The 57,671-nt window shown below is 43.7% G+C and carries 47 protein-coding genes (2 of these 47 cut by a window edge); 37 read left to right on the top strand and 10 right to left on the bottom strand.

Going from position 1 to position 57,671, the window contains the following annotated elements:
* Window positions 1–1,050: the 3' portion of an aromatic acid/H+ symport family MFS transporter gene (locus tag LOZ91_RS08570; protein ID WP_244783038.1), read on the top strand. It extends 321 nt beyond the left edge of the window; only the last 1,050 of its 1,371 coding nucleotides appear in the window; its start codon lies beyond the left edge, outside the window; the stop codon is at window positions 1,048–1,050.
* A 111-nt stretch (window positions 1,051–1,161) separates the two neighbouring features.
* Window positions 1,162–2,514, top strand: a complete 1,353-nt coding sequence (locus LOZ91_RS08565; protein ID WP_005096951.1) for a DcaP family trimeric outer membrane transporter — start codon at window positions 1,162–1,164, stop codon at window positions 2,512–2,514.
* Between the two features lie 62 nt (window positions 2,515–2,576).
* On the opposite strand, the gene LOZ91_RS08560 is transcribed toward LOZ91_RS08565, so the two are convergent.
* Window positions 2,577–3,983 (bottom strand): PLP-dependent aminotransferase family protein, encoded by a 1,407-nt coding sequence (locus LOZ91_RS08560; protein ID WP_179999709.1) that lies wholly within the window; start codon window positions 3,981–3,983, stop codon window positions 2,577–2,579.
* Window positions 3,984–4,454: 471 nt separating this feature from the next.
* On the opposite strand from LOZ91_RS08560, the gene LOZ91_RS08555 reads away from it, so the two are divergent.
* The 4 genes from LOZ91_RS08555 (at window position 4,455) to LOZ91_RS08540 (ending at window position 9,219) form a co-directional block, all read left to right on the top strand.
* The gene (locus LOZ91_RS08555; RefSeq protein ID WP_244783037.1) at window positions 4,455–6,092 is read left to right on the top strand and encodes a long-chain-fatty-acid--CoA ligase; all 1,638 of its coding nucleotides are present in this window, start codon (window positions 4,455–4,457) and stop codon (window positions 6,090–6,092) included.
* A 297-nt stretch (window positions 6,093–6,389) separates the two neighbouring features.
* On the top strand, window positions 6,390–7,412 hold the full coding sequence (locus tag LOZ91_RS08550) for an FAD-binding oxidoreductase (protein WP_005096945.1): 1,023 nt from the start codon (window positions 6,390–6,392) through the stop codon (window positions 7,410–7,412).
* Between the two features lie 31 nt (window positions 7,413–7,443).
* The gene (locus tag LOZ91_RS08545; protein WP_005096944.1) at window positions 7,444–8,610 is read left to right on the top strand and encodes an acyl-CoA desaturase; all 1,167 of its coding nucleotides are present in this window, start codon (window positions 7,444–7,446) and stop codon (window positions 8,608–8,610) included.
* 258 nt (window positions 8,611–8,868) lie between these two features.
* On the top strand, window positions 8,869–9,219 hold the full coding sequence (locus LOZ91_RS08540) for a hypothetical protein (protein ID WP_244783036.1): 351 nt from the start codon (window positions 8,869–8,871) through the stop codon (window positions 9,217–9,219).
* Window positions 9,220–9,288: 69 nt separating this feature from the next.
* Here the strand turns inward: LOZ91_RS08540 and LOZ91_RS08535 are convergent, their stop codons facing one another.
* Window positions 9,289–9,999: an HAD family phosphatase gene (locus LOZ91_RS08535; RefSeq protein WP_005096941.1), complete on the bottom strand. Its 711-nt coding sequence runs from the start codon at window positions 9,997–9,999 to the stop codon at window positions 9,289–9,291.
* Between the two features lie 282 nt (window positions 10,000–10,281).
* On the opposite strand from LOZ91_RS08535, the gene LOZ91_RS08530 reads away from it, so the two are divergent.
* Window positions 10,282–11,175, top strand: a complete 894-nt coding sequence (locus LOZ91_RS08530) for a LysR family transcriptional regulator (RefSeq protein WP_005096940.1) — start codon at window positions 10,282–10,284, stop codon at window positions 11,173–11,175.
* On the opposite strand, the gene LOZ91_RS08525 is transcribed toward LOZ91_RS08530, so the two are convergent.
* Both LOZ91_RS08525 and LOZ91_RS08520 read right to left on the bottom strand, forming a co-directional pair.
* Entirely contained in the window at window positions 11,164–12,165 is a 1,002-nt protein-coding gene (locus LOZ91_RS08525) for a CmpA/NrtA family ABC transporter substrate-binding protein (protein WP_005096939.1), read from the bottom strand. The two genes, LOZ91_RS08530 and LOZ91_RS08525, sit on opposite strands and share 12 nt — an antisense overlap.
* Before the next feature lie 10 nt (window positions 12,166–12,175).
* Window positions 12,176–12,754, bottom strand: coding sequence for an ANTAR domain-containing protein (locus tag LOZ91_RS08520; RefSeq protein ID WP_005170839.1), 579 nt, complete (start codon window positions 12,752–12,754; stop codon window positions 12,176–12,178).
* A gap of 491 nt (window positions 12,755–13,245) precedes the next feature.
* On the opposite strand from LOZ91_RS08520, the gene nirB reads away from it, so the two are divergent.
* From nirB to LOZ91_RS08455, 13 genes are all read left to right on the top strand, one after another.
* Window positions 13,246–15,792, top strand: a complete 2,547-nt coding sequence (nirB, locus tag LOZ91_RS08515) for a nitrite reductase large subunit NirB (protein WP_218951632.1) — start codon at window positions 13,246–13,248, stop codon at window positions 15,790–15,792.
* A gap of 24 nt (window positions 15,793–15,816) precedes the next feature.
* On the top strand, window positions 15,817–17,427 hold the full coding sequence (gene nirD / locus LOZ91_RS08510; protein ID WP_244783035.1) for a nitrite reductase small subunit NirD: 1,611 nt from the start codon (window positions 15,817–15,819) through the stop codon (window positions 17,425–17,427).
* A gap of 180 nt (window positions 17,428–17,607) precedes the next feature.
* Window positions 17,608–20,385 (top strand): nitrate reductase, encoded by a 2,778-nt coding sequence (locus LOZ91_RS08505; RefSeq protein ID WP_244783033.1) that lies wholly within the window; start codon window positions 17,608–17,610, stop codon window positions 20,383–20,385.
* Window positions 20,382–21,008: an NTP transferase domain-containing protein gene (locus tag LOZ91_RS08500; RefSeq protein ID WP_244783031.1), complete on the top strand. Its 627-nt coding sequence runs from the start codon at window positions 20,382–20,384 to the stop codon at window positions 21,006–21,008. The genes LOZ91_RS08505 and LOZ91_RS08500 overlap by 4 nt, the downstream gene beginning before the upstream one ends.
* A gap of 231 nt (window positions 21,009–21,239) precedes the next feature.
* Window positions 21,240–22,265 (top strand): GTP 3',8-cyclase MoaA, encoded by a 1,026-nt coding sequence (gene moaA / locus LOZ91_RS08495; RefSeq protein WP_244783029.1) that lies wholly within the window; start codon window positions 21,240–21,242, stop codon window positions 22,263–22,265.
* Window positions 22,266–22,267: 2 nt separating this feature from the next.
* Window positions 22,268–22,534 carry a MoaD/ThiS family protein gene (locus LOZ91_RS08490; RefSeq protein ID WP_244783027.1) on the top strand — a complete coding sequence of 89 codons (267 nt, stop codon included), beginning with the start codon at window positions 22,268–22,270 and terminating at the stop codon, window positions 22,532–22,534.
* Window position 22,535: 1 nt separating this feature from the next.
* The gene (locus LOZ91_RS08485; protein ID WP_244783025.1) at window positions 22,536–23,078 is read left to right on the top strand and encodes a molybdenum cofactor biosynthesis protein MoaE; all 543 of its coding nucleotides are present in this window, start codon (window positions 22,536–22,538) and stop codon (window positions 23,076–23,078) included.
* Between the two features lie 70 nt (window positions 23,079–23,148).
* Window positions 23,149–24,072, top strand: a complete 924-nt coding sequence (gene moaCB, locus LOZ91_RS08480; protein ID WP_244783024.1) for a bifunctional molybdenum cofactor biosynthesis protein MoaC/MoaB — start codon at window positions 23,149–23,151, stop codon at window positions 24,070–24,072.
* Window positions 24,069–25,310, top strand: coding sequence for a molybdopterin molybdotransferase MoeA (locus LOZ91_RS08475; RefSeq protein ID WP_244783023.1), 1,242 nt, complete (start codon window positions 24,069–24,071; stop codon window positions 25,308–25,310). Before moaCB ends, LOZ91_RS08475 begins: the two co-directional genes overlap by 4 nt.
* A gap of 47 nt (window positions 25,311–25,357) precedes the next feature.
* Complete coding sequence (gene modA, locus LOZ91_RS08470; protein ID WP_244783022.1) at window positions 25,358–26,122, top strand: molybdate ABC transporter substrate-binding protein; 765 nt, start codon at window positions 25,358–25,360, stop codon at window positions 26,120–26,122.
* Window positions 26,123–26,128: 6 nt separating this feature from the next.
* Window positions 26,129–26,812 (top strand): molybdate ABC transporter permease subunit, encoded by a 684-nt coding sequence (gene modB, locus LOZ91_RS08465; RefSeq protein WP_244783021.1) that lies wholly within the window; start codon window positions 26,129–26,131, stop codon window positions 26,810–26,812.
* Between the two features lies 1 nt (window position 26,813).
* Entirely contained in the window at window positions 26,814–27,455 is a 642-nt protein-coding gene (locus LOZ91_RS08460; RefSeq protein ID WP_005096928.1) for an ATP-binding cassette domain-containing protein, read from the top strand.
* A gap of 330 nt (window positions 27,456–27,785) precedes the next feature.
* Window positions 27,786–29,135 carry an MFS transporter gene (locus LOZ91_RS08455; RefSeq protein ID WP_071851172.1) on the top strand — a complete coding sequence of 450 codons (1,350 nt, stop codon included), beginning with the start codon at window positions 27,786–27,788 and terminating at the stop codon, window positions 29,133–29,135.
* A gap of 299 nt (window positions 29,136–29,434) precedes the next feature.
* Here LOZ91_RS08455 and cynS read toward each other — a convergent pair whose 3' ends face one another.
* On the bottom strand, window positions 29,435–29,884 hold the full coding sequence (gene cynS, locus LOZ91_RS08450) for a cyanase (RefSeq protein WP_004280338.1): 450 nt from the start codon (window positions 29,882–29,884) through the stop codon (window positions 29,435–29,437).
* Between the two features lie 286 nt (window positions 29,885–30,170).
* On the opposite strand from cynS, the gene LOZ91_RS08445 reads away from it, so the two are divergent.
* The 3 genes from LOZ91_RS08445 (at window position 30,171) to LOZ91_RS08435 (ending at window position 33,229) form a co-directional block, all read left to right on the top strand.
* On the top strand, window positions 30,171–30,980 hold the full coding sequence (locus tag LOZ91_RS08445; RefSeq protein WP_004280337.1) for a formate/nitrite transporter family protein: 810 nt from the start codon (window positions 30,171–30,173) through the stop codon (window positions 30,978–30,980).
* 66 nt (window positions 30,981–31,046) lie between these two features.
* A complete protein-coding gene (locus LOZ91_RS08440) occupies window positions 31,047–32,777 on the top strand; it encodes a bifunctional protein-serine/threonine kinase/phosphatase (protein WP_180191010.1) in 1,731 nt (576 codons plus the stop codon).
* A gap of 254 nt (window positions 32,778–33,031) precedes the next feature.
* Entirely contained in the window at window positions 33,032–33,229 is a 198-nt protein-coding gene (locus LOZ91_RS08435; RefSeq protein ID WP_004646985.1) for a hypothetical protein, read from the top strand.
* 158 nt (window positions 33,230–33,387) lie between these two features.
* Here the strand turns inward: LOZ91_RS08435 and LOZ91_RS08430 are convergent, their stop codons facing one another.
* Window positions 33,388–33,555: a hypothetical protein gene (locus LOZ91_RS08430; protein ID WP_004280333.1), complete on the bottom strand. Its 168-nt coding sequence runs from the start codon at window positions 33,553–33,555 to the stop codon at window positions 33,388–33,390.
* Window positions 33,556–33,885: 330 nt separating this feature from the next.
* Between LOZ91_RS08430 and LOZ91_RS08425 the strand changes: the two genes are divergently transcribed.
* Together LOZ91_RS08425 and LOZ91_RS08420 are read left to right on the top strand one after the other, a co-directional pair.
* Window positions 33,886–34,803, top strand: coding sequence for a LysR family transcriptional regulator (locus tag LOZ91_RS08425; RefSeq protein WP_005096924.1), 918 nt, complete (start codon window positions 33,886–33,888; stop codon window positions 34,801–34,803).
* 501 nt (window positions 34,804–35,304) lie between these two features.
* On the top strand, window positions 35,305–37,512 hold the full coding sequence (locus LOZ91_RS08420) for a TonB-dependent receptor (protein WP_180049407.1): 2,208 nt from the start codon (window positions 35,305–35,307) through the stop codon (window positions 37,510–37,512).
* 67 nt (window positions 37,513–37,579) lie between these two features.
* Here LOZ91_RS08420 and LOZ91_RS08415 read toward each other — a convergent pair whose 3' ends face one another.
* On the bottom strand, window positions 37,580–38,188 hold the full coding sequence (locus LOZ91_RS08415) for a MarC family protein (protein WP_244783020.1): 609 nt from the start codon (window positions 38,186–38,188) through the stop codon (window positions 37,580–37,582).
* 28 nt (window positions 38,189–38,216) lie between these two features.
* A complete protein-coding gene (locus LOZ91_RS08410; RefSeq protein ID WP_005096920.1) occupies window positions 38,217–40,253 on the bottom strand; it encodes a choline transporter in 2,037 nt (678 codons plus the stop codon).
* 270 nt (window positions 40,254–40,523) lie between these two features.
* On the opposite strand from LOZ91_RS08410, the gene betI reads away from it, so the two are divergent.
* The 5 genes from betI to LOZ91_RS08385 all read left to right on the top strand — a co-directional run bounded on the left by betI (window position 40,524) and on the right by LOZ91_RS08385 (window position 47,701).
* Window positions 40,524–41,102 carry a transcriptional regulator BetI gene (gene betI / locus LOZ91_RS08405; RefSeq protein WP_005096918.1) on the top strand — a complete coding sequence of 193 codons (579 nt, stop codon included), beginning with the start codon at window positions 40,524–40,526 and terminating at the stop codon, window positions 41,100–41,102.
* 21 nt (window positions 41,103–41,123) lie between these two features.
* Window positions 41,124–42,599: a betaine-aldehyde dehydrogenase gene (gene betB / locus LOZ91_RS08400; protein WP_005096916.1), complete on the top strand. Its 1,476-nt coding sequence runs from the start codon at window positions 41,124–41,126 to the stop codon at window positions 42,597–42,599.
* Window positions 42,600–42,610: 11 nt separating this feature from the next.
* A complete protein-coding gene (gene betA / locus LOZ91_RS08395) occupies window positions 42,611–44,266 on the top strand; it encodes a choline dehydrogenase (protein ID WP_005096915.1) in 1,656 nt (551 codons plus the stop codon).
* A gap of 128 nt (window positions 44,267–44,394) precedes the next feature.
* Window positions 44,395–45,165 carry a hypothetical protein gene (locus LOZ91_RS08390; RefSeq protein WP_244783018.1) on the top strand — a complete coding sequence of 257 codons (771 nt, stop codon included), beginning with the start codon at window positions 44,395–44,397 and terminating at the stop codon, window positions 45,163–45,165.
* Between the two features lie 334 nt (window positions 45,166–45,499).
* Window positions 45,500–47,701, top strand: a complete 2,202-nt coding sequence (locus tag LOZ91_RS08385) for an OsmC domain/YcaO domain-containing protein (protein WP_244783016.1) — start codon at window positions 45,500–45,502, stop codon at window positions 47,699–47,701.
* A gap of 307 nt (window positions 47,702–48,008) precedes the next feature.
* On the opposite strand, the gene LOZ91_RS08380 is transcribed toward LOZ91_RS08385, so the two are convergent.
* Together LOZ91_RS08380 and LOZ91_RS08375 are read right to left on the bottom strand one after the other, a co-directional pair.
* Window positions 48,009–49,721, bottom strand: coding sequence for an electron transfer flavoprotein-ubiquinone oxidoreductase (locus LOZ91_RS08380; protein ID WP_180049416.1), 1,713 nt, complete (start codon window positions 49,719–49,721; stop codon window positions 48,009–48,011).
* A 209-nt stretch (window positions 49,722–49,930) separates the two neighbouring features.
* Window positions 49,931–50,767 carry an IclR family transcriptional regulator gene (locus LOZ91_RS08375; RefSeq protein WP_005096911.1) on the bottom strand — a complete coding sequence of 279 codons (837 nt, stop codon included), beginning with the start codon at window positions 50,765–50,767 and terminating at the stop codon, window positions 49,931–49,933.
* 504 nt (window positions 50,768–51,271) lie between these two features.
* Here LOZ91_RS08375 and LOZ91_RS08370 point away from each other — a divergent pair.
* From LOZ91_RS08370 to LOZ91_RS08345, 7 genes are all read left to right on the top strand, one after another.
* Window positions 51,272–52,426, top strand: coding sequence for an acyl-CoA dehydrogenase family protein (locus LOZ91_RS08370; RefSeq protein ID WP_005096910.1), 1,155 nt, complete (start codon window positions 51,272–51,274; stop codon window positions 52,424–52,426).
* Between the two features lie 31 nt (window positions 52,427–52,457).
* Window positions 52,458–53,657 (top strand): acyl-CoA dehydrogenase, encoded by a 1,200-nt coding sequence (locus LOZ91_RS08365; protein ID WP_005096909.1) that lies wholly within the window; start codon window positions 52,458–52,460, stop codon window positions 53,655–53,657.
* A gap of 255 nt (window positions 53,658–53,912) precedes the next feature.
* A complete protein-coding gene (locus tag LOZ91_RS08360) occupies window positions 53,913–55,193 on the top strand; it encodes an MFS transporter (protein ID WP_004646972.1) in 1,281 nt (426 codons plus the stop codon).
* Between the two features lie 40 nt (window positions 55,194–55,233).
* On the top strand, window positions 55,234–55,905 hold the full coding sequence (locus LOZ91_RS08355; RefSeq protein ID WP_004730985.1) for a 3-oxoacid CoA-transferase subunit A: 672 nt from the start codon (window positions 55,234–55,236) through the stop codon (window positions 55,903–55,905).
* Window positions 55,905–56,564, top strand: a complete 660-nt coding sequence (locus LOZ91_RS08350) for a 3-oxoacid CoA-transferase subunit B (RefSeq protein ID WP_005096908.1) — start codon at window positions 55,905–55,907, stop codon at window positions 56,562–56,564. Before LOZ91_RS08355 ends, LOZ91_RS08350 begins: the two co-directional genes overlap by 1 nt.
* A 101-nt stretch (window positions 56,565–56,665) precedes the next feature.
* Window positions 56,666–56,800, top strand: coding sequence for a hypothetical protein (locus LOZ91_RS14600; protein ID WP_280520193.1), 135 nt, complete (start codon window positions 56,666–56,668; stop codon window positions 56,798–56,800).
* Window positions 56,801–56,882: 82 nt separating this feature from the next.
* On the top strand, window positions 56,883–57,671 hold the 5' end (the start) of the coding sequence (locus tag LOZ91_RS08345) for an EAL domain-containing protein (protein ID WP_180049420.1). The gene runs 1,791 nt beyond the window's last position; 789 of the gene's 2,580 nt are visible here — the first part of the coding sequence; it begins with the start codon at window positions 56,883–56,885; its stop codon lies off the right edge, out of view.

Genomic DNA, 57,671 nt, shown 5'->3' with positions numbered 1-57,671 from the left:
GCGACATCACCGGTCGAATTCGGAATCTTACGTTTCCTTGCCGGCTTAGGGATTGGCGGGGTTATGCCGAACGTGGTGGCCTTGATGACCGAATATGCGCCTAAGCGTATCCGCAGTACTTTGGTGGCCTTAATGTTTAGTGGCTATGCGATTGGCGGTATGACCTCTGCGCTGTTAGGTGCATGGCTGGTGCCACAATATGGCTGGAAAATCATGTTCTTGTTAGCCGGTATTCCACTGTTACTTTTGCCAATTCTTTGGAAATACTTGCCAGAATCGCTGATGTACTTGACCAACAAGCAACAGACTGCACAAGCAAATGATATTATTCAAAAAATATCTCCGACACAGGTTATTACCAGTGACACCCAGTTTGTACTGAATGAAGTACAAAAAGGCGATGAAGCCCCATTAAAAGCACTATTTCAACAAGGTCGCAGCTTCAGTACCTTCATGTTCTGGCTGGCGTTTTTTATGTGCCTATTAATGGTCTATGCCTTGGGAAGCTGGTTACCTAAACTGATGATTCAGGCCGGTTACTCGCTAGGTGCCAGTATGATCTTCCTGTTTGCATTAAATATTGGGGGTATGGTCGGTGCAATTGGCGGTGGTTATCTGGCAGATCGTTTCCACATCAAAAAAGTCCTCACGATCATGTTCTTATGCGGAGCAATCGCCCTGATCTTGCTTGGCTTTAACAGTCCGCAGTTTGTGCTCTATACCCTGATTGCTGTAGCAGGTGCTGCAACGATTGGCTCACAAATTCTACTCTATACCTTTGTTGCACAATATTATCCATCGACGGTGCGTTCTACCGGCATGGGCTGGGCATCAGGGATTGGACGTATTGGGGCGATTGTTGGTCCGGTACTGACCGGTGCTTTATTAACCATGAATTTACCGCATCAAATGAACTTCTTTGCTATTGCGATTCCTGGCGTGATTGCTGCGCTGGCAATTTTCCTGGTGAACTTAAAAAGCTCTGTAGATAGTCAAGCCCTTACGGCGAAGACTATTCAGCCAGATTCACTGGCAGAAAAGACCAGTTAATGAGTTAAACTATAGTTAATAAAGATAGTATTACCAATGATATAGATCGCCATCGTAACGGGTGGTGATCTGTTGCTAGAATCTAGTCGAACAATAAAAAGCGAGTTTAGGATGAACACGACACTATTCACCACAACAATCAATAAGCCAACACGAAAACACACGCTTTTGATGAGCATGATTGCAATCAGTATGGGGAGCATGAGCTTATCGGTTCAAGCACAAACCACGCAGAGCAGTCAGCAGGAAATTGAACAACTACGCCAGGAAGTTCAGGCCTTACGTGCCTTGATTGAACAGCAGCACGTTCAGAAAGCGGCTGTAACTGCGCCGGTCGTCGCATCTACACCTGCAACTCCAGCCAGCAAACCGGTGATGAAAATCGCCAGTGGTGCCGAGTTTAATCTATACGGAAACATTCGTGCCGATGCATCTTATCAGGCTGAAGGTGGGTCAGCAGCACGCATGTTCAACCAGATTGGTTCAGTACCACTTGAAGGTGCTGGGGAGCGTAGTGATGAGTTTAAGTCGACACTTTCTGCCACGCGTTTAGGGATGGATTTTAAAGCACCTGTAGGTGCTGGGGATAAAGCACTCAGCGGTAAAGTTGAGGTGGACTTTTTAGGTGGGGCCGGCTTTGACAACCTGCGAATTCGTCATGCTTATATCAGCTATGCTAACTGGCTGATCGGTCAAACCTGGTCAAACTTTGCCACGCCAGACTATATTCCGGAAACTGTAGATGCTCTGGTATATGCTGGGGGTTCGATTAAACGCACACCACAAGTGCGCCACACCAGCACTTTCAGCCCTGAAACCAATCTGGTCGTTGCAGTTGAAGATCCGAAAGATACGAATCCTGGGATCAAACAACGCCTACCGGCTTTAACCGCACGTTTAAATCATAAATTTGCCGATAATTTTGCAGTCAGCGCACGTGCCATGGGTCATGAAAAGCGCGTGAATGAAGATGAAGAAATGGCGTGGGGCGTGGGGCTGGGGGCGAAATATGACATTGTGCCGGGGACGACTTTAAAAGCCGACTACTATCATGTCAAAGGCGATAGTAGCTTTATCTCGAATGCCAATACGGGTGTAATTACAGCTGTAAATGGTGATCTGTTACAAAGTGAATTCGATTCGATTTCGGTGGGCTTAACCCAGCAATTTAATGACAAGTTGCGCGGTACTTTAGGCTATGGTTATATGAGTTTTGATGATGATCAACGTTATACCGATGCGCTTATTGCTTCGACGCCAGCTGATGCAGCGCAATCTAATGCAACTAGAGCCAACAAAGACCTCTGGCAAGCGTGGGCAAACGTGTTCTATAGCCCAACCAAGCCACTCAGTTTTGGTCTGGAATATGTCTATGGTGAACGTACAGCTTTAGCTCCAGCTACAAATGGCAGTGACAAAGGTGAAGACAACCGAATCAATGCGGTTGCCATTTACAACTTCTAAGATGCTTGTAAATTCGGGTATCTTGACCTAAAAAAAGCGTGGATGAACTCATTCACGCTTTTCTATTTCTGCTGAATGGTATCTGCTAAAAGATTCACTGCATTTTCTATCTCGGCGGTCCATTCAAAAGAACAATTCAGGCGCATATAATGCTGACTGGCATGATCCGGTTTAAACAATAATGCAGGGGCGATTGAAATACCTTTCTGAATCAGTTGCTCATAAAGCACCTGTCCATCTAGACCATTTGGCAATTCGATCCAGAGAAAATAACCACTGGAATAATAGTAAATTTTACATGTAGGCGCTAAGCGGTTTTTGAGTTCCTGATAAAACTTCTTTTTATATTTTTCCAGATTATATCTTAGCTGTCGTAAATGTTTTTCATAATGATGATGCGAAATAAATTCTACCAGCGTGTTCTGGAGTAAGGGACTGACCGTTAAAGTGCTCATGAGCTGCAAATGCTGAATGGCATCGGAAAATGGACCGGCATAGACCCAACCGACGCGTGCGCCCATGCCTAGTGTTTTGGAAAATGAAGCACAGTGCAGCACCATCTGATGCTGGTCAAAATATTTAACCGGTAGCGGTTTGGATGAACCATAATTCAATTCCTGATAAACATCATCTTCGATTAAATAGACCTGATATTCATACAAAAGTTCAGCAATTCTCTGTTTAATTTCCGAACTAACAGTAAAGCCAATCGGATTATGCGCGTTCAGCATTAGCCAGCACACCTTGATCGGATACTGTTTCAAAGCCTGTTCAAATGATGCCAGATCAAAACCGAATTGCGGATGCTCAGGGATAGTAATCACCTGTAGCCCCAAACGCTCGGCTGCCTGCCAGGCCCCATAAAATATGGTTTGTTGCAGCAGGATAAAATCACCGGGTTGGGTCAATGCCTGTAAAGACAGATTCAGTGCTTCTAGTGCACCGGATGTAATGACAATGTCATCTGCATGGCAAGCAATGCCTTGCAACTGGTAACGATTGGCAATCAGTTGGCGTAAATCCTGATTGCCAGGCGGCATATGATTCTGGTTGTTATAACTGCTTTTTCTTTTGGCCTGCTGCGCCAGAATCTGCATAAATTTGGCGTTATATAACAGCTCTGCATTGGGAAATGCGGAACCAAAAGGCACAATTTCTGCAGCTTGGATCGATTTTAAATAATTAAATACCACAGAGTTGATTTGAACTTTTGGGCTTAAACTAATCTGGATTGGTTGTTTGCTGTTGACCAGATCTGTAGAACGCTCTGCAACGTAATAGCCGGATTTATCTCTGGCATAAACCAGACCTTGCGCTTCAAGTTCCTGATAAGCATTGAGTACCGTCATCAGGCTATAGCCAGACAATTGGGTCTGTTCGCGGAGTGAAGGTAATTTTTCATGTACCCTCCATACGCCGTTTTCAATCATCTGACGGATATTCTGCGCCAGTTTTTCAGACTTATACATACACTTGCTTGAACTAAGACTGTTCTAATTATTTTGATTTATAGCATATTTCAAGATGCTCAATATAACAAATTAAGTTTAATGTGGTTGTCAGTCTATTTTCAAGCTGGCGTTCTATCGATCTGCTGTACTGTTCTTCTAAGATCAGTATCCAAGTAAATATTTCTATTCAAATGGGATGGTTGTATTAATCGGGTCGACATGAACTCAATACATGATCATTAAACTGAATATCAGGCCTCAACCTTTCTAGGGAAATTCTCTACCTCTCCATCAATCGTATTCTAATTTTTATACGCCTGAGTCACTTCTCTTAATTTGTCACAATTCGATACTTACAAATTCAGATTTACTTGCTAAATTCAGTCCACATGATGATAAAAACTATGTCACGGTCTTAGACCGCTCCATCATGTCTAGATAACAACGATACGAATACACGGACCAATAACAAGCACAAAGGAGTGGACAATGCTCGGAAATATGATGTTTCAGCCTTTACTGATCAGCAGCATGATTGAACATGCAGGACGCTATCATGCCGATACCGAGGTAATTTCCAAAAATACCGACACCAGCATTAAGGTGACCAACTGGGGCGAAATTCATCAAAACTCGAAACGTTTTGCCAAGGTATTGCAACAACTCGGCTTGGAAAAGGGAGATCGGGTTGCCACCATTGCCTGGAATAATCATCGCCATTTAGAGTCCTGGTATGCTATTTCTGGCAGCGGTCTGGTCTGTCATACCATTAATCCGCGCCTGTTTCCGGAGCAGCTGATTTTTATTATGAATGATGCTGCAGATCGTGTGGTCATCTTTGATAAAACATTTGTACCTTTAATCAAGGCGGTAAAACCGCTGCTGACCTCAGTCGAGCATTTTATCTGTCTGGATGCTGCCGATCCGAGCGTCACTGAAGCCATTCCAGAAGTGCAATTTTATGATGATCTGATTGCCAGTCAAAACACAGAATTTGAATGGCCAGTCATTGATGAAAACTCAGCCAGTTCACTGTGCTATACATCAGGAACCACGGGCAACCCTAAAGGCGTACTATATAGCCACCGCTCTACTGTATTACATAGCTATGCCATCATTTTACCGGACTCACTAAATGTCTCGGCTGCCGATATTATGTTGCCAGTGGTGCCGATGTTCCATGTGAATGCATGGGGTACGCCATACGCGGCGGCCATGGTGGGATGTACGCTGGTACTGCCGGGGCCAGGTCTGGATGGTGCCAGTCTGGTGAATCTGATTGATACTTATAAAGTTTCAGTGGCGCTTGGCGTGCCAACCATCTGGCAGGGTTTGATTGCCGCAGCAACACAGTCAGGATCTAAACTAGACAGTTTAAAACGTAATGTAGTCGGCGGTTCGGCCTGTCCACCGGCAATGTTACGAACTTTCAAGGAACAGTTTAATTGTGAAACGATTCACGCTTGGGGCATGACCGAGACCAGTCCGCTGGGGACTGCCAATCAGCTCAAGACCAAACATTTGCAGCTATCAGATGAAGAAAAACAGCAGATTCGGTTGACCCAAGGCCGTCCGCCATTCGGAGTAGATCTGCGTTTGACCGATGCAGAAAAAGGGACACATGAAGTTGAACGTGATGGACATACCACAGGAAATTTACAGGTGAAAGGGCATTGGGTCATCAATCATTATTTTGGCAAGGAGGAATCAGCGCTGACTGCTGATAGCTGGTTTGATACCGGTGATATTGCCACCTTGAATCAAGATGGTTTTATGAAACTCAGTGACCGTTCCAAAGATTTAATCAAGTCTGGCGGCGAATGGATTTCATCGGTGGATCTGGAAAATATTGCCATGGGACATCCGGAAATTGCGATGGCGGCGGTGATTGCCGCCCAGCATCCAAAGTGGGATGAACGTCCGGTATTGATTGCAATTAAAAAATCGGACAGTCAGCTGAGTGAGACAGAGCTACTCGATTATTATGCTGATAAAGTCGCTAAATGGCAGGTTCCAGACAGAGTGGTTTTTGTAGACTCAATTCCACTAAGTGGAACTGGAAAGATGCTGAAAAAAGATTTGCGGGAACTCTATGGCGCTATTCTCATGGAACAAGCAGCAGGCTAGAGTTTTACATTGAATCTGATAATCAAAGTGAATGATTGAAACTGACTTCTATACAGGAGTCAGTTTTTTATATAGAGTTAGCAGAATTAACAGATATAAAAATCCCTTTTTCTAAAAAACTACAGTTTCAGCAGATGCTTTTGCTTCATATTGTCCGACAAAAAGCTCTATTATGTTTGATAAGCACATAATTTGACCTGTATTGATATGGTCTGAATTATAAAACACTTTATGCTGACAACATAATAAATAGACAGTTGTACATTAATATTACTGTCTGCGGATAAGGGGATAAAAATGACAAGTATGCCGACCTATCAGCCGCATTGGGTGCGTGAAGATTTCATTGATTTTATTGGTGAAAAAATCCATCCAACCTGGGCATTTAAAAAAGTTAAAGCGGCCATTATGGGCATTCAGGCCATCAGTCCTGACTTTTTCAAGATTCACTTGCGCCCGAATCATAATTTTAAAGCCAGGTCATTTCAGGCTGGCCAGCATATTGCAGTAACAATAAGACTCGATGGTGTACGTCATCAGCGATATTATTCTGTGGTGACGGTATTAAAAAATGGTGATCTGATTATTGCGGTGAAACAGCAAGGCAAAGTGTCACGCGCCTTGAGTCAGATGCAAATCGGGGCTGTCATTGAAATTTCGCAGCCGCAAGGTGACTTTATACTGCAAAACTCTAGCCAGCCAACCTTATTTCTGGCATCCGGCAGTGGTATTACTGCAATATATTCCTTGCTGCAAAAAGCAGTGATCCAGTCCCTGGAACAGATCGACCTGATTTATTTTACTCGCGATGATGCCTTTCATGCTGAATTGAAAACCCTGGCTTTAATGCATCCAAACTTGAAATATCATCATTTTAATACACGGGAACAGCAACAGCATCTGAATCAAAGATTATTGCAAAAACTGGTGCCAGATGTTGCAGAACGAAAAATATATGCCTGTGGCTCTGCTGGGATGATGAAGGCTGCACTTAGAATTGTAGAAAAACTGGATTTGAAATCCAATTTTCATTCGGAATATTTCCAGATTGTGGTCGATGAAAAAATTAAGGCGCAGCCAGTACAGTTTTTAAGATCGCAGCAAGTGTTTCAGGCTCAGTCCAACTTGCTGGAAAGCGCTGAAAATTCAGGCCTGCGTCCTGCTCATGGTTGCCGGATGGGAATCTGTAATACCTGTTCCTGTACCAAAGTCAGTGGCTCGGTGCGTAATGTCCTGACCGGTGAGGTTGATCATGGCAATAACACCCAGATTAAACTTTGTATTTCCCAGGCGATGAGTCCAGTCGTTATTAATTTATAAGCCAGTATTAAACGAATAAAAAGGTGCTCCCATGAATATGCAAATTGATTTTAAACGACACAGTAAGTCGCAATTTCTCAGTCCTGAACAGATTGAGGAGTTTGGTGCTAAAGTCGATGCGATCCGCCGCGAGGTCATGGACGATCTGGGTGAAAAAGACGCCAATTATATTTATAAAATCCGTAATTTTGTCCGTTATAGCGAAATTGCATCCCGAGGCATGTTGATGTTTGCTGGCTGGTTGCCACCGGTTTGGCTGGCAGGGACAGGGCTGCTTGGCATCTCCAAAATTGTGGAAAATATGGAGCTGGGACATAATGTCATGCACGGTCAGTTCGACTGGATGAATGATCCGACCCTGAACGGAACCACCTATGACTGGGATACGATTTCCACAGGAGATGACTGGAAATATACCCATAACTATATTCATCATACCTATACCAATATTGTCGGGATGGATCATGATGTCGGTTATGGCCTGATTCGGGTCAGTGAATCCCAAAAATGGGAACCACGTTTCCTGTTGAATATTCCACTGGGCATGCAGTTAATGGTGTTTTTTGAATGGTATGTCGGCCTGCAACGCTTGCATCTGGAAGATGTGATTGCCTATAAAACCAAAACCTGGAAAGAAGTTTGGAAAGAAGCGGCTCCACTGCGTCAAAAAATGCGCCGTCAGGTGTTAAAAGATTATGTATTTTTTCCAGTGATTGCTGGCCCGAATGCCATTCCTGTGTTTGCCGGAAATGCCGTAGCCAATGTAATTCGTAGTCTGTGGGCGTCTGCAGTGATTTTTAATGGTCATTTTACGGAAGATGCTGAAACTTTTGAGATGGACAATACCGACAATGAAACCCGTGCTGAGTGGTATTTACGCCAGGTTCGTGGTTCGAGTAATTTTACCGGGACGGACTGGCTGCATATTTTGAGTGGTAATTTGAGCCATCAGATTGAACATCATCTATTTCCGGACATGCCAGCCAATCGCTATGCGCAGGTGGCGCCGAAAGTAAAAGCGCTGTGTGCTGAATATGGCATTCATTATAATGAAGCGAGCTTTATAAAACAGTTTTCTACTGTTTGGGTGCGTCTGGCCAAATGTTCATTGCCGAATCACTGGACTGCACAGATTATTGAAAAAACCCACTCTGCTAAATCTGCATTGAGCTACTTTAAATCCAAAATCATGCCCTAATTTTTAATGTGTGGTATTCACCCGTTTGCTACGCCTCAATAGATTTACATGGTCTATTGAGGCCTTTTTTGCTTTTTTGTCGTTTTAGTAGAAATTGAATCATCCATTTTTATGAATGAAGTATGGAGAGATATTTCAAAAAAATCACCAAAGAAAAACAGATACGGTACTGCTGAAACGCTTTGCCTACAACAACCTGCTTAAGCTTTAGAGGGTTGTCCCTATAATGGCCGCGTTGTCACAATCAAGGTCTCAGTTTTGAAATATCTTCAATTTTTTTCAGGCATCTCATTATTACTGCTTTTAACTGCTTGTAACCTCACAGAAGCACCAGCTCCAGATTATCAAGGAAACTGGAAAAATACGCTGGAAAATCCAAAACTTGAAAATGTATTGGTCATTTCGAAAAATGGTGAAAATTACTTCATTACCAACACCATAAAAGACAAAGAAACTGGTAAAACCGAAGAGAAAAATCCGATGCCGGCAGCAGTGAGCAAAAATGGCTTACTTCAGTTAAATGCAGGTGCAGGTATGGTTGATTTTGCAATCGATGAAAAAACAGGAAATCTGGTCGGTTTAGGCTCAGTCTATGAGAAAGCCAAATAACATTTTCTTCTCAGGTCAGAGATCTGCAGAAAAAAATGTCATGAAATACAATGATTCATGGCATTTTTTTTATTGGGCTAAACTTAATAACTCAGTAAAATCTTCTGCAAAATAATTTGCTTGGACCTTGATCAAATCTATTTCATGAACAGAGTATTGATCATAAACTGCAATCACATCGATTCCTGCATTGTTGGCCGCTTCAACGCCAATTAATGAATCCTCAATAATCAGGCAATCTGCGGCTTGCACCTGAAAATGCTGAAGGGCATTGAAATAGACTTCAGGATGCGGCTTGATGTTCTGCACATTTTCACGGGTCAAGAGCAGGGCAAAGTCATCATTAAAGCTGATTTTTTTGTTAATGTTTTGATTATTGTCCTGATAACGCTGCACATTGAACAAACTGGTGGTTGTGGTCAGGGCGATCTGAATCCCTTGTTGTTTCAGGGCTTGAATGAACCGTTCAGCATGTGGTTTTAGCTCGACCACATGATCGAGAAAATGCCGTGAAATTGCATAACGGCGGTTTTTTACTTCTTCTTTATTCGGCGCAAATCCATAAAGCGCTTTTAAATAAGCACAATATTCCAGATAGGGATCCGGCCGATGTTTAAATTTTTTGAGCTGAAGATCGCGCTGTTGCTGGATCTGACTTAAGTCGACTTCAATATTTGCCAACTCCTGAATCAGCGCAGCATCGACCTGATTCCAGACTCCCACAGAATCAATCAAGGTGCCATCCAAATCAAAACACACCAACTTTTTGCCTTGGAACATATGATATTTCTCTTAATTTGCATCGTTAATTCTGTGGGCTTGAGTATATAGCATGAAGCTTGCGTGTTTAAGTTGACCAAGGAAAAACAGAAGTGCATATTTACAACAGAACTACTTGTAACGAGGCTCCACATCAGAGAAAAGTAATTTTTAACACCACATGGAAATTGACTGATCCTAGAAATCGTTGCAAAGTGTTATATTTGAACATTGGCAATTGATAAAATGATGTCGATGATATCTTCGTCAAAATTATTAGAAAGTTAAAGGAAATGTGTTTCTGTGTTTGAACTTGACTGTAAATTGCTCAGTATTTTTTATTATGTCTATAAATTTAAAAACGTATCTCAGGCAGCTGATCATTTAGACATGAGCCAGCCAGCGGTGAGCAATCTGCTGAATAAAATTCGCCAGCATTATGGTGATCCTTTATTTTTACGTATTGGCAATGAAATGCTGCCGACAGATTTATCTAAGCAGTTGTTTCCCTTGGTCAGTGAAGCACTCAGTAAAGTTGAAGCGATTAATAATTTCACCATCAATTTTGATCAGGTCACTTCACAGCAACGTTTTACACTGGCGATGACCGATGTATCGCATCTGGTGTTATTGCCAAAAATTTCACAGTATCTCAAGCAGCATGCATCACATATCCGCCTGAATGTGCGTCCGATTACCTCGGAAACCAGTTATCAGATGGCCAATGGCGAGATTGATCTGGCTTTGGGCTTCTTGCCAAATCTGGAGAATGGCTTTTATCAGCAGAAACTGTTTGAACAGTATTATGTGGTGATCGCAGCGAAAGACCATCCGCGACTAACGGGTGACAGCATCACGACCGAAGAGTATTTACGTGAAACCCATATCGATATTGATGCCGGGATGGGGCATTACCATATTGAAAATGAATTGCTGAATCTGGAACTCAAGCGCGACATTCTAATGCGTCTGCCCAGCTATTTAGGCGTGGGACTGGTGGTACAGGAAACCGATGCGATTGCGACCGTGCCTTATTATTTGAGTGAAGTCCTGTTATCACGTGGCAATCTCAAGATTTTTGGGGCACCGATTGCTTTCCCGACCTATTCTGTAAAGCAGTATTGGCATATGTCCTGTCATCATAAAACCAGTCATCAATGGCTACGCAATATGTTGCATGAAATCTTAAGCAAATAGCATTTCAGCATACATGCATTGTGCTGCAATCTGCTTTTTCTCTATCTCAGAGATTTCGACACCATCCCATTTTTCAATCTGCTCGATTAACCAGATAAAATCGGCAAGCTGCGGTTTCGCACTTGCACCAACAAGATTGCGGATGATGTTTTGAATTTTATGATAGTCACAGACATGACGCTGTGCAGAGCATTCAAACTGGATAATCTGATAATCAACCAGCATGTCCCAAACTTGGGACAGATCAGCACGCTGTTTTAAATCCGTTTGGGCTTTCTGGACAGCATTGACCAAAGCCTTCACCGTACATGGATGTAATTCTGCCCATTCCTGAGTCATGGCCAGAACCTTGTCGGCAACTTTAGGAATGACATTCTGGCTTGCAGCGACAATTAAACTATAGCCTTCAAGCTTGGCCTGAATATTCCAGGGTTCTCCCACACAAAAGCCATCAAAGACCTGTTCCGAGATTCCTTTTACCATCGAAGCTGGTGGTGAGGTCATGAGCTGAATCTTGTGGGCAATATTGACATCTGTCAGGGCTAACCATTCTTTTATACAATAATGATGAATTGAGTGCTTATAGACATAGGCCAGATTCATTTTCTGCTGTTGTTGCAAGGCCTGCACCAGTTTTTGAGAACTGCTTTTTTCATCATCTTCTGCATCAATTCCCAATTCATGACACAGATCTTGACGCAGGCTGATAAAAGCCTGATTCATGCTCAGTACCAACGGGGTTTGCAAAGCCACCTGTAACTGGTCTGTACCCAGAGCAGCAGCAGGTAGCATGGCGGACAAACAATGCGCAGCGTCCAGAAAGCCATAGGCCAGACGGTCTCTTAAACTGGACCAGGAGGCCTCCCGGATTAAGTTGATGGTTAATCCCTGTTCGGCAAAATAACCCTGTTTTTCGGCCCAGAGAATGGCCACACAATCAAGCAAAGGAATATAGCCAATATTGAGTTCAGTTTTTTCTAATGTGGACATATGCTTTTCCTTATTGGCCCAATAACAGCTTCTGTGCATCGAGCAGGCGTCTGGCCATTTCACCAATGGTAATCCGGTGACTCATGGCATTTTTACGTAATAAGGCAAAGGCCTGTTCTTCAGATAATGCATGCAGCTGGATCAGCAATGCTTTGGCTTTATCGATATCTTTACGGTCAATCAGCTTGTCTTGGGTTTCTTTTAAATCGTTCAGCAGCTTTTTATGCTTGCGGAACTGTTCAATTGATATTTCCAGAATGCTTTCTAATTTGCTGGGATCAATACCATCGACAATATAAGCCGTGATCCCGGCATCAATCGCACTTTTGATGGTGTCTTTATTGGAGTTTTGGGTAAACAGTACGGTAGGAAGTTCATATTGGCTGACACAGCTTTCAATAATATCCCGATGTGGATGATCCATATTTAGCAGAATCACATCTGCATGGATGCCTTTGACATGCACCATATTCAGATCATTCAGGATTAAACAGGCCACCACCTGAAAATCATGTAACAGCAGAGATTCCTGGATGAATTGGGCGCGCTCCAGATTATCATCAATAAGAGCAATTCGTAATTTAGACATGGAATATTTTCAAGTAAGGCCTAAGGAATATTCAAGTACGAATAATGCAAAAAACATGCCATGATATTGGTGCATCAAAGAGTTATTTTGAGTTCAATTTGGTGCAGGAGTTTGGCATCCATCATCAAAATAAAGCATTTCCTGCAATTTTCTGGCTGATATCAGTCATTGTGTTGCTAAAAAAGTTGGCATGCTTCCTGCATTTATCAAATTGTCAAAGATGACTTTCAATACGAATAACGGCCAACGATGCCCGTTCTGATCGTAGTTGCACTTTAAAAGGGTGCAACTGATATTTCGTTCAGCACAGGATAAATGACATGGTCAGTTGTTCAGCAATACAAACCGTACGGGCATTTCAACCTTTGATCCAGCATTTCAAACAGCTGGGCACGGTATTTACCACCCATTCAAACAGTCGACATATCAACCACTAGATCTGATATGTGGCTTTTTATCGTCTTTAAAAAAACAATAGTCGGAGCGCAGATATGAAAATTCTCATGATTGGGCATGGCATGGTGGGGCATAAATTCATCGAATCTGTACTGGAACAGGCCGGTGATGACATTGAGCTGACCATTTTGGCAGAAGAGCCACATTTGGCTTATGACCGGGTACATTTGACCGAATATTTCAGCGGCAAGTCGGTCAAGGATCTGAGTCTATGCCGTAGTGATTTCGCCGATGCCTATGGCATTGATTTACGACTGAATACCAAAGCAGTTGAAATGGATCAGCTGAATAAAACGGTAACGACTAATCACGGTGATGTGCTGAGTTTTGACAAGTTGATTCTTGCCACCGGCTCTTATGCCTTTATACCGCCAATCCCGGGCAATGAGCGTCAAAACTGTTTTGTCTATCGTACTATTGAAGATCTGGACGCGATTCGTGCCGCCAGCCTGAATGCAAAAACCGGTGTGGTGATTGGTGGCGGCTTGCTCGGACTGGAAGCAGCGAAGGCATTACGAGATCTGAATCTAGACACCCATGTGGTGGAATTTGCACCGCGTCTGATGGCGGTGCAGATTGATGATCTGGGTGGCCGGGTATTGCGTTCTAAAATCGAAGATTTAGGCGTCAAGGTTCATACCCAGAAAGCCACATCAAGTATTGAAGATGGTGACAGCACTCAGCATGTAATAAAGTTTGGCGATGGCTCAGTCCTTGAAACCGACATCATTTTATTCTCTGCCGGCATTCGCCCACGTGATGAACTGGCCCGGCAGAGCGGTCTGCTCATCGGTGAACGAGGCGGTATCATCATTAATGATTATTGCCAGACCTCACATCCGGACATTTATGCCATTGGTGAATGTGCACTTTGGGACAATAAAATTTATGGTCTGGTTGCACCAGGCTATGACATGGCGCGTATCGCAGCGAAACATGTACTGGGCCAAGAGAGTCATGCATTCGCTGGCGCCGACATGAGCACCAAGCTCAAACTGATGGGTGTGGATGTTGCTTCTATTGGTGACGCACATGCCATGTCACCTGGTGCCTTGAGCTATTTCTATGCTGATGAAGCCGCGCAGGTTTATAAAAAAATCGTGGTGTCAGCAGACAGGACCAAGCTGCTGGGCGCGGTGCTGGTGGGCTGTGCCAAAGAGTATAGCGATCTCCTACAAATGATGCTGAATGGTCTGGCTGTGCCGGAGCAACCGGAAAGCCTGATCATGCCAGGCTTTGATCAGTCAACTTCCAAATCGGGTGGCAGTGGCATCGATTTATTGCCTGACAGTGCGACCATCTGTTCCTGTAATAACGTTTCCAAAGCTGATATCTGTTCAGCCATTGATGGCGGTGCAACTTCATTGGGTGCACTGAAAAAATGCACGCAGGCTGCAACGGCGTGCGGTGGCTGTGCGCCACTGGTGACGCAGGTTCTCAAATCCGAATTACAGCGTCAGGGTGTCACGGTGAACAATCACCTGTGCGAACATTTTGCCTATTCGCGTCAGGAACTGTATCACCTGGTACGCGTGCATGAAATCAAGACTTTCTCTGACCTGATTCAGCAACATGGTCATGGGATGGGCTGTGATATCTGCAAACCGACTGTGGCCAATATTCTGGCATCCTGCTGGAATGATTTTGTTCTGAAACCAAGTCATGCCGGTTTGCAGGACAGCAATGACTATTATCTGGGCAATATCCAGAAAGATGGTTCCTATTCGATTGTGCCACGTGTGGCAGGCGGCGAGATCACCCCGGATGGCCTGATTAGCATCGGTCAGATTGCCAAAGATTATGGCTTATATACGAAAATCACGGGTGGACAACGGATTGACATGTTTGGTGCGCAGGTACATCAATTACCGGAAATCTGGGGAAAACTGATCAATGCCGGTTTCGAGTCCGGACATGCCTACGGCAAATCCTTACGTACCGTGAAATCTTGTGTGGGCAGTACCTGGTGCCGTTTTGGCGTCGATGATTCTGTCGGCTTGGCGATTTTTCTGGAAAACCGTTACAAGGGCCTGCGTTCACCGCATAAAACCAAAATGGCCGTATCCGGCTGTACCCGTGAATGTGCCGAAGCACAAAGCAAGGATGTGGGGGTGATTGCCACGGAAAAAGGCTGGAATTTATATGTCTGCGGCAATGGCGGTATGAAGCCGCGCCATGCAGAACTGCTGGCTTCAGATCTGGATACTTCCACACTCATCAAATATATCGACCGCTTCTTTATGTTCTATATCCAGACGGCGGATCGTCTACAGCGCACCAGTGTATGGCGTGACAATATGGAAGGTGGGCTGGATTATCTGAAAGATGTCATTGTGCACGATTCGCTTGGCATTGCGGCTGAACTGGAAAGCCGTATGCAGCATGTGATTGGCACTTATCAGGATGAATGGCGCACCGCGATTGAAGATCCAGAAGTACGCAAACGCTTTAAAACCTTTATCAACGCCAAAGCAGCCGAGCAGAATGACCCGCATATTCAGTTTGCACCTGTACGTGGTCAGATCCGGCCAAAGACTGACGCTGAACGTGATCTCAACCGTATTCCAGTGGTTGAAGCCTAAACACCACAGTCAGGGAGAATGAAAATGACAATTTTAAAAGATATGAACGAACTGAACTGGTACGAAGTCTGTCATCTGGATGAGATCACCCCGAATACTGGTGTTGCAGCTTTGATTGAAGATCAGCAGATTGCAATTTTTCGCGTGGGTCAGGAACAGCGGGTGTATGCGCTCAGCAATCAGGATCCGTTTAGTCTGGCCAATGTCATGGCACGTGGCATTCTGGGGGATCTGCAAGGTGAGCGTGTAGTCGCATCCCCAATTTACAAGCAGCATTTCAGTCTGGTGACCGGCCGTTGTCTGGAAGAACAAGACAAGAAATTACTGGTATTTCCAACCCGAATTGAAAATGGCAAAGTTCTGGTGAGTCCAACTCCACAAAAGACCTATATTTCCAGTAATGGTCAAAACACAGAGCGTTTAAAACTGGTACTGGTCGGGAATGGGCTGGCGGGTATGCGCTGTCTGGAAGACTTGCTGGATATGGCGCCAGATCGTTATGACATGACCGTAATTGGGGGAGAACCGTGGGGCAATTACAACCGGATCATGTTGTCACCGGTATTGTCTGGTGAGAAAAGCTTTGCCGAAATTATGCTGCATTCAGCCGACTGGTATGCCGAAAAAGGCATTCGATTCATCGCTGGAGATGCTGCCATCGCTATCGACCGTTCGCATAAACAGGTTCATACCGGAAAAGGCGAAGTCGTTGCTTATGATCGTCTGATCCTCGCGACCGGTTCCAAACCTTTCGTACCGCCAATTCCGGGTGCTGAACTTGAAGGCGTGATTAGCTTCCGGGATATTCAGGATGTTAACCGCATGCTGGATTACTGCAAAACCAAGCAAAACGCCGTCGTGATTGGGGGCGGCCTGCTGGGACTGGAAGCAGCTTATGGACTGAAGCAGCAGGGGATGAATGTGACTGTGCTGCACCTGATAGACCGTATTATGGATCGTCAGCTGGATATGAAAGCCAGTCAAATGCTGAAAAAATCAATTGAAGATAAAGGTATCCGGATCATTACCGAAGCCAACACCGAAGAGCTGCTCGGTATTGATGGTCACGTGACTCAACTGCGTTTAAAAGACGGGACAGTGCTGGATGCCGATCTGGTGGTCTTTGCCGTCGGGATTCGTCCGAATAAAACTCTGGCTGAACAGGCTGGCTTGCGCTGCAATCGTGGGGTGCTGGTGAATGACACCATGCAAACCTATGACCCGAGTATTTATGCAGTGGGTGAATGCATTGAGCATCGTGGCCAGACCTTTGGACTGGTTGAGCCATTATGGGGACAGGCCTTTATCTGCGCGACGCATCTGGCTGAACATGGCCGACTGACCTTTAAGGCACCGACTGTTCCGACCCAACTCAAGGTTAGCGGATGTGATGTCTTCTCAGCCGGAAATTTTGAACCTCAGGATGATTTTGAAGATATCGTGCTGAATGATGAAAAACGTCAAATCTATAAACGGATCATTATCCAGCAGGACAAGGTCATTGGTGCGGTGCTATTTGGCGATACCGAAGATGGAGCTTGGTATGCAGAACTGATTGCAGATCAGACACCGATTAGTAATATCCGCAGCAAACTACTTTTTGGTCGGGATTTTGCATTAAAAAAGGCAGGGTAATCGGATCAATCTCCCAACCCCTCTTTAAACAAGAGGGGAACCTCTCTCCTTTATTAAAGGAGGGTTGGTGAGGATTAAAGCTTTTGAGACATAGAAAAAATTTAAATCAAACCTGTAAAAGCTAGATATCAGAGATTTGGTGAAACAAGTGAATTTGGATGATTAAGGAGCGCAGCAGCAATGAATAGTATTCCGGTTATGGAACTACATAGCTCTACTGAATCCCAAATAAAAACCACTCAGACGACCTGTCCTTATTGTGGAGTAGGCTGTGGTGTCATCGCGCACGTAAGCCAAACCTCGATGGGTGAAAAGGTTCAGATTGAAGGCGATGTTCAGCATCCTGCGAACTTGGGCAAGTTGTGTATTAAAGGCAGTCATCTTGCCGATACACTTGGCTTAAAAACCCGGCTTCTACATCCGATAACAGGTCGAAAAGAGCAGCGGCAAATAAGCACTTGGGATCATGCCATTTCAAGTATTGCCAATAAATTTCAGCAATGTATTGATCAGTATGGACGTGACAGCATCGCCTTTTATGTCTCCGGCCAGCTTTTGACTGAAGACTATTATGTGGTGAACAAGTTTGTAAAAGGCTATCTGGGTACTGCCAATATTGATACCAATTCAAGACTGTGCATGTCTTCTGCTGTGGCGGCACATAAACGGGCTTTCGGCGAAGACCTGGTACCGGCCAGCTACACAGATTTTGAGCAGACAGAAATGGTGATTCTGGTCGGTTCCAATACTGCCTGGTGCCATCCGGTGCTTTATCAGCGCATCATGAAAGTCAAAGAAGAGCGGGATTTATTCGTGGTGGTGATTGATCCCCGCTTTACCGCAACCTGTGAAGCGGCAGACTTACACTTGCCGATTTTACCAGGTCAGGATGTCGCGCTGTTTAATGGCTTGTTGCAGTATCTTCAGCAAAATGGTCATGCCGATCTGGATTTTGTTACCCAACATACTCAAGGTCTGGAGCAGGCGCTTGCCAGCAGCTCGACAGAGTCATCGATTGAAAGCGTGGCAAAGCGTACTGGTATTGCTATTGAAAAATTAACCTTATTTTTTCAGAAATTTGCCCAGACCGAAAAAATCATGAGCCTGTTTTCCATGGGTGTAAACCAATCCTCTCAAGGAGTAGACAAGGCCAATAGCATTATCAACTGTCATTTATTGACAGGGAAAATAGGCAAACCCGGTGCGGCACCTTTTTCCATGACTGGACAACCGAATGCGATGGGCGGACGGGAAGTCGGTGGGCTGGCCAATATGCTGGCCAGCCATCTAGATTTGGAGAATCCGCAGCATCAGCAACTGGTGCAGGACTTCTGGCAAAGCCCGGTCATCGCGCGGCAGCCCGGATTAAAAGCAGTAGATTTATTTCAAGCGGTGGAAAGCGGAAAAATCAAGGCCATCTGGATTATGGCCACCAATCCGATCGTGAGTTTGCCCAATGCAGATCAGGTTAAACGCGCTCTGGAAAAGTGTGAATTTGTAGTGGTTTCTGATATTTGTCTCGACACTGATACCACGCAATATGCCGATGTACTGTTACCGGCACTGGGTTGGGGCGAAAAAGATGGCACAGTCACCAATTCGGAGCGCCGTATTTCACGGCAAAAGGCCTTTTTGCCGGCTCCGGGTGAAGCCAAAGCAGACTGGTGGGCCATTTCCCGGGTGGCTCAGGTCTTAGGTTTTCGCGGTTTTGACTTTAACAATAGCCATGACATTTTTCTGGAACATGCCCGTTTATCTGCCTATCAGAATGGTTCACTTTCGCAACGCGCAGATACGCCAAATTTCCGCTATTTCAACCTGCAAGGTTTAACTCATCTCAGTTTTGCAGAATATCATAATCTGGCACCGATCCAGTGGCCAGTCTGGGATAAGCAAGAAGTTCATCAGGTTGGTCAACTATTTAGCCAAGGCCAGTTTAGCCATGCAGATGGCAAAGCCAGATTGGTGCCAACAGTTGCAGCCGATCCGGTACATGCTATTTCTACTGAATATCCGCTGATCCTAAATACCGGACGGATCCGCGATCAATGGCACACCATGAGCCGTACCGGATTATCTGCCAGTTTATCCCAGCATCGTGCCGAGCCTTATTGTGAGTTGCATCCGCAAGACGGGCTGAAATATGGCCTGAAAGATGGCGAGCTGGTCGAGGTGAAATCCGCTTGGGGAAGTTGTGTACTCCGTGTGCAATTTTCACAAAATATGCGACGTGGCCAGATTTTTGCACCGATTCACTGGAACGACCAGTTTGCGTCCGATGCGCGGATTGGCAAAGTGGTGAATCCGGTGGTTGACCCGATTTCCGGCGAGCCAGAGTTTAAGCATACTCCGGTGATGATCCAGCCATTTTATACTCAGTGGCAGGGCGTGCTGTATGTACGGGAAGGCTTTAAACAACAGATCCAGACCATGATTAAAAATACGGTGTGGTGGAGCAAAATTCAAACCACTCAGGCCATCCGTTATGAACTGGCAGACCGGCGCAGGTTTTCTGACATCACCGGGCAGATCAAGAGTCTCTTAGACTTTAATGATGAAAGCTTTGAATGGCTGAATCTCGAAGATCAAACGGCGCATATCAGTCATAGTGTGGTTCTTCAGGATGGCCAGTTAATTGCCAGTTTTTATATCGCACCGGCGGCATTATTGCCAGATCGTGACTGGGTGGCTGGCCTGTTTAGACGTGAACGTCTGAGTGCATTACATCGTAAAGCATTGCTGGCAGGTCAGGCCATGTCGATGGGAAATAGTGAAGGAGCATTGGTCTGTAGCTGTTTTAAGGTCGGCAAGAACCGAATTATTCAAACCATTAAAGATAAAAATATCACGCATGAAAAACAGGTGACTGCATGTCTAAAAGCCGGAGGAAATTGCGGTTCGTGTTTGCCAGAAATTAGAGGCCTGATTAAGGCCTGCCAGACGGAGTGCATAGAATGAAAAGAAGAGTGATGAAGACGGTGTCTTATCCGGAAACCGACGTGGTGATTCTGGCCGGAGGTTTAGCGCGGCGCATGAATGGCATCAATAAATTGCTGCACAAATTTGATGATGAAATCCAGCTGATTAAAATCCATCAGCAACTGAAGTCCCGGGCAAGCAAAGTCTGGGTCAATAGCCATCGGGATCACTCTATTTATAAACGGATGATTCCTTCGATTGATTTTTATCAGGACGATGAACCCGGCTTTCAGGGACCATTGATGGGCATGAAGAGTGCCTGGTCACATGTGGAATCTGATTATGTGCTGTTCGTGCCTTGTGATGTGACCTATATCCCCAAAAAGGTCATTTCACGTTTACATCAGGCCTTGCAACGACATCCCTTATGTGAAGTGGCGGTAGTTGAAATCAATGAAAAGGCATTGTTTCCATTCTGTCTGATGAAACACAGCAGCTTACCCACTCTTATACAACATCTTGAAAATGATCAGCACAGTTTAAAACTCTGTTTTGCTGACATGCATATGCAGCGGGCAAGTTTTAAAAATCGTGCCCTGTTTTTCCACAGTATTAATTCATTTGACGAGCTACAGCAGCATCAACAGCTTAACTTTCTTTAGCATTTAAAATGCTAAAAGCCGAATCATCATATTCTGGCTCAACAAAATATTGCTTTTTTTTATTTTTCGAACAAAATTTCGGACTAAAAAAGAACAAATATTATCCATTAATATTATTTAAAAATAAATTTGTGCAAAGTTGGAACACTTATTGCTCATTCATTGTGAAGAAATAGGGCAGTAAATCAAGACTGTTAAATAACCGTGCAGATCTCATCATGGACCGCAGCAATGAACAGCATGAAAGTTTTAGCATCTCGCAGTATCTTTCAGGATCAGTTTGGACGCCAGAAACGTAAGTTGCGAATATCAGTGACTGACCGCTGTAATTTCAAATGCAGCTATTGCATGCCTGAACATCCGGAATGGATGAATAAAAAAGATTTGCTCAGTTTTGAAGCCCTGTATGCTTTTTGCGAGTTTATGGTGCGACACGGGATTGAGCAGATCCGGGTGACGGGGGGCGAACCGTTGATGCGCCAAGGCATCGTTCATTTTATTGCCCGCTTACAGACGCTGAAAGCCTTTGGCCTTAAACGTATTTCCATGACCAGCAATGGCCATTATTTAAAAGATTATGCCCAGCCGCTTAAACAGGCAGGACTGGACGACCTGAATATCAGTCTGGACAGTCTTGATCCAAAGCAGTTTCAGCAACTGACCCAAAAACAGTTACAGCCTGTACTTCAAGGTATTTCTGCCGCGCAGCAGGCAGGGTTGTCCGTCAAGATAAATAGTGTGCTCATCAAAGGCATCAATGACAATCAGATTATTCCTCTCGTAAAATGGGCACAGTATCAGGCTGTAGAACTGCGTTTTATTGAGTTTATGCCCCTCGATGGCGATCAGAAATGGAATCCGTCTGATGTCATCAGTGAGCAGGACATATTGGATCAACTGAAAACCGAATTTGATGTCCAGGTATCTCAAGGACAAGGCGCCAATCCAGCCCGTGGCTATCTGATCAATGGGCAGCCTTTGGGGATTATTTCTACCATTACCCATTCATTTTGCGGTGATTGTGACCGCCTGCGCCTCAATGCCCAAGGCGAATTTTATAACTGCTTATTTGCCAGACAAGGCCTGAACCTTAAGGCAGATATCGAACAACTGGCGCTGGATCATTTCGCCACACAGACATTTCAGTACAAGCTTCACGCTTATATCTGGCAAAAAGAAGCTGGTTTCCATGCGATCCAGCAATCACCAATACAAAAGCCGATCCGAAAAATCAGCATGCACAGCATTGGAGGATAAATATGTCACTCACTCAGCAAAAATTAATTCATATCAAAATAGAAGCCTTCGGTGCGATTGAACGACAACTTCCAGCAGATTTAAATTTGCAATGTGAGTCTGAAATTCAGGTCTCTGAAGTTCTGAACCAGTTGCTATCCATTTATCCTGATATACAGCCCATACTGGAACGTTGCGCCTGTGCAATCGGTGAAAACATTATTTCCAGACAGAACGTTTTAAATCGGGACAGTACGCTGGTGCTGTTATCGCCGGTAGCAGGAGGCTGAGATGCAACTCAAACCATTAAAACAATTTGCCCGAATCCAGCAGACTGCTTTCAGGATGGAGGATTTTGATGATATTCAGCATTTTCCGGAATGTGGTGGAATCGGCATCTTTGTCGGAACAGTACGTAATCATCATCAGGGGAAAGCTGTGCGTGCCCTGAAATATACCGCCTATGTGCCTGTGGCTGAAAAAATGATTCGTGAAATTGAACAGCAGATCCAGACCAAATACCAGGTGTCTTATGTGCGGGTGGTGCATCGGACTGGTGAGTTGGGGATTGGGGAAACAGCCATCATTGCTATGGCTTATGCGGCCCATCGTCGTGAGGCTTTTGCTGCCTGTGAGGAAGCTGTGGAACGGGTGAAGCATGAAGTTCCGGTCTGGAAAGAAGAATTTTATATGGATGGTAGCAGTCAATATGTCGAAGGCTGTTGTATCCGAAAAGATCATGGACCTGAAACGGATCACTCTCATCATGCAGAAGATCCGCATTGTCACCATCACCATGTAGCACCACACGCTTGCCAATCACCATCTAATTAAATGCGTCCAATGAAGATGCACAAAATGAATCACTTTAAAACAGATTTTAAAAATTAGCCTGGGATGAATCATGAAAAATGTAGGGATGAAAGCAGAAAGTTACCGTACAGCAATTGCCACTGGAATCCTGCATGCACCGCCACATTGCATTGAGCTGCTACGTAATGGCAATACTGAAAAAGGTGATGCCCTGAAAACAGCACGCATTGCCGGCATTCTAGGTGCCAAACGGACCGATGAGCTGATTCCATTGTGCCATCCATTACCGATTTATCGTGCCGATGTGGAATATGAACTGTGTGATGCACATGTCGAAATTATTGCTACCGTTGAAACCATTGGACCAACTGGTGTGGAAATGGAAGCTTTGACAGCGGTCAGTCTGGCAGGTCTGACCTTGTATGACATGCTGAAGCCGCATTGTGAACCGGAAGATTTGTCGCTGGATCAATGCAGGTTGCAGCAGAAAAAAGGCGGAAAATCACATTTTACCCGCGTACTTAAAGAGAGTCTGTCCGCTTCGGTTATTGTGCTGTCCGATACGGTTGCAGCAGGCAAAAAGCCGGACACTGCCGGACAAAACGTAATGGAAATTTTAAAAGAAGCCAATTTTGATTCTATTAGTTATCAGGTTATTCCCGATAGCCCAGAACAGCTCTTGACCCTGATTGAACAGCAGAAAAATCAGTATCCGCTGATTCTAACTGTGGGCGGTACTGGCTTAGGTCCTAAAGACCTGACCGTCGAAACCTTGCAACCTTTGCTGCAACGGGAAATCCCCGGCTTGATGGAAGCTTCGCGTAGTTTTGGGCAAAAACGTACCCCTTATGCGGCATTAAGTCGTGGCGTGGCTGGCTATATTGAGAACAGTCTGGTGATGACCCTGCCGGGAAGTCGGCAGGGGGCGAAAGAATCCCTGATCGCGGTACTTCCTGCGTTGGTGCACTTGTTTGATGTACAAAAAAATATTCCACATTCGGGAGGCTATCAATGAATCAGGCAATATCGCATTCAGCCTGCGGTGCTGAGCCGGGACTGATTTCTGTTGATCAGGCACTACAGATGATACTTGAGCAGACGAATGTCTTGGCAACTGAAAGCCTGCCGCTTGTTCAGACTCTGAATCGCTATCTGGCAAAAGCGATTGATTCGGCTATTCCATTGCCGCTGTTTTCACAAAGTGCTGTAGATGGCTATGCGCTTTGTAGTGCAGAAAATGTTAGTGCTCACAGCACTTTTGAACTCATTGGAGAGATTCGGGCAGGGCAAAGTACTAAAATTGAACTGCGTCTAGGTCAGGCGGTTCGGATTTTTACCGGTGCCAGGATTCCGGCAGGAACTACAACAGTCGCCCGTCAGGAAATTGTCGAATGCCATGCCAATCAAATCATCATCACAACAGACCTAAAACCTCATACGGATATACGTGACGCAGGCGAGGAAATCGCACAAGGACAACGTCTGGCAGATGTAGGACAAAAACTGCATGTAGGTGCAATTGCAGCTTTAAGTATGGCAGGCGTAAAGCAGGTTTCAGTCTATCGTTATCCTAAAATTGCTGCTGTGATTACTGGAGATGAAGTCGCTTCCAGCATTGAAGACCTGAATTCCGGAAAAATCTTTGACGCCAATGCTCCACTGATTCAGGCCTGGTTTCAATCACAGGGTCAAAACGTAGATATTCTGCATGTTTCAGATAATGAGTATGAGCTGCAAACGTTAATACATCGTCTTAAAAACCAATACGACTTCATATTGACCACAGGCGGGGTTTCGGTGGGTGATTATGATTTCATTCGTCCTGTTGCCTTGGAGCAGGGTTTTGAGCAGATTTTCTGGAAAGTGAAGCAGAAGCCCGGAAAACCGATGTTATTTGCCAAGTATCGTCGAGATGATCAAGGTTACTGTTATCTCTTGGGTTTGCCGGGAAATCCGGCTGCTGTGTATGTCGGGATGCAAATCTATACGGCAACTTTACTGAATGCCTTACAAGGGCAAAAGCAGTCACCTGCATGGCTTAGTGCGGTAATGACACATGATTTGAAAGCGGATGCACGTGAACGTTTTTTAAGAATGGCTGCAGAATTTGATCAGGGTACTTTAAAGCTCAAAAGCCTGGCGAAACAGCAGTCGCATATGTTGAGTAATCTGATGCAGGCCAATTGTCTGGTACGTATTCCGGCAGCAACAGAAATCCAAGCCGGGCATGTGGTACAAGGTTTACTGATTTGAAATGCCTGTCGCAATTCTCAATATTCGAATCACATAGAATGAGAAAGATGGATTTATTCAAAGTTCTACTCACTGGCGTGCTGTTGACTAGCCCCATGCTGTATGCCGAAACAGTTAAAATATATGCCGCAGCCAGCCTGACCAATGCGATTACTGATATTTCCAGACTATATGAGCAACAGCATCGGGACATCCAGATCGTTCCGGTTTTTGCTGCGTCTTCGGTATTGGCGAAACAAATTGCGGCGGGAGCCAGCAGTGATCTATTTTTCTCTGCAGACCTGGACTGGATGAATTATCTGATCAAGAAACAAAAAATTCAGATCGGTCAGATTCGACCTATGCTTTTGAATGAACTCGTATTGATTAGTTCTATTCAGCAAAAAAATCATTTTAAAATGTCAGCTGACTTTAATTTTGCTAAAGCCTTTCAGGGTTATTTATGTACCGGACAAATGGAATCGGTGCCTGCTGGAAAATATGCCAAACAAAGCTTAACCGGGCTGGGCTGGTTGAATCAGCTTCGAGGCAGAATTGTCGGTACGGATAGCGTCCGTTCAACTCTCGCATTTGTAGAACGTGGCGAATGTCAGGTCGGTATTGTGTATAGAACTGATGCCTTGATGAGTAAAAAAGTTAAAATTTCGGGGGTGTTTCCAGCCAGAACACATCGTCCGATTGTGTATCCGATTGCTTTAACCCGGCAGGGCCAGAAAAATCAGGCAGCAGTCCAATTTTCTGAATTTATCCAGACGAGTCCAAGGGCCAGGCAGATTTTCCAGAAATATGGTTTTAAGCTTAAGGTAGGCTAACTGCTCATGCCTACACCAGAAGAACTGAGTGCCTTAGCGCTTTCAGCCAAAGTAGCGGGCTTTGCCACAGCGGTGTGTCTGCCATTTGCTATCGCCGTAGCATGGTTACTGGCGCGTTATGAATTCAGGGCCAAATTTCTCGTAGAGGCAATATTGCAGATGCCTATGGTGCTACCGCCGGTAGTACTGGGCTATCTTCTGCTCCTGCTATTTGGTCATCAGGGTATGCTGGGGCAATATCTACATAAATGGGGAATTCAGCTGATATTTAACTGGAAAGGTGCGGTACTGGCAGCAATGATTGTGGCATTTCCTTTAATGGTTCAACCCATTCGCTTGTCTTTTCAAATGATCAACCGGCAGTTAGAACAGGTGGCAGGATCTTTGGGCGCCACACCATGGCGGGTATTCTGTAGCATTAGCCTGCCTCTGGCTTTGCCTGGAATTTTAATCGGTAGCATTTTATGTTTCAGCCGCAGTCTGGGAGAATTTGGTGCCACGATTACCTTTGTTGGCAATATTCCAGAAGAAACCCGTACCATTCCCATCGCCATTTATAGCCTGTTACAACAGCCTGATGGAGAAAGTATGGCTATGCGTTTGGTCATTTTATCTCTGATTCTGGCTTTTTCAGCCTTGATTGCAAATTACTGGATCATGCAGAAGTATCAACGTAAATTGGAGGGCTAAGATGCTGAAGTGTGATTTTCAGTTTAATTACGCAAATTTCCAGCTACAGGCCAGTCTGGATATGCAGACACAATTGATTGGTATTGTGGGAGCCTCAGGAAGTGGGAAAAGCACCTTTTTAAAAAATATTGCAGGGCTATTAAAACCATCACAAGGCTTTATTCATTTTCAGCAAAAAATATTATTTGATCATCAGCAGAAACTGAATATTCCTGTTCATCAAAGAAAAATTGCCCTGATTTTTCAGCAAGCCCTACTGTTTCCGCATCTGAATGTCATGCAGAATTTGAAATATGCAGAACAGCTAAATATAAAAAATAAAGGTCAGCAGAAATTTACGTTTGAAGACATTGTGGAGTTACTCGAATTAAAGCCACTACTTCGGCATCGGGCGCATCAGCTTTCTGGTGGACAGGCACAGCGCGTTTCTATCGGTCGTGCACTTTTATCTTCTCCCGACCTATTACTTTTGGATGAGCCTTTAAATGGACTGGATCAAAAGCTGAAAAACCAGATTTTACCTTTTCTGAAAATTGTGATTCATCAAACAGATTTACCCATGATTTATGTGACTCATCATGTAGATGAAGTGGCGTATTTACAGGCACAACTGCTGCATTTTGAAAAGGGAAAAATTATTTGATCCAGCCCTGCACCGATTTAAACCAGCAATGACTCCGAGCAGGTCATCCTCTCGCTGTTTTTCTAACAATGCCTCAGAAGATATCTACCTTTCTCTCTATTTTTAAAAAAGAAACATCTAAGTTAAAATCCTGAATATAAATTAGTTAATATAAAACAATATCTTATTCTATTTTAAAAATAATCTGGCATGACCTGTGCATATACCTGATTAAAGTCAAAGAAGACTCTACATTTGTATGACGGCCAATGACGTCCGTTCTGATCGTTACTGACATGCCTGGTGCATCACAGTGACTTAAATACGTTCAGTTCTGGTAAGGAAATGGCTATGTCTTCAAATACAAGTCTCAATAAAGCAACAAAAATAAGTCTATTTAACTTCAGTAGTTCAGCGATGCGGGCCTTCCATATGAGTTGGCTCGCTTTTTTTGTCTGTTTTTTTGCATGGTTTGCCTGTGCACCCTTAATGCCTGTGATTGCCGGTGAATTCAGCCTGACCAAAGAGCAGATCGCCAATATCAATATTGCCGCAGTCGCGATTACCATTCTGGTGCGTCTGATCGTGGGGCCGTTATGTGACAAGTACGGTCCGCGTAAAACCTATACCGCCTTACTGATTATTGGCAGTATTCCGGTGTTTGGTGTGGCATCGGCCAACAGTTATGAATCTTTCTTGTTTTTCCGTTTATTGATTGGCGCCATCGGTGCCAGCTTCGTGATTACCCAATATCATACCAGTATCATGTTTGCGCCAAATGTGGTGGGAACGGCAAATGCAACTACAGCAGGTTGGGGGAATGCCGGTGGCGGTGCGACTCAAGCCCTGATGCCTTTAATGCTGGCTGCTTTGGTCATGTTCGGTGTAGAACAGGCAATGGGATGGAGAATTGCGCTTCTGGTGCCGGGTATTCTGATGATCATTGTCGGTGTACTGTACTGGAAATTCACCCAAGACTGTCCACAAGGCAATTTTAAAGAACTCCGTGCTGAAGGTATTTCTGTTGGTAGCGATAAAAAAGGCGGCCTTGCAATCTTGATGCATGCCGCACGTAACTACCGTGTGTGGATTTTGTTTGGAGCTTATGCAGCCTGTTTTGGTATTGAAATTTTCATCCATAACATTATTGCCTTGTACTTTGTCGACAACTTCCAGTTTGGCCTAAAAGAAGCAGGCATGGCTGCCGGGATTTTTGGTTTACTGGCATTGTTTGCCCGTGCCTTGGGTGGCATTGTTTCAGACAAAGTTGCGATTCAAAAAGGTCTGGATGGTCGAACCAAAGTCCTGTTTGCCTTGATCATGCTGGAAGGTCTGTTTCTTATTCTGTTTTCGCAAATGAATAGTGCAACCTTGGCGATCATGGCAATGACCATCTTTGCCTTGTTTACTCATATGGCATGTGGCGCTACCTATGCACTGGTACCTTTTATCGACCGTGATGCCTTGGGTGGTGTGGCCGGTATTATTGGAGCAGGTGGCAATGTCGGCGCGGTAGCTGCAGGTTTCCTGTTAAAAGGCATGCTGGATATTCAAACCACTTTGATGGTACTGGGTAGCTTGGTGGTGATTGCTGCAAGTTGTGTGTTGATGATCCGCTTCTCTGTCGAACATAAAGAAAAAGAACAGCTGTTATATGAACAGGCAGTAAATGAACGTCATCTGGCGGAAGCACAGCAATAACACTACATTCCTGATTTAAAATGAATGAACAAAAAGGATAGCAATATCCTTTTTGTTGTTTTTGCTAACTCACTAATAAAATGATGAACCCAATATTCAGGATGGGAAAGTATTATTTAAACAGGACAGGAGGATTGAATTCATCGAATAAAAATAAAATTATTTATAGGTTGTAAGTTTAATTTGAGATGAAAAAATTATATATATTTTAATAACGATTTTAAAAAATAAATGAATTTAATGAGTGCAGATAAAATAAAAGCCATTTTCAAAATGGCTTTTATTTTTAGAATGATAAATTAATAGGTTTTGTAAGGTAAAAACTTTCCGGATAATACGACGTTCACCCGATCTCCGTTTGGATTATTCTCACGTTGAATATCCATATTGAAATCAATTGCACTCATAATTCCATCACCAAATTCTTCATGGATCAGTTCTTTAATAGTCATACCATAGACGCTGACAACCTCATACCAGCGATAAATCAGCGGATCTGTCGGCACGCTAGTTGGCAGAGAACCTTTATAGGGTACGATTTGCAGCCAGGCGATGGCTTCATCAGTCAATCCAAATATTTCACCAATTTTTTCTGCCTGTTCTTTATTAAAAGCCATCTGACCCAAACATGCGGCTGTCACCCATTCTTTAGAAAGGCCTATTGTTTCAGCGACATCTGCCCATTTGATAGACTTTAAAACTTTCGCTGAAATAATCATGTCTGTCACTTGTTGACGATGGCTAATCATAATCTTCTCCAATAGCTATATTTAAAAAATGACCGCTATAGATAATGCAGATATTGTGCCAATATAATTATAAGGATGAAATTTTAAAATAATTTATAGGATTTTTATTAGCCATTTAAAATAAGTGGCATGCTATTTGCTTTTATCTATATTAAATATGGCAACGGCGCCATGACACGATTGATCTGTTTGAATAATACAAGGCAAAGACGCCTAGGGTTGAAATAGACCTTAGGCGTTTTTTATTTGCAAACAGGCAAGTAATTTATATAAAGGGGATAAAAATATGGCTTATCTTGCTCCTGCAGAGTTTGCAAAAAAAGTGGTCGATGCCGGTGAGGCAAAACTTCATATGGCAACGCGTGATGTTTTAATTCGTGCGTTTATGGCAGGTGCAATTCTGGCACTGGCAGCAGTATTTGCCGTGACGATTGCGGTACAAACAGGGGTGCCACTGATCGGTGCGCTGCTATTTCCAGTCGGTTTCTGCATGTTATATCTATTAGGCTATGACCTGCTGACCGGGGTATTTGTATTGACTCCATTAGCCTGGTTAGACAAACGTCCTGGGGTGACGTGGGCACGTATTTTAAAAAACTGGGGACTGGTTTTTTTAGGTAACTTTGCCGGATGTTTAACCGTGGCAGTGTTGATGGCCGCAGTCTATACCATGGGTTTCGCCGCTGAACCGAATGCGGTCGGGGTGAAAATCGCCCATATTGGGGAAGACCGGACTTTGGGCTATGCCGAATATGGCTTTGCTGGCTGGATGACGATTTTTATCCGCGGCATGCTGTGTAACTGGATGGTGTCACTCGGTGTAATTGGCGCCATGATGTCGACCACGGTCAGCGGAAAATTCATCGCGATGTGGATGCCAATCATGCTGTTTTTCGCCATGGGCTTTGAACATTCAGTGGTGAATATGTTCCTGTTCCCATTTGCCATGATGATGGGCGGTGATTTCTCGATTACAGACTATTTCTTGTGGAATGAATTACCGGTGGCACTGGGGAATCTGGTGGGTGGTCTGGCACTGACAGGTTTGGCGCTCTATACCACGCATGTACGTACTGGCGATAAAAAAGAATTCTAATCTGAGCATGATGATTTATGTCTTGAGATTAAAGGGATCAATTCGATCCCTTTTTGAGTATTTAAAATGAATAAAAAATTAAAGATCAGTGTCGGGCAATATTCTTCCGCTGGAATCAAAGCACAGAATCAGGATTTCCATGGGGTCTATATTCCTGAAGGTCACGCGCTTAGCAGTAAGGGCATTGCCTGTGCAATAGCAGACGGGATCAGCAGCAGCAATGTCAGTCATATTGCAGCAGAAACTGCAGTCAGCAGTTTTTTATCGGATTATTACTCGACTTCGGAAGCATGGAGCACCCAAACTTCGGCAGCACGGGTCATTCGTGCGACCAATTCCTGGTTGTATGCACAAACCCAGCAAAGCCGCGGACGTTTTGATAAAGACCGGGGTTATATCTGCACCTTTAGTGCACTGATTTTGAAACAAAATAGGGCACATATCTTTCATGCAGGCGATAGCCGGATTTATCGCATTCAGACACAAGCCATTGAACAGTTGACGGCTGATCACCGCGTTTGCCTGTCATCAACAGAACATTATTTAAGTCGTGCACTGGGTGCCGACCATCGTATCGATGTCGATTATCAGCAGCTTGAATTATGTGAAGATGATTTCTTTATCTTGATGACGGATGGTGTCTATGAGTTTATTGATATGCAGCTCATATCGGAGATGCTGCAACAGCAACAACATCTGGATATCATTGCCAAGTCTATAGTCGAACTGGCCTTAAAGCGGGGTAGTGATGATAATCTCACCATTCAAATCATTAAAGTGGAACAGTTGCCTGATGAGGAATCCTTTCATATCAAGAGCCATGTTTTATTTCCGCAACAGCTGAGTCATGGCGACCTGTTTGAAGGTTATCGAATTGATAAAATCCTACACCAAAATCATCGCAGCAGCCTCTATTTGGCGCATGATGAAGCAACACAAAATCAGCTGGTTATTAAAACCTTGTCTGTCGATGTGCAGGATGACCTGCAAGCGATGGAACAATTTCAGCTGGAAGACTGGGTATCGAAACGCTTAAAACATGAAAATCTGCTGCAATGCTATCCACATAAGGGCAGCAAGAAGTTTTTATTTCAAAGTTATGAATATTTACAAGGGGAAAGCCTAAACCGATGGCTGCACCGTCATAAAACTGCTTTAACTTTACAGCAGTTGCTTCCGATCATTGAGCAGGTGGCCAAAGCATTGAATGCCATGCACCGTCTTGAAATGCTGCACCAGGATGTACGACCAGAAAATGTCATGCTGCTCGAACCAGCCGATACCTTGAAAGTGAAACTGATTGATTATGGATCGACTGCGGTCAGAGGTCTGGTTGAACTGAATCCCAAACACGCAGATGTTCCTTTGGGAACCTTGGCCTTTATGGCACCTGAGTATTTTATTGGACGCTCACCCTCAGTAAAATCAGATCAGTTCTCGCTGGCGGTGATGAGTTATTATTTATTAACCCGACAGTTGCCTTATGGGACGGACCTCGCGCGCTGCAAGACCGAAAAGGCCTTAAAGCAGGTTCGATATCATCCTCTCTATGAGTATCGACCGGATCTGCCACATGGCTTGGACGCAATCTTTAAAAAAGCGCTTTCCATTCGCCCGGAGCAGCGCTATGAAGCACTTTCAGCCTTTATATATGATCTGAAACACCCAGATATCAAATTTAAAAAATCAGTTTCACGCCCTATGCTTGAAAAGCATCCAGTCACTTTCTGGAAATGCTGCACAGCGATTCTTTTTTTGTTATTGCTCTGGGTGTTTGCACTATATTTTAGCCAATGAAAATAATCCAAATAAGCTGTTGAACGATTTTTTTTGACTGAAGTAAAAAATCAGATGTGATTTGAGCTGAGATGTAGTCAAAATATCTATTTATTCTTATTGCAGATTTTTCTATTTTTACGATGATTGACTCTGTTTTTTCGAAGATTATCCCTATAAAATAGAAAGTGCAGTTAAAATCTAAGTAAGCATAAAAACATTGGAATAATAATTGCTTATTTTTAATACCATTAGAATAAAAAGGCAGATGAGACATGAAAATTCAATTTTTTAAGCTGATTTTAATCTTGAGCAGCAGCATGGTGATGAGCCAAACCAGTCTCGCCGGAGATGGTGGCTTGCGTTTTGCTGAGAAAAATCAGGAAATAGCGGCACAAATTCAGGCCAAGAAAAAAACGGCAGAAATACAAGCGCAGTCCCTACAAGCAAAAGCCTCTACAGAAACGAAATAGTAAAATAGCACTCATCCAAGAAGGTGAGCTGTTCAGATTAGATCAGATGTATAAGATGTGGTGATGCGAAAAACTAGTCCATAACTTTTTAATACTGAAAAAAAACTCCCCATCTATTTTAAGAATGGGGAGTTTTTTATTTTGCATCTCAGGGAAAATTACTGAATTTGTTCCTCATCCTGTCTTTCCTGACGCAGCTGATCACGTTGTCTCTGTGGATCATGAAGGCCTAATTGACCTCGCTGGATCTCACGATCCTGTTTTTCTTGAGGATCAAGTTGTTCTTCAGTGAGTTCTTCATCATTTCGATCGATTGGATTCGACATAGTCTTTCATCCTCTAAAATACTTTCTAATTTTTATTGTATGAGTGCAGCAAAATTATTCTGTAACTTTTATACTTGAGTTAGTTTTCGATCTTGTTGCTGCTGTAAGTTTAAACGATATTTAATGGGTTATTTTAATGATGTTTAAGTTAACCAAGAAAACTAAATTAATAAAAATTGAGGGAATAGAAATTTAAACCTATTAATCCAATAGGTGAATATATCTCATTATTCTGGTTTTAAAATGAGAAAAACTAAATAGAATAAGAGAAATGGGTTATGCTTAAGACAGATCAAGTGTCATCCGTCTTTTGAATTTCCGGTATTTTCCATGATAGAACTCCGCCATTTAAGAACCCTGACTGCTCTGCGGGAGCATGGCTCCCTGGTTGCAGCCGCAAGTGATTTATGTTTAACACCATCGGCCTTGTCACATCAGCTACGTGAACTCGACCAATGGTTCGGGGTTGAAGTAGTCAATCGGCGTAGTCGCCCTGTGAGCTTTTCTAATGTTGGAGAACGGTTGCTAAACCTGGCAGATGAAATATTACCGCAAGTTCAAATTGCACAGAGTGATATCAGCCGTATTGTGCATGGCCAGACCGGGCGAATTGTTTTTTCTTCTGAATGTCATAGCTGTTTTGACTGGCTAATGCCGCTACTCAATCAATACCGGATGCAATATCCGGATGTAGATCTGGACTTTGCTTCAGGTTTTGAATCGAATCCGCATGAATTATTGCAAACTGGAGAGTTTGATCTGCTGATTACGGCTGATCCGATTGCGCTTAAAGGCATTGAATATTTTCCGATTTTTGAATATGAATCACGCTTGGTTTTATCCAATACCCATCCACTGGTACGTGCGAAAGAGATTACTGTTCAGGAACTTGCTGAAGAAACGCTAGTGACTTATCCGGTGGATAAACACCGTTTGGACATTATGTCGCGCTTGTTTATTCCCGCTAATATTCTACCAAAAGCCATTCGCACCACCGACTTGACTCAAATGCTGATTCAGTTGGTGGCAAGTGGTCGCGGGATTGGTGCATTACCTGATTGGGTGGTCAATGAATATGAGCAGAAAGGCTGGGTGACATCACGCCGTTTAGACTGTGTGGCGCCTGAAGGCTTACGTCGAACTTTATACGCCGGCTATCGCACAGAAGAAAAACAGAAAGATTATTTTGAAGGCTTCTTGAAACAGCTGGATCGGTTTTCCAAGAAAAGACAGGTCTATTACAGCTAATTTGCGAATAGTTAAATATATTTAGTCCGTTATTTTTAAAAATTCTGCATCGTCAGGATTTTTAAAAATTGATTGTTTTTCTCTCAAGGATTTCAATTTTTCTATAAGGTGATGAGGTTAATCTTGTCTACTTTAAATCAGAAAATATACAACTTCGGCCAACTTTCGAAATTAAAGAACTGGTTTGGTCGATTATAAATTTTTCTACTTATCACATTTTGCCAAGTGGAAATACATCTGTACAGAATTAAATTACATATTATTAAATATCAGTTACTTAAAAATTAAGTTCTTGGAACTTGTGAGGATGTGGTTTTGATCTTGCAAGTTGATTTTTAATAAAAAGATTAAATAAAATGAAAAAACATACGCTGATCAGTCAATTTTTTGGCAGAAAATAACTCCTGAAAATAACAATGTTGATCTATGCTACAGCATAATTTTTAAACTGATTTCCTCTCATAAAACGGAATCACTTATACAGGACTGTATAAAATCGCCATGCACATGACAAAAATTCCTCTCAAGAAAAGCCCGCTGAGCCTCATGATTCTGTCGATTGTCTCAGGTCATCTTTATGCTGAAACTGCCGTAGAACCGGACAATGTTCAACAGCTGAATACTATTGTGATCAGCGCTGAGCAAAATGCCAATCCGCAGCAGCAATATCAGAAAGAGCTGGCTCAGGTTTCAGGAGGAACGAATTTCATTGGTGAGCAGCAATTAGAACAGCAGCGACTTGCAACCACAGCCGATGTGTTCCGTTTACAGCCAGGAATTTATGCCCAGTCTGCAGGGAATGAAGGTGCAAAAATATCGATCCGTGGCTCAGGAATCAACCGGACTTCAGGTGCACACGCATCCGGTACGCACGTCCTGATTGATGATATTCCATTTACCGGACCGGGTGGTACAGCGTATGAACTGCTAGAACCCTGGTGGATTGATCATGTCGGCGTCTATCGCGGAGCCAATGGCTTTAAACAGGGTGGACTGGCCTTAGGTGGAACAATCAACTATAAATCCAAGACTGGCGCTGATCAGGATGGCTCTGAACTCAAATATGAAATGGGCAGTCATGGTTATCAGAAATATCAGTTTAGTACCGGCCGAAAGCTGGATCAGATGGATTATTATTTGGCGCTGACGGGTACCCAGTTCGATGGGATTCAGGATCATGCTGAAGGCGATGGCAAAGGTCTGGCTTTTAATTTGGGCTATCAAATTAGTCCGGATATCGAAACCCGTTTTTATGCCCGTTACCGTGAGAGCAAGCATTTAACTCCAGGTCGTATTACGCAAGAACAGCTCAAAAATGATCCTGAAGCAGCGAATAGCTTTAATTTAGCGGTAGATGCCAAACGGATTCAGCCAGGCAGTACCTGGTTGGCCAATACTACGACCTGGAATTTACAGGATGATGCTAAACTGACCGGCAGTCTGGCTTATCATCATTATCCGCTGGATTTACGTGAAAGCAGTTATCGTACTAATGTCGATTATGAAGATATTACAGCGCGCTTCCAGTATGAAAGGCCTTATCAGTTTCTAGGTCTGGAGCATCAGGGGCGTATTGCCTTGCGTAGCACCACTCATCGCCCGGACAGTGGGGTTACTGAAACTTTAAGATTTAATACAGAAATTGGTAATCAAACGTATCCGGTAGACACAGTTACCCGCCGCTATACCTATCGTGGTTCAGACAACGTGCTGCAATTTGATCAGGAAACTACATTAAATGATCAGTTCAAATTAGATCTGGGATTGGCAGCTGTGTATACCCATCGGGAAAGTGAAGTTACTTATGCAAATATTCTTCCCGACCCAGATTCAGGTCCTGAGGTAGATCCTAAAGTCAGTCGTTATGAATGGAATTTTGCACCACGACTTGGGTTGACCTATCAGCCGAATGACTCTGTGCAATGGTTTGCCAATTTAAGCCGCAGTATTGAGCCGGCACATCCTTGGGCGATGGCATGGTCTTCACCTTATTATTATCCTAAAGACAATGGAGCTGCATCAAATCGAGTGCGTGCGCCAATCTATTTGGACACGCAAACCGCCAATAGCTTTGAACTGGGCGGACGTGGACAATCGGGCTTTGGAGACTGGGCACTGAGCTACTATTATTCTAAAGTAAAAAATGAACTGTTAACCTCTGAAATGATTAAGGATTATGGAGATACTGTTGATCCCAATACACCAAAGGAAAGAATCGGTGTAGAAGAAAATGCGACGCCAACGATTCATCAAGGGGTGGAGCTAAGCCTGGATACGCCATTGCATGAATCCCGATATGGCGAGCTGCGTCTGCAACAGGCTTATACGCTTAGCGATTTCCAGTATAAAAATGATCCATTGTTTGGCAAGAACCAGTTGCCAGGAATCTCTAAACATCTGTATCAGGCTCAACTGAGTTATGCTTTGAATAATGGCCTCTATATTGGTCTGAATACTGAATATGCATCCAAAATGGCGCATGATTATGCCAATAGCCGTTTCAGTGACGACTATCAGATTTGGGGCATTGACTTAGGTTATGCACCAGAACATCAATCATGGAAAATCTGGATCAACTTTAAAAATATCACCGATGAGAAATATGCTGCGGTCGTGATTCCAGGCCTTAACGACGGTGGGAAAGATGAAGCTCGTTCTTCGCCGGGTGAAGGTTTTTCTACTTATGCCGGTGTGTCATTTAAATTTTAATTATTTAAAAATTAAAAAAAGAGCGGGATATTTCCCGCTCTTTATATTTATCGATAGAAAGGATTTATCAGGTTTCTAATATTCCTGTAACACCTGTCACGATCATATCGATGGCAATGGTACCGATTAAAAGCGCTGCAACACGACCTACAATATCGACATACAGGTCAATATAGTTTGAATACTTGTGCTGTAAATGATCATGCAGGTATTTCATCAGGATCAGCAGACTACAAGTCAGAAACAGGGTAAAGAAAATCACCAGAATGGTTTGCATTAAACTGAGCTGTATACCGGTGATCACAGATGCCGAAATGGTGCCCGGACCAATCATAAACGGCATGGCAATCGTGCCCGCCAGATGACTGGGCGCTCCACGCATCACGCCAATCGTATCAGCACCTTCAAAGACATAACGATAGCCAATCACCAAAAAGATAATACCGCCAAAAATCTGGAAGGACTCAAACCGTACATGCAAGAATTCATTAAAGAAGGCTTCACCGGTTTTTGCAAAAATGATGAACACAATAAAGCTGATCAGACTGCCCTGAATCAATGCCATGTTGAATATTCTTGCGTCGGAATTACGGATAATTCCGAGCATATAAATACTCATCAGAAAAGGATTGAGCAGGGAGAAAAACAGGGCAAATGCATTCAAACTTTCTGACATTATTGATTCCTTCCGTAGTTGAGAGATCCTAGATTTCACGATCCGGGAACAGCGGACGTTTACCTGGGCTGATCCGGTTAATATGCAGATACATCATATGGCGTTCATATTTATCCAGGATGTCATTGATCACCTGTTCCTTACTATAACCGACCAGATCGTTGCCCTGAGAGCCTTCAAACAGATAACTTTCCAGACGATAGTAATAACGTTTGGTTCGTTTACCACGTGAACTGAAATTTGGCGTGTCATAGCGTACCGGCCATATTTCATAGACAAAGTTTTCTTCTTCATCGAGCTGAATGGTCAGATCTAGGTGATACAGTTCAGGTTCTTCCTCAAGTGATTTTTCCTGAATATTGACTTGAATGCCTTTATCAATTAACTCGGTTGCAACCGCCTCGATGGCCGGCTTGCAGACATTGTCCAGCATGGTCCGGGTCTGGGACAGGCTTGGATGCAGCATGACCCGGCTTAGACGCTTCTTCCAGTTCAATATATCCACATTGCCGACCACAGGTGCCGCATTCAGACTGGTACTGGCCTGTCGAAAATCCTCCAGACGTAAGGACTTATATAGTCCCGCCATCACAAAGAAAATGACGAAACTAAAAGGCAGGCCCATAATAATCGTGGTGTTCTGTAATGCTGTTACGCCATTGGCCATGAGCATTGCCAAAGTTAGCAAACCGATGGCAATGGCCCAGAACACACTCAGCCAGCGCGGTGAATCATGCTCAATATTAGTGAATTTGGTGGTGAAATTTCCCAATACCAATGCCCCTGAATCCGCTGAGGTCACATAGAACAGCAAGCCGGTAATGGTGGCGACACCTGCAGTAAACATAAAGCCTGGATACTGCGCCAGCAGATCATAAAAACCATGTGCCGGATTTTCTAAAACTGTCGTAGCAAGTTGAGTATTACCATCAAAAATCACGCTATATAAAGCACTGTTACCGAAAATAGACAACCAGGTCAGGGTAAATAACAGAGGAATAACCAAAGTCCCGGTGACAAATTCACGAATGGTACGACCACGGGAAATACGGGCCAGAAACAGACCGACAAAAGGTGACCAGGCGATCCACCATGCCCAGAAGAACAGGGTCCAGCTATTCATCCATTCTTTCGGTTGTTCAAAAGGGAAACTGGTTAAAGAAAGTTTCGGGAACTGGCTGATATAGTCACCAAAATTCTGAATCAAGGCAGCTAATAAAAACTCGGTATTGCCTACAAACAGAATGAATAGCAGCAGCCCAATTGATACATAGATATTAATTTCAGACAGGATCCGGATGCCTTTATTGACACCGGCAGTGACTGAAATAATAGTAATAATCACAGCAACAGCGATGAGTGCAGCTTGAATCCAGATATTTTCCGGTAAATCAAACAGCACATGCAGGCCATAATTTAATTGCACAACGCCAATCCCGCAGGTGGTGGCAATACCAAAAATCGTGCCGAGTACTGCAGCCGTATCCACAGTATGGCCGATCGGACCATTAATTCTTTTTCCAAAGATCGGATAAAGTGCCGATCGGATGGTGAGCGGTAAATTGTAGCGATAACTGAAATAACCCAGGGCGACCCCAATCAGCGCGTACATACTCCAGCCGGTTAAACCGTAGTGAAATAGGGTCCACACCATGGACTGGCGCGCAGCTTCAAAGGTTTCGCCTTCGCCTACAGGCGGATTCATATAATGGGAAAGTGGTTCCGCCACCGAGAAAAACATCAGGTCAATCCCGATTCCGGCAGAAAATAGCATCGCCGACCAACTCAGCAGGCTAAATTCTGGCTTGGAATGTTTGGGGCCTAATTTAATCTCGCCATAACGGGAACAGGCGATAAAAATGATAAAAACCAGATACAGCGTTGCCGCCAGCAGGTAATACCAGCTAAAGGTACGACTGACCCAGTTTAAAATATTAATAATGACTTGATTAGCTTGTTCATTAAATAAAATGGTGATGATAGAAAACAGCAGAATAAGTGTCGCCGAAAAATAAAAAACTACTTTATTCAGACCATCTTGCATATCTTCTTTTTTCTTTTGCATAAATTCATGACCATCGTTTTGTTGCCGGATGATCTACAGTGCAGTGTGATTTAAAAGCAAAAGCCTGCGGTAAAGCTTCCTTGTTTTCGTTAATTACAAACTTTTGCAAATCCAAAACAAACTGCGCTGTACATCAAGGGTGAGCTGGCACTATAATTTTTATTAATTGAACGTTCAATTAAAAAAGCGTTTATGAATTGTTACATCATTCAGCTATTTGCTCTAGCAGAGTGATTTTTTATTGCTACATCCGTTATTCAGGTTAGTCCTATGCCCAAAGTTGGTATGCAACCGATCCGTCGTCAGCAACTGATCGATGCCACCTTAGCTGCAGTGAATGAGCTAGGTTTTGCAGAAGCTTCAATTAGTCAGATTGCTCAGAGGGCAGGTGTCTCAACCGGCATCATAAGTCATTATTTTCGAGGTAAAAATGGCTTGATTGAAGCCACAATGCGTTACTTATTGCAGCAGTTGGGTAAATCTGTTGCAGAAATGCAGTCCAAAGTCGATGGCGAACCTGAACAACGTTTACTGGCAATTGTGCGTGGCAACTTTGCTGCACCACAAACAGATAAAGCTGCGATGAAAGTATGGCTGGCGTTCTGGGCTAGCAGTTTGCACCAACCTGAATTACATCGTTTACAGCAGATTAATCATTACCGTTTACATTCCAACCTTAAATATGAATTCATGAAAAAGTTGAGTAAAGACCAGGCAGAGAAAGCTGCTCAAGGTTTGGCAGCATTGATTGACGGATTCTGGTTAAGAGGTGCTTTGGTAAATGGCGAAATTGACCCAGAACTGCCGATTGAACTGTGTAGTGAATATATCCGGCAACAACTCAAATAACCCACCTGCGAGGAAATTCCATTGACAACATTCAAACTGCAACGTCCTTATATTCATGGACAATATGTCGATGCAACATCCAATAGCACGTTTCAAACGATTAATCCTGCAACTGGAGAAATTCTGGCAGACGTGCAGGTATGTACGCGAGATGATATCGATCGCGCTGTTGAATCGGCACAGCAAGGACAAAAAGTCTGGGCAGAAATGACGGCGATTCAACGTTCCCGTATTTTGAACAAGGCTGTCGCTATTCTTCGTGAACGTAATGACGAGCTGGCACGTTTAGAAAGTCTCGACAGTGGTAAAGCTTTCAGTGAAACATCCACCGTCGATATTGCGACAGGCGCAGATGTACTCGAATACTATGCAGGTATTTTGCCAGCATTAGAAGGCCAGCAAATCCCGCTCAGAAGCAGTTCGTTTGTCTATACCCGCCGTGAACCTTTGGGTGTGGTTGCTGGGATTGGTGCGTGGAATTATCCGATTCAAATTGCCTTATGGAAATCTGCACCTGCACTGGCAGCGGGCAATGCCATGATCTTTAAAGCCAGTGAAATAACGCCTTTAACTGCGCTAAAACTGGCAGAAATTTATACTGAAGCCGGTGTGCCGCATGGTGTATTTAATGTGGTAACCGGTAGTGGTGAAATTGGTGGCTATCTGACTTCACATCCGGACATAGCCAAAGTTTCATTTACCGGTGGTGTCGCGACCGGCAAAAAAGTCATGGCCCAAGCTGCGAATTCCAGCCTGAAAGAAGTGACTATGGAGCTGGGTGGAAAATCCCCGCTAATTATCTGTGAAGATGCCGATCTGGATCTGGCAGCAGATATAGCCATGATGGCCAACTTCTACAGTTCCGGTCAGGTCTGTACCAATGGTACCCGCGTATTTGTACCTTTAGCCTTGAAAGCCGAATTTGAAGAAAAGATTCTGCAGCGTATTCCTTATATCCGGATGGGGGATCCACTTGATCCTGAAACCAATTTTGGTCCAGTGTCCAGCTTCTCTCATATGGAAAAAGTGTTGGGCTATATTGAAAAGGGCAAGATCGAAGGTGCACGCTTATTGTGTGGTGGCGGCCGTGCTGAAGATGAGCAGTTTGCTCAAGGCGCTTATGTGCTACCAACGGTATTTACTGATTGCCGTGACGACATGACCATTGTCCGTGACGAAATCTTTGGTCCAGTCATGAGTATTCTGAGTTATGACTCAGAAGAAGAGGCGATTCGTCGTGCCAATGACACCGAGTATGGTTTGGCAGCTGGTGTCGTGACACCAAATCTGGCACGTGCGCACCGTATTATTCATCAAATCGAAGCCGGCATTTGCTGGATTAATACCTGGGGCGAATCACCGGCAGAAATGCCAGTGGGTGGTTATAAACATTCGGGTGTCGGTCGCGAGAATGGTATTGTCACGCTACAGCAATATACCCAGACCAAGTCAGTGCAAGTTGAACTTAGTCCTTTCCAGTCTGTATTTAGCGCATAAGGGAGGATTGGATGAATTACGATTATATTATTATCGGCGCAGGTTCGGCAGGAAATGTGCTAGCAGCGCGTTTAACTGAAGATCCGGATGTAAAGGTCCTGTTGCTGGAAGCGGGTGGACCAGATTATCGTCTAGATTTCAGAACACAAATGCCGGCTGCATTAGCTTATCCATTACAGGGACGACGCTATAACTGGGCCTATCTGACCGACCCCGAACCCCACATGAACAATCGCCGTATGGAATGCGGCCGTGGTAAAGGTCTGGGCGGATCTTCACTGATTAATGGCATGTGCTATATCCGTGGTAATGCTATGGATCTGGAACAGTGGGCCAGCCTTAAAGGTCTGGAACACTGGAGCTATGCCGAATGTCTGCCGTATTATAAAAAAGCTGAAACCCGCGATATTGGCGGCAATGACTATCATGGCGATTCAGGCCCGGTTTCAGTCGCAACGCCTAAGAATGGTAATAATGAGCTGTTTCATGCCATGGTCGAAGCTGGGGTTCAATCCGGTTATCCACGTACTGATGACCTGAATGGCTATCAGCAGGAAGGTTTTGGGCCGATGGACCGTACCGTAACGCCGCAAGGCCGTCGTTCCAGTACAGCACGTGGTTATCTGGATATGGCCAAAGGCCGGGATAATCTCACGATTATTACTCACGCCATGACCAACCGGATTCTGTTTAATCGTAATCAGGCAATTGGTGTGGAATATTTTGAAGGACAAAATACCTTACAGCCGATTCAGGTCTTTGCGGATCGTGAAGTATTGCTATGTGCGGGTGCAATTGCCTCACCGCAAATCCTGCAACGCTCCGGTGTAGGTCCGGCCGAACTGTTAAAAAGTCTGGATATTCCTGTGGTTCAGGAGTTGCCTGGTGTGGGTGAAAACCTGCAAGACCATCTGGAAATGTACCTGCAATATAAATGCAAAAAACCGGTTAGCTTATATCCGGCACTCAAGTGGTATAACCAGCCGATGATTGGCGCTGAATGGTTATTTTTAGGTAAAGGTATTGGAGCCAGCAACCAGTTTGAAGCCGGTGGTTTTATCCGCTCTTCCGACGAATTTGAATGGCCCAATATCCAGTATCATTTCCTGCCTGTGGCGATTAATTATAATGGCACCAATGCCATTCATGAACATGGTTTTCAGGCTCATGTGGGCTCTATGCGTTCGCCGTCACGTGGCCGTGTTCGTCTGAAATCCAAAGACCCGTTTGAGCATCCAAGTATTCTGTTCAACTATATGAGTACCGAGCAGGACTGGCGTGAATTCCGCGATGCCATCCGCATTACCCGGGAAATCATGCATCAGCCGGCATTAGATCCCTATCGTGGTGAAGAAATCAGTCCGGGAAAACATCTACAAACAGATGCTGAAATTGATGAATTTGTTCGTAATCATGCAGAAACCGCGTATCATCCATCGTGTAGCTGTAAAATGGGTGAGGATGACATGGCGGTTGTCGATGGTTATGGACGCGTACATGAAATGCAGGGTCTGCGCGTGATTGATGCCTCGATCATGCCTTTGATCATTACCGGCAACCTCAATGCAACTACGATTATGATCGCTGAAAAACTGGCAGACCATATTCGTGGCAAGCCTGCTCTTGCGCCTTCATCTGCACCTTTTTACAAGGCGCCTCGCGCTTAAATCATGGTTTTATTCCTGTTGTCTAGCAAAGCAGGAGTAAAGCGAATTTCAATTTTGTCCCAAAGCGGAGATAAAACCTCGACTGCTTTCGATTTTATCTCCGCTTTGCTTAATACATTTTATATTTTATGAAAATATTCAATCAAACAGTGCTGTTTGGCTGCGCTGCTGTTTCAAGTTTTTACTGTTATGCCGATGATGCGGAAGTAAAAAAAATAGAAGCAAGCGGAAACTTGAGTGTGGTATCCAAATATGTATCCCGTGGTTTGACCAATGCACCTGAAAATGACGACGTTGCTGTACAGGCAGGGCTGAATCTAGCTTACGGCAATTTTTATGTCGGATATTGGGGATCTACGCTTGGATATTCTTATGCAGAAGTGCAGGGGCGTCAGGGACATCGTTCAGACAAATTCGAGCATGATTTTCTGGTGGGTTATACCCATAGCAGCGAAAATTATGACTGGGATCTATGGAACGCAACCTATTATTATCCGGGCGGCAAGCATACTACCGGAAATGAGCTGGGTTTAAATGTAAGTCGTACGTTGAATGATCAGACCAGTATCGGTGCCAGCGTATCAACCTATCTCTATGATGTGGCTTATGCCAATCAGGGCGATACCTTTTATACACTGAATCTGAGCCATCAATTGAATGATCGCCTGAATGCCAGCGTTACGGCAGCAGGGAGCTATTTTAACGATGAAGGCAAATATGAGGGCGGTGAACTGGGCGATACCCAAAAACAGCATGCCTTCCGTTATGCGTCTGCCGGACTCAGTTATGCGCTTTTACCGCAGTTGAGTGTGTCGGGTGAATATATCTTTGGCGGTTATGACCGCTATGCTGACAAGCAGCGTAATCTTGCAGTATTTGCCCTGAGTTATGATTTCTAAGATTATCTCAGACTAGGCAGGTGAAAATCTGCCTCATCCGCAACCTTGATTGATCATATAATTCATGACTTGAAGTAGATTCATGCTCCTGTAGCTCAGGAAAGACTGAGGGCCTAGTTTAATCTGCCAGAATTTCAGACAAACATTATCAATTTCATAAAATAATTCTATAATAGCGGCCATTCTCGGCAGCGTTATCCAGACACTTAGTCAAATGGCATAACCTGACCATTTTCTATTTTTCATTCAAGTTCTCCTCCGTGAACCGGCTTGTATATTCAGATTCAGCATCTTATCTGTCCGTGACGGCACATAAGAATATTTAGGTATCCACATGGAAATTAAGGTCAATTATCTCGATAATCTACGCCAGGAAGCCAAGTTCGATGACTTCACGGTGATTGCCGATCAGCCGATCCGCTATAAAGGCGATGGTTCGGCACCTGGCCCATTCGATTATTTTCTGGCGTCGTCGGCACTTTGTGCGGCTTATTTTGTCAAAGTATATTGTGCAGCACGTGATATTCCGACTGATAATATCCGCCTTTCGCAAAATAATATTGTTGATCCTGAAAACCGCTATAAACAGATTTTTAAAATTCAGGTGGAACTGCCGGCTGATATTTCTGAAAAAGATCGCCAAGGAATTTTACGTTCGATCGACCGTTGTACCGTCAAGAAAGTAATTCAAACCGGTCCTGAATTTGTCATTGAAGAAGTGGAAAGTATCGATGCAGATGCTCAAGCCTTGTTAATGCCAAGTCTGGCTTCTGATCATACGACTTTCATTCCGGGTAAAGACCTTCCGCTGGAAGAAACCATTGCCAATATGTCTGCAATTCTGGCAGGCCTTGGCATGAAGATTGAAATTGCGTCTTGGCGTAATATCGTGCCGAATGTCTGGTCATTGCATATTCGTGATGCGCAGTCGCCAATGTGTTTTACCAATGGTAAGGGCTCGACCAAAGAAAGTGCGCTGGCATCTGCCTTGGGTGAATTTATTGAGCGTCTAAACTGCAACTTCTTCTATAACGACCAGTTCTGGGGTGAGGATATTGCCAATGCCGAATTTGTGCATTATCCAGATGAAAAATGGTTCCAGCCAGGTCCGAATGGCGAACTACCTATAGAAGTTTTAGATGAACATACCCGTGAAATTTATGATCCTGAAGATGAATTATTGGGTACACATTTATATGACACCAACTCTGGGAACAAGGCTCGTGGCATCTGCTCATTGCCATTTGTACGTCAATCTGATGGTGAAACCGTTTATTTCCCGTCCAATCTGATTGAAAACTTATACCTGAGCAATGGGATGAGCGCCGGGAATACGCTGGCTGAAGCTCAAGTACAATGTCTGTCTGAAATTTTCGAACGTGCGGTAAAACGTGAAATTCTGGAAGGTGAACTCACACTTCCGGATGTGCCTGAGCATGTTCTGGCAAAATATCCAAAAATTGTTGAAGGCATTAAAGGTCTGGAAGAACAGGGCTTCCCGGTTCTGGTCAAGGATGCTTCTTTAGGCGGTCAGTTCCCGGTCATGTGTGTCACCTTGATGAACCCACGTACCGGTGGTGTATTTGCCTCATTTGGTGCCCATCCTAACTTTGAAGTGGCATTAGAACGCAGTCTGACTGAGTTGTTACAAGGCCGTAGTTTTGAAGGCCTGAATGATCTGCCAAAACCAACTTTTAGCAGCAATGCAGTGACTGAACCGAATAACTTTGTTGAGCATTTTATCGACTCGAGCGGTGTAGTGTCTTGGTGTTTCTTCAGCGCGAAATCAGATTATGATTTTGTCGAGTGGGATTTTACTAATAACGCTCAAAATTCGAATGCGGACGAAGCTCAGGAATTATTCACGATTCTGGAAGACATGGGCCATGAAGTTTATATGGCGGTGTATCAGCATCTAGGTGCAACAGCTTGCCGTATTCTGGTACCGGGCTATTCGGAAATTTATCTGGTAGAAGATCTGGTTTGGGACAATACCAACAAGGCTTTGTTATATCGTGAAGATATCCTGAATCTGCACCGTCTGAATGATGAACAATTGGAAGCATTGGTTGAGCGTCTGGAAGAAGCAGATGAGGATGACTATACCGAAATCAAAACCTTGATCGGTATCGAGTTCGATGAAAATACTGAATGGGGCCAACTCACTATTCTTGAACTGAAACTGCTGATTTATGTGGCTTTGCAGCAATTTGAAGAAGCCAAAGATCTGGTTGAGCAGTTCCTGCAGTTCAATACCAATACCGTTGAACGTGGCCTGTTCTACCAGTGCATGAATGTCGTTCTGGAGGTCATTCTGGATGATGAAATGGAACTGGAAGATTATGAACACAACTTCCGTCGTATGTTTGGTGATGCCCGTATGGATGCCGTTTTAGGTTCAATTGAAGGAACAGTCCGTTTCTATGGTTTGACCGAAACCAACATGCAGCTTGAAGGGCTGGATCGTCATCTACGTTTAATTGACAGCTATAAGAAATTGCATGCAGCGCGTGCCAAGTTTGTGGCTCAGCAATAATCCATAGAAGAATGACTAAAATTTTTCGTCATTTGTTTTAAATCTTAAAGATGGCTTACTCGGTTTCGAGTAGGCCATTTTTATCTGTGACCCTATATGCAATCTTTTCTATTTTTCTATTTTTCTATTTTTCTATTTTTCTATTTTTCTATTTTTCTATTTTTCTATTTAAAAATTTATTAATCCCAGCTCCCGAGGGAACTGGGATTACCTAAAAAATTAAAGTGAAGTGTTAGTACTAACTGCTTCAAGATTGGGTATGTGAATGTGAGAAATAAATATATTTTTCTTCTTCACAGGAATTACCTTACATATTCGGGTAATTCGGACCACCACCACCTTCCGGTGTTACCCAGGTGATGTTCTGGGACGGATCCTTGATATCACAGGTCTTGCAGTGCACACAGTTGGCTGCATTGATCTGGAAGCCTTTTGAACCATCATTATTCTCCATGATCTCATAAACACCCGCCGGGCAGTAACGCTGCGCAGGCTCATCCCATGTCGGTAGATTTACTTCTACCGGAATTGAAGCATCGGTCAGTTTCAAATGTGCTGGCTGGTTCTCTTCATGCACGGTATTCGATACAAACACCGAAGACAGACGGTCAAAGGTCAGCTTACCATCCGGTTTTGGATAGTTCGGCTTGAAGCTTTCAGCTGCCTGGGTTTTTAACGCAGCATGGTCCTGAACCAGATCATGCAGGGTGAACGGCACTTTAAATATGTTCTGGTCGATGAAATTGAATGCACCTCCCATCCATTGACCGAACTTGTGCATGGCAGGACCGAAGTTACGTGAGTTATACAGCTCTTCTTTCAGCCAGCTGTTGTTGAACTTGTCGGTATACGCGGTCAGTTCTTTGACAAAGAAATCTTCGCCTTCCACTACACGTGCCACCGCCAGATCACCGCCTTTTTCTACACCGGCAGCAATCGCTTCAAACACCGCTTCACCGCAGAGCATGCCGGATTTCATTGCAGTGTGTGAGCCCTTGATCTTGGCAAAGTTCAGGAAGCCGGCATCATCACCAATCAAAGAACCACCCGGGAAGGTGAATTTTGGTAATGAGTTAAAACCACCTTTGGTCACAGCACGCGCACCATAAGAAATACGCTTACCACCTTCCAGATACTGCTTGATCAATGGATGGGTTTTCCAGCGCTGCATTTCCATGAAGGGATACATATGCGGGTTGGTGTAAGACAGATCTACGATCATGCCCAGAGTCACCTGGTTATTCTCAGCATGGTATAACCACCAGCCACCTGAAGAACCAGTTTCATTTAGTGGCCAGCCGGCACCGTGCATCACCAGACCCGGTTTATGCTTGGCAGGATCGATTTCCCAAAGCTCTTTAATGCCGATACCGTAATGTTGCGGATCCGCGTCCTTGTCCAGGTTGAACTTTTGGATCAGACGTTTACCTAAATGACCACGGCAACCTTCTGCAAAAATCGTATATTTGGCATGCAGTTCATAACCCGGGGTAAAGTTATGTGTTGGTTCGCCATCTTTACCAATACCCATGTCACCGGTTTGAATGCCTTTGACTGTGCCATCTTCATGATAAAGAATTTCAGAGGCGGCAAAGCCCGGGAAGATTGACACTTCGAGTTCTTCAGCTTTCTGGCCTAACCAGCGCACCACGTTGCCGAGCGAGATGACATAGTTGCCATCATTGTGCATGGTTTTAGGCACCATCCAGTGTGGTGCTTCCTGTGGTTTTTCATCTGACAGCAGGAAGAAGGTTTTATCTTCAGTCACCGGAACATTCAGCGGGGCACCCTGTTCTTTCCAGTCTGGGAACAGCTCGTTCATGGCACGCGGTTCAAGCACAGCACCAGACAGAATATGTGCACCGACTTCGGAGCCTTTTTCTACGACACAAACGGACAGATCGTTTAAGTTGTTTTCAATTGCAAGTTGACGAATTTTGATCGCAGCAGAAAGACCCGCAGGGCCTGCGCCTACGATGACGACGTCAAACTCCATCGATTCTCTTATTATATCTTCCATAATGTAAAATCCAATTTCGCTATACGATATTTATAGCATTATCTAAATCGGTTATGAAGTTTATTTTTGATCTTTTTATTTGAAATAGGACTTTATCTATTTCACAGCATTAAAAAAGGTTTGCGGCAAATTCTGGGTAAAGTAAGAAGATGTGTAGACTGAGTATTCAATAAAAAGAGCGACTTAATGTCGCTCTGATGATTAATTTTTTATATGTTATTGAGATTCATCGCAATATTATTCACCATGTGAATCAGACGTGGTCCAATTTCATTTTCCAGTTTTTCTTGGTTTAACAGATAACTTGGAGCACCACAGTTAAATGTTAAAATTCCATGTTTGGGATGAACTAGTGGAACTGCCACGGAATTCACATCTTTTGCCCAGTCACCTAGAGACAGACAGTAGCCATAATCCTGATAATCACGGATTGCACGTTCCAGATTACGCTTGATGGTTAGCCACTGATCTTCGTTTCTTTTCTTGATCGCGTCAAATAAATATTCGCGTTCCTTTACATCCATCGCTGCCAGACAGGCGCGTCCCATGGCACTGCTATGAATCGGTAAAGTCGAACCGACAGGGCGGCGCATGGTCAGCGTCGATTCTGTATGTACCACTTCCAGATAAATCATGCTCAAACGGTCACGGGTAGCCATTGCCACAGGGGCTTGGGAATAGCGTGACATTTCTTCCATAAACGGATAAGCCTGAGTCCGTGCAGAAATATTACTCAAAGCTGCATAGCCTAAAGCCAATACGCCAACATCCAATAGATATTTCGTGGTATTTGGCAGTTGTTTTAAATAACCTAAAGAAACCAGGGTGCTGGTAATACGCGCTACAGTCGGCTTGGGCAAGTTGGTTAATTGTGCAATTTCCTGATTACCAAGCAATTGATTGGTCGCTGAAAAGCAACGCAAGATTTCCAATCCACGCGCAATAGACGCAATAAATTGAGGATTATTTTCTCTATGAATATGTGAAATCGGATCTAAACGGATTTCATCAAAGTTGGGAATTTCACCAGTTTTATTTTTTGTCATGGTCAGGGCAATTAAAGTTAAATTAATGAATATGATAGCAACATAATTTCACGATACAAAATAAAACACTTCTACAAAAGATAAAATATAGGAAAAAGTGCCGAAATTATTTGTGGTCGAAAAGAATCCTGTTACCCAACTTTGAAGACAATATAAAATCATCTAGTTTTTGAGGTTTAATACGTAGCCAACACATTTAAAAAGTTTCGATTTCTCCGAAAGAGTCAGTGATCGATAAATATTACAGCAAGAAAAAAGGTTTAATTATCTATTCAAAAAAAACTGATAAATAAAACAATCATCCATCAAAATATTTCGTATCGTGAAATTAAATCTTAAACATAAATTAACTGGAATACCAGAAAAATTTCATTTTTTAGTTAAAATATAAAATTTTTAATAATTTCACTTGCTCAAAATGATTTTATATGATTATTTATTTCGTAATACGAAACAAAAATAAGGGTAAAGGAATTTACCTAAATTATATCCATGGAGATTCATATGATTCGTGATCCGGAAATGCTAGACCAACTTCTGTCAACGATTCGCGATTTTGTAAAAAATGAACTGGTGCCTCTTGAGCATGAAGTAGAAGAGAACAACGCCATTCCTGAACATATTGTGGAACAGATGAAAGAGCTGGGCTTGTTTGGCCTGACGATTCCTGAAGAATATGGTGGTTTAGGCATTACCATGGAAGAAGAAATTCTGGTCGCGATGGAATTAGGTCATACATCGGCTGCCTTTCGCTCTTTAATTGGTACTAACAACGGCATTGGCTCAAGTGGCATTGTAATTGATGGTACAGAAGAGCAAAAACAGAAATATTTACCGCGTTATGCCACGGGCGAAATTATTGGTTCATTCTGTTTGACCGAACCGGATTCAGGCTCAGACGCTGCTGCTTTAAAAACCAGCGCTGTCAAAGACGGCGATTATTATATTTTAAACGGAACTAAACGCTTCATCACCAATGCGCCACGCGCCACGACATTTACCGTGATGGCACGTACCAATCAAGAGATTAAAGGTGCTAGCGGTATTTCAGCATTTTTAGTTGAAGCAGGCACACCTGGTTTAAGCCTAGGTAAAATTGACAAGAAAATGGGTCAGCATGGTTCTTATACCTGTGATGTAATTTTTGATAACTGTAAAGTGCATAAAGATCAGCTGATTGGCGGTGTAGAAGGAATTGGCTTTAAAACAGCTATGCGTGTGCTGGATAAGGGCCGTCTGCACATTGCCGGTTATAGCGTGGGCATGGCAGAGCGTATGCTGGAAGACGCACTTAACTATGCAGTGGAACGCAAACAGTTTGGTCAGCCCATTGCGAATTTCCAGCTGATCCAGGGTATGTTGGCAGACTCTAAAGCCGAGATTTATGCAGCCAAATGTATGGTGCTGGATGCTGCGCGTCTGCGTGATGCTGGTCAAAATGTTACGACTGAAGCCTCTTGTGCAAAAATGTTTGCAACCGAAATGTGTGGTCGAGTAGCTGATCGCTGTTTGCAGATTCATGGCGGAGCGGGTTATATCAGTGAATATTCAATTGAACGTTTTTACCGTGATGTGCGTTTGTTCCGTTTATATGAAGGAACCACACAAATCCAGCAAATTATTATTGCGCGTGAAATGATTAAACAGGCAACCGCCTAATCTCATAATTTTAAAATAAGGAAATATTAAAATGACGACAAAAATTAGATTTGATTGGCAAGACCCGTTTTTAATCGAACAGCAACTGACGTCAGAAGAGCGCATGATCCGCGATGCAGCGGCAGCGTACTGTCAAGACAAACTGATGCCGCGTGTACTGGAACAGTTCCGCCATGAAAAAACTGATCCGGCCATTTTCCGTGAGATGGGTGAACTTGGTCTGCTAGGCCCAACCATTCCAGAACAGTATGGTGGTGCAGGTTTAAATTATGTCAGTTATGGTCTGATTGCCCGTGAAGTTGAACGTGTCGATTCAGGTTATCGCTCAATGGCCAGCGTACAAAGTTCTCTGGTGATGGTACCCATTAATGAATTTGGTTCTGAAGAGCAAAAGCAAAAGTATTTACCAAAATTAGCAACCGGTGAATATATTGGTTGCTTCGGCTTGACCGAGCCAGATCATGGTTCTGATCCGGGTAGCATGATTACCCGTGCTAAAAAAGTCGAGGGTGGTTACCGCTTAACAGGCGCAAAAATGTGGATTACCAACAGCCCGATTGCCGATGTATTTGTAGTTTGGGCCAAAGAAGTATCTGCTGAAGGCAATGTCGGTGACATTCGTGGCTTTATTTTAGAAAAAGGCTGGGAAGGGCTTTCTGCTCCAGCAATTCACGGCAAAGTGGGTCTACGTGCCTCAATCACCGGTGAAATTGTGATGGATAATGTCTTTGTACCGGAAGAAAATGCATTTCCAGAAGTACGTGGCTTAAAAGGTCCATTTACCTGTCTGAACAGTGCCCGTTACGGGATTGCCTGGGGTGCGATGGGCGCAGCAGAATTCTGCTGGCATACCGCGCATCAATACACCATGGACCGTAAACAGTTTGGCCGACCACTCGCTGCGAATCAGCTGATCCAGAAGAAACTGGCAGATATGCAAACTGAAATTGCCCTTGGCTTACAGGTGGCTTTACGTTTTGGCCGCATGAAAGATGAGGGCATTGCTTCAGTTGAAGGTACGTCTTTAATTAAGCGTAATAACTGCGGCAAGGCACTGGATATTGCCCGTTTGGCCCGTGACATGATGGGTGGAAATGGCATTAGCGATGAATTCGGTGTGGCCCGTCATCTGGTTAATCTGGAAGTGGTAAATACCTATGAAGGTACCCATGATGTACATGCCCTGATTTTAGGTCGTGCACAAACCGGAATTGCAGCCTTTTGCAACTAAACCTGACATCAACCTCTAGCCAGCATTGCTGGCTAGATTGTTTTACGGGTTTAAGAATTGTGCTTAATCACATCTTTCAATGTATTGCTACGTGATTTCTGCAGAGAAAATTTATCAAGAACTTTGAAAATCATCTTCATACCACTTTGTTCAAGTGTGGTAATGATCAGTAAATATTCTATATTTCACCTAAATAATTAAGTGAAATATGCGTTTTAAAAAGGCACAGGAGTGCCGAAAAGTAGAAAGAGCATTATGGATACGATCAGTTCACAACAACACCCAGTGGAAGGTGGAAACGAACCCAAGCAAAGAGTCTGGATTCTGGCCTTTATTTTCTCATTTTTAGCATTACTGGTTGATGGTGCTGATATTGCGTTATTAGCCTACAGTCTGACCAGTCTGAAACAAGAGTTTTCATTAAGTAATATGCAGGCCGGTGCCTTAGGGAGCTGGACGCTTGCAGGCATGGCTATCGGCGGTTTTTTTGGTGGCTGGGCTTGTGACCGTTTTGGCCGGGTTCGTGTGATCGTCATTGCCATTGCATTATTTTCTTCATTAACCTTCTGGTTAGGATTCGTAGAAAGTTATGATCAGTTCAAATGGCTGCGCTTTACGTCTGCGATTGGACTAGGTGCTCTATATATTGCCTGTAACACACTCATGGCAGAGTATGTACCCACCAAATATCGCTCTACAGTATTGGCAACGCTTATGACTGGCTGGACTTTAGGCTCGGTGGTCGCAACTGTTCTGGCTGGATGGCTATTGCCTGAATTTGGCTGGCGATACCTCTATTATATTGCCATTATTCCAATTGTACTGGCCTTCGCGATGTACTTCTTGGTGCCTGAGCCGAAAGCCTGGTTAGATGCGCGTAAAGCACGCCTGGATGCAAAAGCCAGTGGTATTCTGCAGGAAAAACCAAAAAATACTTTTAAAATGATTTTTGAAGATGCACTTAGCCGCCGCATGTTTATCCTCTGGTCCTTCAGTACCGCATTTTTACAGTTTGGCTATTATGGAGTCAGCAACTGGCTACCGGCGTATTTAGAGACTGATCTGGGAATCAAGTTTAAAGAAATGACCATGTATATGATCGGGACTTTCCTGATCATGATGTGTACCAAAGTTATTGCCGGTTTTATCGCTGACCGGATTGGCCGTCGTGCGGTATTTGCTTTCGGCACTATGGGTACTGCAATTTTTATCCCTGTGATTGTCTTTGGTAATACGCCGGATAATATCCTCTGGCTGATGTTATTTTTCGGTTTTCTCTATGGTATTCCATACGGTATTAATGCGACTTACATGACAGAAAGCTTCTCCACCAAAGTGCGTGGAACAGCAGTGGGTGGGGCATATAACGTAGGCCGACTGGGTGCGGTGTTTGCACCTCTTACCATTGGCTATTTTGCTCAAGGAGGCTCAATTGGTACCGGCTTACTGATTATGGGCATTGCCTATTTTCTTTGCGGCCTGATACCCGCTTTCTTTATTAAAGACCGCTTATTTGATCCACAAAAGGCAGATTAATCTGCACTCGTAATATAGATAGAACATGCTAGGAAGCAATATGATGAATAAAATCACGCAGGATATCGAGACGGTACTTAAGCAAATTCCTGATGGTGCACACATTATGACCAGTGGTTTTGGCCTGGCAGGTCAGCCGGTAGAATTAATCGAAGCATTAATTGACTTTGGTCCTAGAGACTTAACCATTATTAACAACAATGCAGCTTCTGGAGATCGTGGTCTAACCAATCTGCTGTTGTCTGGACTGGTTAAAAAAATGATCTGTTCATTTCCACGGGCCAATAACTCAACCGTCTTTGAAGATCTGTATAAAGCCGGAAAAGTTGAGCTGGAACTGGTGCCACAAGGCAATCTGGCCTGCCGTATTCAGGCAGCCGGTGCAGGCTTAGGAGCTGTTTTTACTCCAACCGGTTTTGGTACCAAAATAGCTGAGGGTAAAGAAACCCGTAATATCAATGGAAAAGATTATGTGCTGGAATATCCGATACATGCTGATTATGCCTTGGTTTATGCCAATCAGGCAGATCAGTGGGGCAACTTGACCTACCGTAAGGCAGCACGGAATTTTGGTCCGATCATGGCCAAAGCAGCAAAAACCACCATTGCACAAGTCCATCAAGTTGTGGAACTGGGAGAACTTGATCCAGAGATCATTGTAACGCCAGGAATTTTTGTACAGCATGTGGTCAAGGTTGGAGATATTAAATAATGAATATTCAAAAACGTAGTCGTGAACAGATTGTAGCTAAAGTTGCACAAGACATTCCAACCGGCTCTTTTGTAAATTTGGGTATTGGTTTACCGACACGCGTAGCAGGTTATTTAAAACCTGAACAAGGAGTAATTCTACACTCGGAAAATGGCGTTTTAGGTTTTGCTGCATTGAGTGATCCTGAACAGGCAGATGATGATCTGATTAACGCCGGCAAAGAACTCGTAAGCATGTTGCAAGGTGGCAGTTTTATGAATTCTGCCGACTCTTTCGATATCATGCGAGGCGGGCATCTGGATATCTGTATCATGGGGGCTTTTCAGGTCGCTATTAATGGTGATCTGGCGAACTGGCATACCGGTAATGCTGATGCTGTACCTGCTGTAGGCGGTGCGATGGATCTGGCAGTGGGTGCTCGCTGTGTCTATGTTTGCATGGAACATGTGACCAAAAACGGTGAGGCAAAAATTGTTGAAGAACTGACTTATCCTCTAACAGGTAAACATTGTGTCAACCGTATTTATACTGATTTGTGTGTGATTGAATTAAAAGACCTACAAGCTCAGGTTATTGAAATAGTGGATGGCTTAAGCTTTGAAGAATTACAACAGCAGACAGGCTGTAAATTAGTGGACAGTCGTCAACAAGCAGCCTAAAAATAAGTCCGCAATATTCTGATTAAGTAAAAGTATAGTTTTAGATCACAGCTTCGGCTGTGATTTTTAAATTTTAGAATTATTATAAAATACACGTAATATTGACCGTATTTCCGTATTTCCGTATTTCCGTATTTCCGTATTTCCGTATTTCCGTATTTCCGTATTTCCGTATTTCCGTATTTCCGTATTTCCGTATTTCCGTATTTCCGTATTTCCGTATTTCCGTATTTTAAAGATATAAATACAAACTTTTGCTAATGATTATTTTAATAATAAGTCTAAAATGTTAAGAAGCTAAGGAAGGTGATAGTCTGAATGAATAATAATTGTGATGATCAAGAAATTTTTCATATTTTTAATCTGATTGGTCGCCATACTGAACTTAAGCCTATCCTCGATGTCATTAGCCAGTGGCTTGAATCGCGCATTCCAGATGCGCTTGTCACCATTATGCTCTATCAGGATGACACCCAAACTTTAAATGTTATAAGTGGCAAACAGCACTTTTCAAAAGAGTACTGTAATGCTATTCAAGATTTGAAAATTGGGCCAAATCAAGGATCGTGTGGCGTAGCTGCTTTCTTACGTCAGTTGGTCATTAGTCCGAATTTAATGAAAGACCCAAACTGGCAGTCTTACCGTGCTTTGGTAAATGCAGAAAAATTGTCTAGCTGCTGGTCTATGCCGATTATTAATGCTTCAGATATTTTGTACGGAACGTTTGCCACTTATTATCGAACACCGAAAATACCGACTGAACATCATATTCAGCTTTTACAGCAAGCGGCAAAATTAGTTGCTCTGGCAATTGAGCTTGATCAAGAACGTCAAAAAAGACATGAGCTTAATGAAAAATACAGCTCATTTTATACCTATCATCCAGATATTATTTTTGAACTTGACCTACAGGGACATGTGCTTAATACCAATATTGCTTGCGAAGAAATTACAGGTTTTTCTAAAGCGCAAATCCATGGTCAGCACTATTGTGCCTTCATACCGCCCGAATTCCATGAACTTGCTAACGTTTCATTTTCAGAAGCGGCGCAAGGTAAATCTCAACATTATGAACTTCCAATTTATAATGTTGCAGGCGATATCTTA

It is taken from the genome of Acinetobacter sp. F-1, from assembly GCF_022869025.1.
GTDB lineage: Bacteria > Pseudomonadota > Gammaproteobacteria > Pseudomonadales > Moraxellaceae > Acinetobacter > Acinetobacter pseudolwoffii.
The sequence above is the reverse complement of the archived record's forward strand: the minus strand, read 5'-3'. Positions and strand labels throughout refer to the sequence as shown.

What these genes read in the sequence shown, in the direction of transcription:
- LOZ91_RS08565 (WP_005096951.1), top strand. Translation starts at nt 1,162, where the DNA reads ATGAACACGACACTATTCACCACAACAATCAATAAGCCAACACGAAAA.
- LOZ91_RS08560 (WP_179999709.1), bottom strand. Translation starts at nt 3,983, where the DNA reads ATGTATAAGTCTGAAAAACTGGCGCAGAATATCCGTCAGATGATTGAA.
- LOZ91_RS08555 (WP_244783037.1), top strand. Translation starts at nt 4,455, where the DNA reads ATGCTCGGAAATATGATGTTTCAGCCTTTACTGATCAGCAGCATGATT.
- LOZ91_RS08550 (WP_005096945.1), top strand. Translation starts at nt 6,390, where the DNA reads ATGACAAGTATGCCGACCTATCAGCCGCATTGGGTGCGTGAAGATTTC.
- LOZ91_RS08545 (WP_005096944.1), top strand. Translation starts at nt 7,444, where the DNA reads ATGAATATGCAAATTGATTTTAAACGACACAGTAAGTCGCAATTTCTC.
- LOZ91_RS08535 (WP_005096941.1), bottom strand. Translation starts at nt 9,999, where the DNA reads ATGTTCCAAGGCAAAAAGTTGGTGTGTTTTGATTTGGATGGCACCTTG.
- LOZ91_RS08525 (WP_005096939.1), bottom strand. Translation starts at nt 12,165, where the DNA reads ATGTCCACATTAGAAAAAACTGAACTCAATATTGGCTATATTCCTTTG.
- LOZ91_RS08520 (WP_005170839.1), bottom strand. Translation starts at nt 12,754, where the DNA reads ATGTCTAAATTACGAATTGCTCTTATTGATGATAATCTGGAGCGCGCC.
- nirB (WP_218951632.1), top strand. Translation starts at nt 13,246, where the DNA reads ATGAAAATTCTCATGATTGGGCATGGCATGGTGGGGCATAAATTCATC.
- nirD (WP_244783035.1), top strand. Translation starts at nt 15,817, where the DNA reads ATGACAATTTTAAAAGATATGAACGAACTGAACTGGTACGAAGTCTGT.
- LOZ91_RS08505 (WP_244783033.1), top strand. Translation starts at nt 17,608, where the DNA reads ATGAATAGTATTCCGGTTATGGAACTACATAGCTCTACTGAATCCCAA.
- LOZ91_RS08500 (WP_244783031.1), top strand. Translation starts at nt 20,382, where the DNA reads ATGAAAAGAAGAGTGATGAAGACGGTGTCTTATCCGGAAACCGACGTG.
- moaA (WP_244783029.1), top strand. Translation starts at nt 21,240, where the DNA reads ATGAACAGCATGAAAGTTTTAGCATCTCGCAGTATCTTTCAGGATCAG.
- LOZ91_RS08490 (WP_244783027.1), top strand. Translation starts at nt 22,268, where the DNA reads ATGTCACTCACTCAGCAAAAATTAATTCATATCAAAATAGAAGCCTTC.
- LOZ91_RS08485 (WP_244783025.1), top strand. Translation starts at nt 22,536, where the DNA reads ATGCAACTCAAACCATTAAAACAATTTGCCCGAATCCAGCAGACTGCT.
- moaCB (WP_244783024.1), top strand. Translation starts at nt 23,149, where the DNA reads ATGAAAAATGTAGGGATGAAAGCAGAAAGTTACCGTACAGCAATTGCC.
- LOZ91_RS08475 (WP_244783023.1), top strand. Translation starts at nt 24,069, where the DNA reads ATGAATCAGGCAATATCGCATTCAGCCTGCGGTGCTGAGCCGGGACTG.
- modA (WP_244783022.1), top strand. Translation starts at nt 25,358, where the DNA reads ATGGATTTATTCAAAGTTCTACTCACTGGCGTGCTGTTGACTAGCCCC.
- modB (WP_244783021.1), top strand. Translation starts at nt 26,129, where the DNA reads ATGCCTACACCAGAAGAACTGAGTGCCTTAGCGCTTTCAGCCAAAGTA.
- LOZ91_RS08460 (WP_005096928.1), top strand. Translation starts at nt 26,814, where the DNA reads ATGCTGAAGTGTGATTTTCAGTTTAATTACGCAAATTTCCAGCTACAG.
- LOZ91_RS08455 (WP_071851172.1), top strand. Translation starts at nt 27,786, where the DNA reads ATGTCTTCAAATACAAGTCTCAATAAAGCAACAAAAATAAGTCTATTT.
- cynS (WP_004280338.1), bottom strand. Translation starts at nt 29,884, where the DNA reads ATGATTAGCCATCGTCAACAAGTGACAGACATGATTATTTCAGCGAAA.
- LOZ91_RS08445 (WP_004280337.1), top strand. Translation starts at nt 30,171, where the DNA reads ATGGCTTATCTTGCTCCTGCAGAGTTTGCAAAAAAAGTGGTCGATGCC.
- LOZ91_RS08440 (WP_180191010.1), top strand. Translation starts at nt 31,047, where the DNA reads ATGAATAAAAAATTAAAGATCAGTGTCGGGCAATATTCTTCCGCTGGA.
- LOZ91_RS08435 (WP_004646985.1), top strand. Translation starts at nt 33,032, where the DNA reads ATGAAAATTCAATTTTTTAAGCTGATTTTAATCTTGAGCAGCAGCATG.
- LOZ91_RS08430 (WP_004280333.1), bottom strand. Translation starts at nt 33,555, where the DNA reads ATGTCGAATCCAATCGATCGAAATGATGAAGAACTCACTGAAGAACAA.
- LOZ91_RS08425 (WP_005096924.1), top strand. Translation starts at nt 33,886, where the DNA reads ATGATAGAACTCCGCCATTTAAGAACCCTGACTGCTCTGCGGGAGCAT.
- LOZ91_RS08420 (WP_180049407.1), top strand. Translation starts at nt 35,305, where the DNA reads ATGCACATGACAAAAATTCCTCTCAAGAAAAGCCCGCTGAGCCTCATG.
- LOZ91_RS08415 (WP_244783020.1), bottom strand. Translation starts at nt 38,188, where the DNA reads ATGTCAGAAAGTTTGAATGCATTTGCCCTGTTTTTCTCCCTGCTCAAT.
- LOZ91_RS08410 (WP_005096920.1), bottom strand. Translation starts at nt 40,253, where the DNA reads ATGCAAAAGAAAAAAGAAGATATGCAAGATGGTCTGAATAAAGTAGTT.
- betI (WP_005096918.1), top strand. Translation starts at nt 40,524, where the DNA reads ATGCCCAAAGTTGGTATGCAACCGATCCGTCGTCAGCAACTGATCGAT.
- betA (WP_005096915.1), top strand. Translation starts at nt 42,611, where the DNA reads ATGAATTACGATTATATTATTATCGGCGCAGGTTCGGCAGGAAATGTG.
- LOZ91_RS08390 (WP_244783018.1), top strand. Translation starts at nt 44,395, where the DNA reads ATGAAAATATTCAATCAAACAGTGCTGTTTGGCTGCGCTGCTGTTTCA.
- LOZ91_RS08385 (WP_244783016.1), top strand. Translation starts at nt 45,500, where the DNA reads ATGGAAATTAAGGTCAATTATCTCGATAATCTACGCCAGGAAGCCAAG.
- LOZ91_RS08380 (WP_180049416.1), bottom strand. Translation starts at nt 49,721, where the DNA reads ATGGAAGATATAATAAGAGAATCGATGGAGTTTGACGTCGTCATCGTA.
- LOZ91_RS08375 (WP_005096911.1), bottom strand. Translation starts at nt 50,767, where the DNA reads ATGACAAAAAATAAAACTGGTGAAATTCCCAACTTTGATGAAATCCGT.
- LOZ91_RS08370 (WP_005096910.1), top strand. Translation starts at nt 51,272, where the DNA reads ATGATTCGTGATCCGGAAATGCTAGACCAACTTCTGTCAACGATTCGC.
- LOZ91_RS08365 (WP_005096909.1), top strand. Translation starts at nt 52,458, where the DNA reads ATGACGACAAAAATTAGATTTGATTGGCAAGACCCGTTTTTAATCGAA.
- LOZ91_RS08360 (WP_004646972.1), top strand. Translation starts at nt 53,913, where the DNA reads ATGGATACGATCAGTTCACAACAACACCCAGTGGAAGGTGGAAACGAA.
- LOZ91_RS08355 (WP_004730985.1), top strand. Translation starts at nt 55,234, where the DNA reads ATGATGAATAAAATCACGCAGGATATCGAGACGGTACTTAAGCAAATT.
- LOZ91_RS08350 (WP_005096908.1), top strand. Translation starts at nt 55,905, where the DNA reads ATGAATATTCAAAAACGTAGTCGTGAACAGATTGTAGCTAAAGTTGCA.